A 52,015-nucleotide genomic window follows, 5' to 3' on the forward strand; every position below is an offset into this window, starting at 1 on the left:
CGAACCCGTGATCCGCGCACCCGCCAGCGGCTGCGCGGCGGCGAACTCCTCACGGATCGCCATCAGACCCGGCATCTCGTGCTCGGCCAGCGAGATCTCCTTCCGGCCGAACTCGGCCAGCGACAGATCCGCGACCTTGTAGTCCTGGGTGGGGGTAGTTGTCGTCGTCATCAGCGACTTGCTCCTCGAAGGGTGGAGAGGACGGGCGGACACGTTGCGGGCCGCGGACACAGGTGTGCCGCGGTCCGTGCTTCGCAGGTCCGTCGGAGGCCTTCTTACCCTCGGCCGGGTTGGGCCCACCGGGCCGCCCGACTGCCATCAGCAGCGACGTCTGACTCCGCCTTTGAATCTACACCGGATGCCGTCGCCGCCGCAGTCGTCCGCGGCGGATCCCGGCCCCGCGGCCCCCGACGGGCCGCGGGGTCAGTGCGGCCGGGGCGCCACCGTGGCGCGGAAGAGCGTGCCGCTGCCCGCGGCCTCGACGCTCTCGGCGGCCGGGACCCAGACCGAGCGGCCCGGGGTGAGGGTGAGCTCCGCGGCGTCCCGGCCGGTGGCGGTGACCGCGATCTCGCCCGCGGTGCACAGCAGGATCTGCGCGCGCCCCGCCGGCAGCCCGCGCGCCGGGGACCCCGGTGCGAGCAGATGACGGGAGAGCCGGAACTCCTCCGCCGGCGTGTCGTAGACCTCCTCGCCGTCGGGTGACGCCTCCGGGCGGAGGACGGCGGGGTCGCCCGCCTCGAAGCGGACGACCCTCAGCAGCCCGGGGACATCGACGTGCTTGGGGGTGAGGCCGCAGCGCAGCACATTGTCGGAGTTGGCCATGATCTCGACCCCGAGGCCGCCGAGGTAGGCGTGCGGCACCCCGGCGCCCAGGTGGAGTGCCTCGCCGGGCTGCAGCCGCACGTGGTGGAGCAGCATGGCGGCGATCACCCCTGGGTCGCCGGGGTAGTGATGTGCGATCCCGGCGTAGGCGGCGCAGGCGTCGGACCAGGGGCCCGGGGTGTCCGCCAGCCGGCCGGCGGCCTCGGCGGCCTGCGCCACGGTCCCGGCCATCGCCTCGCGGTCGGCCGACAGCACGGCCGTCAGGACCTCTCGCAGGGCGTGCTCGGAGGGGTGTGCGCGGAGGATGTCGGCATAGGGCTTGAGCTCGTCGACGCCGAGCGCCTCCAGCAGCCCGGCAGTCTCCTCCGGCGGGCGGAACCCGCACAGGCCCTCGAAAGGAGTGAGGGCGCAGAGGAGTTCCGGCTTGTGGCCGGCGTCCTTGTAGGTGCGGTGCGGGGCGTCGGCGGGAACGCCGAGCGCCTCCTCCTCGGCGTAGCCGGCGCGCGCCTGCTCGCGGTCCGGGTGGACCTGGAGGGAGAGCGGCGCGCCGGCTGCCAGGAGCTTGAGCAGGAAGGGCAGACGGGGCCCGAAGGCGGCCACCGTCTCCGGGCCGAGCTCGTGCCCGGGGTCGGCGGCGATCACCTCCGTGAGGGTGACGGGACCCGTGCCGCGGTCCACGAGCGAGGGGGCGCCGGGATGGGCACCCATCCACAGCTCCGCCTGCGGCTCGCCGGTGGGCTCGGTGCCCAGCAGTTCCGGGATGGCGGTGACGGAACCCCAGGCGTAGGGGCGGACGGTGTTGTGGAGGCGGTCCATGTGTGCTCGTCCAGACATCGGTGCGGGGGCGGAGGACACTGCCGCGGTCGGTGCCGGCCCGCGGCGGCCGGCACCGTCCTATGATCCCGTACCTTCGGTGAGCGCCAGGTAAACGGCCGTGAAATCCAGTTGGGCGAGTACCTCGGCCAGGGTCTGCAGCGGGCTGCCGTCGTGGGCCGCCTCCAGCTCGCTGATGGGGACGCCCTGGGCCGCGGCCAGCTCACGGGCCGCGTCGGCGGACGTTCCGGAGCCCGGCAGCGAGGGCTCGTCGGACAGCAGCACCACGCGGGGCAGCAGCGGAGCGGGCTCCTCCAGCCGGTCGCGGAAGAAGTCGTCGGTGCCGGCGCCCGCCGTCCGGCCGGCGTTCAGGAGCATGCCGTGGGCGGTCATCGCCTCGGGGAGCCGGGCCGTCAGGGCGGGCCGCCCGGAGAGCGCGATGCAGGTCGCCGCGGCGTGCCGGGCGGCCGCCCGGGACAGCGGCCCCTCGCTCCACAGCAGCGGGAGCGAGCCCTCACACTCGGTGGCCAGCGTCTTGGCGGGGTTGTCCTCGGTCACGGTGGCCGGCCCGCACCGTTCGGCGACGGCGTCCAGCCGGTCGGCCACGGCCCGCAGCACCGTGCTGTCGGCGGAGAACAGGCCCAGTCTGTCGCCGAGCATCAGCAGCGGGGTGATGAGGGACCAGTGCGGGCCGGGCGCCGCGGGATGGCCGGGGGGTTCCTGGTGAGGGGCGGAGGTCAGCGGCACGGCCAGGTTGCGCCGGTGGGAGGTGGTGACCGCCAGCGGCGAGCCCTCCGGACAGACGGCGACGACGGAACACCCGCGCCGGTACGCCTGCTCCAGCAGTTCGGTCAGGCCCGGCTCCGAGCCCTCGGGGGTGAGGAGCAGCACCAGGTCCATCGGGCCCGCCCAGCGGGGCAGCGCCCACCGCAGTGCGCCGGGGTCCGCGAGCACCCCCGTGGGCCGCACCCTGGTGACCCGGACGGCGTGGCCGGCCAGGGCTGCGAGCAGGTCGACCGCCAGCGGGACGGCGGGCCCCGGTCCGGCGACCAGGATGTGCTGCGGGGTGCCCTCGGGTCTCAGACGGGCCAGCGGTGTCTCCTCGGCACTGCGGGCCGCCGTGCGGACCTGGGCGCCGGAGGACGCCACGGTGCGCAGCAGGCCCCGCAGATCGGCCCGCACCACGGCGTCGGGGTCGTCGAGCTGGGATTCGTCGATCATCGGGGGCTCCGATCGCCCGGGGTACGGGCGCTCAGGCGGGCCGGCGGGCCTCGTCCACCAGGAGGACGGGGATACCGTCCCGTACGGGGTAGGCCAGACCGCAGGACTCCGCGGTGCAGGTCAGTTCCTGGTGGTCCTCGTCCGGGCGGAGGGCGGCGCGGCACGCCGGGCAGGCGAGGATCTCCAGCAGACCGGATTCCACGAGCGGCATGTGCGTTCCTCCAGGCGGCGTGACCTTCACTGACGGCCAGCCTACCGGCCCCGGCCCCGCCGGGCGCGACCGCGCCCGGCGAGGCGCGGCGGTCGCGCCCGGCCTGTCGCGGTCAGGCCCGGACGATGCCCAGCACCTCGTCCCGGACGCGCTCCATCACGGCCCGGTCCCGGGCCTCGACGTTGAGCCGCAGCAGCGGCTCGGTGTTGGAGGCCCGCAGGTTGAACCACCAGTCGGAGGCGGTGACGGTCAGTCCGTCCAGTTCGTCCAGGCGGACGTCGTCACGGCCGGCGTACGCCTCCCGGACGGCGGCGGCACGGCCCGGCTGGTCGTCGACCCGGCTGTTGATCTCCCCGGAGGCGGCGTACCGGTCGTAGGCGGCCACCAGCTCCGACAGCGGGCCGTCCTGGCCGCCCAGTGCCGCCAGCACGTGCAGGGCCGCGAGCATGCCGGTGTCGGCGTTCCAGAAGTCCCGGAAGTAGTAGTGCGCGGAGTGCTCACCGCCGAAGATCGCCCCGGTGCGGGCCATCTCGTCCTTGATGAAGGAGTGCCCCACCCGGGTGCGCACCGGGGTGCCCCCGCACTCCTTGACGACCTCGGGGACCGACCAGGAGGTGATGAGGTTGTGGATGACGGTGGAGCCGGGGCTCCTGGCCAGTTCGCGGGAAGCGACCAGCGCCGTGATCGCGGAGGGGGAGACCGGCTCGCCACGCTCGTCGACCACGAAGCAGCGGTCGGCGTCCCCGTCGAAGGCCAGGCCGATGTCCGCGCCGGTCTTGCGGACCCTGGCCTGCAGATCCACGATGTTGGCCGGATCCAGCGGGTTGGCCTCGTGGTTCGGGAAGGTTCCGTCCAGTTCGAAGTACATGGCGTCCAGTTCCACGGGCAGTCCGGCCAGCGCGGTGGGCACGGTGTGACCGCCCATGCCGTTGCCGGCGTCCACCACGACCCGCAGCGGGCGGATGCCGGTGAGGTCGACCAGCGAGCGCAGGTGCGCGGCGTAGTCGTTCAGGACGTCCCGCTGGGTGACGGTGCCGGTGACCGGGGCCGTGGGGGGCGCGCCCTCCTCGGCCCAGCGTTCCACCAGCGCGCGGATCTCGGCGAGCCCGCTGTCCTGGCCGACCGGGGTGGCGCCCGCCCTGCACAGCTTGATGCCGTTGTACTGCGCCGGGTTGTGGCTGGCGGTGAACATGGCGCCGGGCAGGGAGAGCGCGCCGCTGGCGTAGTAGAGCTGGTCGGTGGAGCACAGCCCGATCTCGGTGACGTCCGCGCCGCGGGCCGCCGCTCCCTGGGCGAAGGCGCCGGCCAGGCCGGGCGACGAGGGGCGCATGTCGTGCCCGATGACGACCCCGGGGGCTCCCGTGACGTCCACGAAGGCACCGCCGAAGAGGGCGGCGAGCTGTTCGTCCCACTCGTCCGGGACGACGCCCCGGATGTCGTACGCCTTCACGATCTGTGACAGGTCCGGCACAGCCCACCCCTTGTCTGGAGATCTGAAAGTCCGAATGGAGCCAGCTTACGAGTCGGGAGAACGGAGGATGCGCAGGTGGCCGCGGCGCGCCACCTCCATGGGATCCGGCTCGTTCCCCCCGCGCGAGGGTCCGCCCGCCGGGCCCTCCGGCGGCGTTCCGCGCTGCGGCGTCCGGGCCGCCTCGCGCACGGCGTCGGCGAGCGCCTCCAGGTCGTCACCGCTGGGGCGGGCCGTGGAGGTGTCGACGGCCAGCCGGACGACCTCCCAGCCGCGCGGGGCCGTCAGCCGCTCGGAGTGCTCGGCGCACAGGTCATAGCAATGGGGTTCGGCGTAGGTGGCGAGCGGACCGAGGACCGCCGTCGAGTCCGCGTAGACATACGTCAGCGTCGCCACGGCGGGACGGCCGCACGCGGTGCGCGAACAGCGACGTACGGGGCTCACGATGTTGGACCGTACCGCACTCCTGAGCGGGCCGCGACGACTCACCCCCGGCCCTGGCCACCGTGTCGCCTCCCGCCCCGGGCGGCTCGTACCGATTCGCCCGGAGGTTCGCCCTTGTCCCCCGTTCGGTTCCGGCCCACGGCGGTCCTGCCCCGCTCCCGGTCCGTCCTCTATCGTCAAAGGCGATGAACGAGCCCAGCAGCGTCCCGCCGGCCCCGTCCGGTCCCACCGGACGCCACCGTCGCCGGGACCGGCACGGCCGAGGCATGCGCGGACCCGTGGCACCGCCCCAGGTCCCGCTGGCGGTGAGTCGCGCGGACACCTTCGACGCGCTGGTGCACGACTCCGCGGACCGCCTGCGGCGCCGCCTGCCGCAGCTCGCGGACGTCCGCTTCCGGGTCATGGAAGTGCCGCAGCTGCCCGCTCCGGGCGGTCCCGAACCGGTGCCGGAGGGGGTGCCGCTCGGCGGGCTGGTCCGTGGGCGGGCCGGCAGTCCGGCCCAGATCATCGTCTACCGGCGGCCGGTCGAACTGCGCAGCCGGGACCGCGACGAGCGCGCCCACCTGGTGCACGAGGTCGTGGTGGAGCAGGCGGCCGAGCTGCTCGGTCTGGCACCGGAGTCCGTGGACCCCCGTTACGGGCAGGACTGATCCGGCCGCGCCACCGCCTGTTTCCGGCCGAAATCCGGCGGTGGTGCCTCCGGGTGCGGCGCCGGCGGGCGCGTCAGTGCGGCCGGTTCGTCAGGACGGAGAAGTCCTGGCCGGTTTCCGGCACCGCGACCGTGGAGCCGTCGTCCGGCAGCCCCTGGACGGTGAACATGGGGATGTCGTCGCGCTTGAGCGACAGCATCCGGGAGGCGTAGAGCGTCCCGCCGCTCACGCGCTCGACGGTCAGCGCGTAGCGTCCCTCGACGTCGTCACCCGGCTCGGGGGCGACGGCCAGCGTGGTGCCGCCCTCCACGGTGTAGGTCTCGCTGCTCTCCGCACCGCCGTCGCTGCCCGCCGAGATCGTGACCTTCACCTCGACCGTGTCGTCCGGCGCCGTCAGGGACAGCGAGGTGCCCTTCAGGGTGTTCCCGCCAGCCGTGGCCCGGCTCTCGACCGGGGCGGTGGCCGCGATGAACGCCAGGTCCTGCTCCTCGTCCTCGCCGCGCGTCACACGCAGTGCGGCCACCACGGGGCCGGTGCCCGAGCCCTCCGCGGGGGTCAGCAGCAGCGAGCCCGCCTCGCCCTGCGTGATGTCCCCGAGGTCCATCGCGCTGACGGCGCCGGGCCGCAGGGACAACGACTCGCTTCCGGCCGGGGTGAAGGTGCCGCCGGCGCCGACGAGCTGCACCCCCAGGGAGATGTCCTCCTCGCCCGGGGTGAAGGCGATCAGCCGCACCGTCTCCGCGTCCTCGGGGATGCCGGGCAGTACCACCGGACCGGCGGGCGCGGTGACCGGCGCCAGCCAGTCCGCGCCCAGTTGCTCGTCCACGACCTCCAGCTGGGCACCGATCCGGCCGGTGCGGGCCATGACGTGCACGGCGAGGTTGGGCTCGGGATCGGCGTCCAGCGTGCCCGCGGCGCCCACCGGCACCGGCACCGTGGTGCCTCCGGGGACGGTGACGCCCTCGCCGCCGCTGTCCGAGGCCAGCTGGCCGTCCGCGCCGTACAGCGCGATGTCGACGACCGTGGCGGCCTCGTCGGGGTTGGTCAGATGGACGTAGTCGTACCGGCTCTCCAGGGTGCTCGCGCCGGCGAACCAGAACTCGGTGCCGGGGGTCTGGCAGGCGGTGCCCAGCATCCCCCTGCCGGCGCCCGAGTCGGTGACGGTGGTCTGCTGCACGGTCCAGCCGGGAGCCAGCCGGCCTCGGGCGGTACCGATGAGAGCCGGGGCTCCGGCCTCCTTGGTGGTGGCGGCCACCGGCACACCCGGCTCCTCCAGCGGCACCACGGCATCCGCGTCCGCGGCGTCGGCCTCCTCGTCCTCGTCCGCGTCCGCGTCGGCGTCCTCGTCCGCGTCGTCGTCGGCGTCCTCGTCCTCGTCCGTGTCCCGGCCGCTGTCGCCCAGGACGTACTCCGGGGCCGGCAGCAGGGCGGCGGCAGCCTCCAGACCGTCCTGCCGGTCGCCGGTGCCGACCGGGGTGAAGGCCGTGTAGGCCGTGGTGGCGGTCTCGGCGGATGTCGGGCGCGGGCAGGTCAGCGTTGTCTGCTGGACCGGGACACGCTCGGATTCGCCGGCGCGGGTGCCCTCGGCGCCGGAGCCCAGCGAGGCCAGGCCGGTCACCGCGGCGAGGGCCGTGACCGTCGCCAGCAGGGACAGTGTGGGGCGGTTCATCACTGGCTGCTCCCGTCGCCGTAGTCGGCCGGATAGTTGTACGGAGCCCGGTAGTTCTGGTCGTCCCATCCGCCGTACGGCTGCTCCGGGATGCCCGGCTGCCCGCTGCCCTGCCCGTAGTAGGGCTGCTGCGGGTACTGCTGGTCCTGCGGGTACTGCCCGCCGTCCCGGTACTCGCCCTCCTGGTACGCGCCCTCGGCGTACTGCGGCTCCTGCCGGTGGTCGTCCCCGTGGGGCTGTTGTCCGTGCCCGGCCGCTGCCCAGTCCTGCCCGGCCGGCTCCTCGGGCCGCGAGGGCGGGCCGGGCTGCTCCTGCGGCGGGGAGGGCGGTCCGCCCGTCTCCCCCGCCGCCCCCGCGGCGGCAGCGGCGGCAGCGGCCTGCTCGCGGCGGGCCCGCCGGCCCTGGGGGGCCTCCGCCGCCACGGCCGAGGGCTCCGGAAGGTCGTCGTCGAGTTCCCGGCGACGGCCGGGCAGCGCGAGCACGGTCACCACCAGAAGCAGGAACCCCTGCGTCCACACCCACAGCGTGTGGGTCCCGGACGTACTGTGCGTCACGGCCAGCCGCCCGCCGTCCGCGGGAAGTTCGAAGCCCTGGGCCCAGCCGTCCACCGTGACCGGCGTCAGCGGCCGGTCGTCCAGCGTGGCCCTCCAGCCCTCGTCGGCGGAGTCGGCCAGACGCAGGACGCGTCCCGCCGGGCCCTCCTCGAGAACGGTGTCCACCTCGACCGGGCCCGCCGCCAGTGGCTGAGGGCCGTCGCCGGGGGCGTCGTCGGGCGGCAGCACCATGGCCCGCGCCAGGGTCCGCTCCACCCGCCACAGGGCGCTGCCGTCCTCCTGGCTGAGCCGCTTGAGGCCGGGGGTGGTGTCGAGGACCCGGTGCAGTCCGGTCGGGGAGCCGTCACGCACCAGCAGGTAGCGGATGGCGTAACCGCTCAGGACCTCGGTCTGGTCCGCGCCGGTTCCGGCCACCAGGTCACCTACCGCCTTGCGCAGGGAGCGGTCCTCGCCCATCCGCTCGGCGATCTCGGCGTCCCCGAGCCGGGCCCCGCTGCCGCGCACCACGGCGTAGGAGACCTGGCCGGCCGTTCCGTCGGGCAGTTCGTTCTCCCCGGCCAGCACCAGGGTGCGGGCCTGGTCGCTGGTGGAGCTCTCCTCGGCGACGAAGGCCGGGACCTGCACGGGGTTGGTCCGCTCCAGCGGGCCATGGGCGCCGCCCAGCATCCAGCCGGTGGCGGTCAGCAGCGGACCGATCGCGGCGGCGGCCGCCACCGCGACCGCGACCGGCTGGCGCCAGCCGAAGTTCTGCGTGGCGACCCTGCTGCGGGCGCCGTCGGCACCCAGGGCGGCGGCGGACAGCAGCGCCAGGCCGTAGACCAGCGCGGCCGGTCCGGCCCAGGTGCCCTCACCCGCGTTGGCCCAGGCCGCGAAGACCAGGGCGACGAGCGCGGCGGTCCAGGCCGCGCCGATCGCCTCCCGCCGCTCGGTGCGCAGCAGTGCGGCGAGGGAGGCCAGGACCAGACCGGCCAGCAGCCAGGTCCCTGCGGTGCCCGGCCCGCCGGGATTGAGGTTGACCAGTTGCAAGGCGGTCGCCTGCCCGAAGTCGTAGCCGATCCCGGCCTCACCCAGGAACCGGGACGGGCTGATGAGCACCGACCAGGACCAGGGGGAAAGCAGCACGAGCGGAGTGAGCAGCAGGGCCGCCAGCCGCATCGCCCGGCGCTTGCGCTGGTCGGCCGCCTTCCGGCGTGGCAGGAACAGGGTGCACACCGCGAGCACGGCGGCGATCGGCCAGATCACCGGGGTGAAGGCGGTGACGACGGTGAGCAGCAGGGCCGCGGCCCACGCCGCCCGCCACGGTCCGGCACCGCCGGAGATGAGTCCGGCGGCGGAGACGGCGGTGCGGGCGAGCAGTGGCAGCAGGACGGCCAGGACCGAGGTACCGACCCGGCCGGTGGCCAGCGCTCCGGTGACCGCGGGCAGGAAGGCGTAGGCGATGCTCGCCCAGGCGCGCAGCAGCCTGGAAGGCACCAGCGGGCCGGCGGAGAACAGCGGGCCCGAGGCCAGGTACGCGCTGACACCGGCGAGCGGCACCGAACACACCAGGAGCAGCGTCATGGCGAGGCCGGTGCTGCCCAGCAGGGCCGTGGAGAGGGTGGCGAGGAACGCCAGGTAGGGGGGTGCCGCCGCGGTGCCGCCGGTGCCCAGCGGCTGCCAGGTGCTCAGATAGCGCTCCCACAGGCCGGAGGCGTCGGGAGGCGCGGGCAGCAGCGCACCGCCGGTGAGGGCTCCGCTGCCGAACAGCTCGCGGCAGGCGATCAGCGAGACCAGCAGCAGGACGGCGAAGAGCACCGGTCCGGGCTTGCGGGCCAGACGTTTGACGCGGGCGAACTGCTCGACCTGGAAGTCCTCGGCGTCCTCGTCGGAGGGGCCGGACTCGACGGCGCCGTGCCGGCCTCCGGAGGCCGCTGCGGGTTCGGAGCGGCCGGAGAGGTTGCTGGCGACCTGCTCCACCGTGGCCCGCACGGTCGCTCCGGGTGGCGGGAACAGCGGGCGCAGCGCACCCGGGTCGGCGGCACCGCGGCGGCGGGAGCGGGCGGAGATGATCCGTCCCGGGCGCAGCAGGGTGGCCAGCAGTCCCGCGGCCTCGTCCAGGGCCCGGCCGGGCACCTTGCCGACGAGGTAGGCCAGCACCCGCAGCACGGTGCCCAGCAGCAGCCGCACCAGCACCCAGGGCAGGGACCGGGCGGGGGAGTTGACGAGCAGCGTGTAGGCGGCCGCCGCCTTGTCCACACGGTGCGGGCTGCCGCCCAGCCGGCCGGCGCAATCGATCGAGCGTCGTTCGCGGGAGGACGCCTCGGCGTGCCGGAGCACGGCGTCGGGGGCGATCACGACCCGGTGGCCGGCGGCGTGGGCGCGCCAGCACAGGTCCACGTCGTCGCGCATCAGCGGCAGCCGCCTGTCGAAGCCGCCTAGCTGCTCGTAGACGTCACGGCGGATGAGCATGCCGGCGGTGGAGACCGACAGCACCGGGCGCACCTGGTCGTGCTGGCCCTGGTCCTGTTCGCGGCGGTCCAGGCCGGTCCAGCGGCGTCCGCTGTTGGCGATGGTGACTCCGACCTCCAGCAGCTGCCGGCGGTCGTACCAGCCGCGGAGCTTGGCCCCGATGACCGCGGCGGCGGGGTCGGCGTCCGCCTGGCGCAGGAGTTCGGCCAGCGCGTCGGGTTCCGGGGCGCTGTCGTCGTGCAGCAGCCAGAGCCAGTGGACCGGTTCGCCATGGGGGAACTCGGGCATGTCGTAGACGTCCTGGCGCCACTGCCGGGCGACCGGGTCCCAGCCGTCGGGGCGGCGCAGGTACGGCAGGTCGTCGGGGGTGAGCACCGGGGCGGTCCGGACGGCCTCGGCCACGGCGGCCCCGAAGCCGGAGCGGCGGGCGAGGTGGAGCACCCGCTCGGCTCCGAACGCCTCGGTGACCAGGAGCGCGGAGGAGTCGGCGCTGCCGGTGTCGGCGGCTATGACGTCCTGTACGGGGCGTTCCTGGTTGATCACCCCGGCCAGGACGTCGGGGAGCCAGCGTTCGCCGTCGTGCGAGACGAGCACGGCCGTGACGACGTGCCGCGGGTATTCGGGGTGGGCGGGCTCTTGCTGCTGCGCCGCCGGTCGGCTGTGCACGGACATCGAGGTGCGGGCCCTTCAACCGGGGTATCGGGGGCTTTCCCCGGATGACTGCGGTGGTGGACTGTGGTGCGTGCGTTCGCTGGGTCAGCGCTCGCACGCCCCGGACAGCCCACCACACTAGCGGCTGAAGGAGCCGGGCCCGTCCGTGCGGCCGCGGATCAGACGGCGGCCTTCTTCAGGCGGCGGCGTTCGCGCTCGGAGAGCCCGCCCCAGATCCCGAAGCGCTCGTCGTTGGCGAGGGCGTACTCCAGGCACTCCGAACGCACTTCGCATGCGAGGCAGACCTTCTTGGCTTCCCGCGTGGAGCCGCCCTTCTCCGGGAAGAACGATTCGGGATCGGTCTGTGCGCACAGCGCACGTTCCTGCCAGCCGAGCTCTTCGTCCGCTTCCTCGACCAGCAGTTGTTGGAACAGCTCGGTCATGCTCGCGCCCCTCGCTTCTTTGCGTCCCCGTGATGCCGTCGTTATCGATCGCACTCGAACGACACGAGTGAAATTACAAGTGCGATACTTCGGGCCAGTCAAGCCACGATCTGTTATTGACCCGATGATTCACCCTGTGGCACCACAGCCATACGGAAAGTGTTCAAATCCACACAAACAATGCTCGCCACGCCCGCTCTTCGCCCGGGCGCCGGTCACCGGCAGGAGACCGGCGCACCGAGCGCCGGGTGCTTCGCATCCCGCGCGCCGCACACACCCGATCACGACCGGATCACGGAAGCGCAACGGGGTCGCGTGCGTGGTGATGCGCCATGTGTCCGTTCCGCAGCGGCTTAAACCCCCACGACCCCCGCGCAACCGGATGTGGTGAAACACTCCGGCCAAACGCTCCGTCCGATTGACAACCGAACCGGGGAACCGCTCCCCTTGGCATCCGGCCCGCACAGCGGGCACCTCCCTTCCGCACGCTCCTCACGGCGTTCCCCCCGGACATCCCACATGGACAACGACAACGAAATCGCCGGTGATCCCACCGCGCTTCCCCATCTGCTCCTGCCCGCTTCCCGTCATCCCACTACTGTTTCCGGCTTCGCGGGTCTGGCGGCCTCGCTGGCACAGGACCGTGCCGCCTGGGAGCCACTGGTCCGCTACGACGCCACCTGCCGCTGGTACCACCGGCTGCGCACCGGCCCCGGCTACGACGCCTGGCTGCTGAGCTGGGTCCCCGGGCAGGGCAGCGGCCGTCATGACCACGGCGCCTCCCACGGCGTGTACACGGTGGTCCGGGGCGCGCTCACGGAGTACACCGAGCACGGACCGCGGCTGCTCTCACCGGGGCCGCTGCGGTACTTCGCGCCCGGTTTCGTGCACGCGGTGGTCAACGCCGCACTCGGTCCGGCCGTCAGCGTGCACGTGTACTTCCCGGGGCTGACGCACATGCCCCGGCACGCGCCGGATTTCGAGCCCTCTGTCCGGGGTGTCGCCTCCTGCTGACAGACTGACGGCATGCGACGCATCGTGGTACTGGCCGGCGGGGTCGGTGGCGCCCGCTTCCTGCGGGGTCTGCGGCAGGCCGTGCCGGAGGCGGAGATCACCGTCATCGGCAACACCGGTGACGACATCCATCTGTTCGGCCTGAAGGTCTGCCCCGACCTGGACACGGTGATGTACACCCTGGGCGGTGGCATCCACGAGGAGCAGGGCTGGGGCCGCGCCGGGGAGTCCTTCAGCGTCAAGGAGGAACTCGCCGCCTACGGGGTGGGCCCGGACTGGTTCGGTCTGGGCGACCGGGACATCGCCACGCACATCGTGCGCACCCAGATGATCGGTGCCGGGTATCCGCTGTCGGCCGTCACCGAGGCGCTGTGCCGGCGCTGGCAGCCGGGTGTCCGGCTGCTGCCGATGACCGACGACCGGGTCGAGACCCACGTGGTGATCGACGACGGCGAGGGCGGGCGCAAGGCGGTGCACTTCCAGGAGTACTGGGTGCGGTTGCGGGCCTCTGTCCCGGCGCACGCGGTCGTTCCGGTCGGCGCCGACCGGGCCACCCCGGCACCGGGCGTGCTGGAGGCCATCGGCGAGGCCGATGTCGTGCTCTTCCCGCCCTCCAACCCGGTGGTCAGCATCGGTACGGTGCTGGCCGTGCCCGGCATCCGCGAGGCCATCGCCGACGCGGGGGTCCCGGTGGTCGGGCTCTCCCCCATCGTGGGGGGCGCCCCGGTGCACGGCATGGCCGACCGGATGCTGGCCGCCATCGGTGTCGGGACGACGGCCGCGGCCGTCGCCGGGCACTACGGATCGGGGCTGCTGGACGGCTGGCTGGTCGACACGGTCGACGAGAGCGCGGTGAAGACCGTGGAGACCGACGGCATCCGCTGCCGGGCCGTCCCGCTGATGATGACCGACCTCGAGGCGACCGCGACGATGGCGCGCGAGGCGCTCGCGCTCGCCGGGGAGGTCCGGTCGCTGTGACCTCCGCGGCCAAGCCCTCGGGCTACCAGGTCCACGCTCTGCCGGGCATTCCCGAGATCCGGCCCGGCGACGACCTCGTCAAGATCATCATCGATGCCGCCACCGCGCTCCCCGGGCCGGGGCTGCGCGACGGGGATGTCCTGGTGGTGACCTCGAAGATCGTGAGCAAGGCGGAGGGCCGGATCCTGCGGGCCGACGACCGCGAGGCCGCGATCGACGCCGAGACCGTGCGGGTGGTCGCCCGGCGCGGCCCGGCCCGGATCGTCGAGTCACGGCACGGCTTCGTGATGGCCGCCGCGGGCGTGGACTCCTCCAACACCCCGCTGGGCACCGTACTGCTGCTGCCCGAGGACCCGGACGCCTCGGCCGCGCGGATCCGCGACGGGATCCGGCACGCCCTGTCCGTCGAGGTGGGGGTGGTCGTCACCGACACCTTCGGGCGCCCCTGGCGGGAGGGGCAGACGGATGTGGCGATCGGCGCCGCCGGCGTGCGGGTGCTGGACGACCTGCGCGGCGGCACCGACCCCTACGGGAATCCGCTGGGCGTCACCGTCACCGCCCTCGCCGACGAGCTGGCCGCCGCCGGCGAACTGGTGAAGGGCAAGGCCTACGGGCTGCCGGTCGCCCTGCTGCGCGGGCTGCCGGAGCGGGTGCGCGGCTCGGGGACCGCCCGCGAGCTGATCCGTGACGCCTCCCGGGACATGTTCCGGCTGGGCACCTCCGAGGCCGTGCGGGAAGCGGTCACCCAGCGCCGCACCATCCGCTCGTTCACCGGTGACCCGGTGGACCCGGCAGCGGTCCGACGGGCGGTCGCCGCCGCGGTCACCGCTCCGGCCCCGCACCACACCACCCCCTGGCGGTTCGTGCTCCTGGAGTCCGCCGCCGCCCGCACCCGCCTGCTGGACGCCATGCGCGAGGCCTGGGTCGCCGACCTGCGACGGGACGGCAGGTCCGAGGAGGCCATCGCCCGGCGGGTGCGGCGCGGTGACGTGCTGCGCGACGCCCCGTACCTGGCCGTCCCCTGCCTGGTGGCCGACGGCGCCCACCACTACCCGGACGCGCGGCGCGCCACGGCCGAGCGGGAGATGTTCGTGGTGGCGGCCGGGGCGGGCGTGCAGAACTTCCTGGTCGCCCTCGCCGGGGAGGGCCTGGGGTCCGCCTGGGTCTCGTCCACCATGTTCTGCCGCGACGTGGTCCGCGGCGAGCTGGGCATCCCCGGCGACTGGGACCCGATGGGCGCCGTCGCCATAGGCCACCCGGCGGCCCCGCCCCGCCCCCGCGCCCCGCGCGACGCCTCCGCCTTCACCGAGGTCCGCTGACCCCTCGGGCGCCTTGGGGCGGCCGGTGGCCGCCGCCGGGCGGGGGCGCGCCGGACGGTAACCTGACGCGGGTGAGCAGCCATCCGACGCCCCCCGTGTCCGTGATCATGCCGGTCCTCAACGAGGAGCGGCATCTGCGCAGTTCCGTGCGGCACATCCTGGACCAGGACTATCCCGGCGAGCTGGAAGTCGTCATCGCGCTGGGCCCCTCGGAGGACCGCACGGACGAGATCGCCGCCGAACTGACCGCGGAGGACGCGCGGGTGCGGACGGTGCCGAACCCGACCGGGCGCACGCCCGCCGGGCTCAACGCCGCGATCCGCGCCTCCCGGCACCCGGTCGTGGTGCGGGTGGACGGCCACGGCATGCTCTCTCCGGGCTACATCGCCACCGCGGTGCGGCTGCTGGAGGAGACCGGCGCGGCCAACGTCGGCGGGATCATGCACGCCGAGGGCGAGAACGACTGGGAGCGGGCCGTCGCCGCCGCGATGACCTCCCGGATCGGGGTGGGGAACGCCGCCTTCCACACCGGTGGCGAGGCCGGCGAGGCCGAGACGGTCTACCTGGGCGTGTTCCGGCGCGAGGTGCTGGAGCAGCAGGGCGGCTACAACGAGGAGTTCGTCCGCGCCCAGGACTGGGAGCTGAACTTCCGCATCCGGCAGGCCGGGGGGCTCGTGTGGTTCTCCCCCGAACTGCTGGTGTCCTACCGGCCCCGTCCCAGTGTCCGGGCCCTGGCCAAGCAGTACCGCAACTACGGCCGCTGGCGGCACGTGGTGGCCCGCTACCACGCCGGGTCCATCAATCCGCGCTATCTGGCACCCCCGGCCGCCGTCGCCGCGATCGCCCTGGGCACGGTGGCGGGCGTCGTGCTGACGCCCTGGGGCTTCGCCGTCCCGGCGGCCTACCTCGCGGGGATCACCGTCGGCTCGCTTCCTGCCGGGCGCGGGCTGCCGGCCGGGGCCCGGCTGCGCATTCCGGTCGCCCTGGCGACGATGCACATGTCCTGGGGATGGGGCTTTCTGACCAGCCCCCGGAAGCTGGCGAAGAAGGTCATCGCCTCCCGCCGGGAGGCGGCCGTCCCCGCCGGGTGACGGCGACGGCCGGGCGGGCGGCACCTCACCGGTCCCGCCCGCCCGGTCCGCTCACCAGGTGTAGGCGGGATTCACCTCCATGCAGGCCGAGGTGTCGTCCCCGGTCACCGACTCGGTGCGGTCCAGGATGCCGCCGTCCTCACCGGCCCCCTCACCGTCGCCCTCGCCGCCCGTGGTGCCCTCGGTGTCCCGGCCCCGGTCCGCCGGGGGCAGCGGCTCGCGCTGCACCGGGTAGGACACTCCCTCGCGCCAGTCCGCGCCGATCACCAGCACCAGGCCCGTGGTGCCCTGGGCGGTGCGCAGGGCGCTGCGCGGCAGCCCCAGCTCCCGGGCGAGTGCCAGGGCCTCGGGCCGGTGGTCGTCGCTGGGGTAGCTGAGGGTGGTGTCCGCCTGTGCCGCGGGGGTGTTGTCCGTGACAGCGCGGGTGAAGCCCAGGCCGTGCAGCGCGTCGGTGACGGCGCCGGCCCGGCCGGTGACCGGTGGCAGGGCCGAGGTCCCGGTGCCGTTGCGCACGGTCACCGCGATCTGCTCCCTCGGCCCGGCGAGGGCGGCCTCCTTCTCGTCGGCCTCCTCCAGGGCGTCGGCCAGCGCCTCCTCGTCGTCCAGCGGGATGTCGTTGCGGATCAGGGTGAAGATCCGCTCCGCCTCGGCCTCCAGCGGCACCACGTGCGCGGTCGGGTTGCGCGGGTCGGGCTCCCAGGGCAGCGTCACCATGGTGATGCCGTCGGTGGGCACCCGCCGCAGGTCCTCCCCCAGGTCGTAGAGCCGGGTGACCGAGCCGAGGCCGGAGTCCACGGTGAGCGCGTTGGTGGCGGCCTCGGCGAGCCGGTGCAGCTGAGTGGGCTCGGAGAGCTTGGTGCCCTCCTGCAGCTCGCGGATCATCGAGGTGAAGTACATCTGGTGGGCCTTGTTGCGGCCGATGTCGCTGCCGTTCTCGAACCCGTAGCGGGTGCGCAGCCACTGCAGGGCCTGCTCGCCGCGGATCGTGGAGGTGCCCGCGGGCAGGCGGAGGCCGGAGCGGTGGTCGTGGACGTTGTCCCGCACGCAGACCGGCACGCCGCCGACGGCGTCGGCCATGCTGACCACCCCGGCGAAGTCGACCATCATGAAGTGGTCGATCGGGATTCCGGTCAGGTGTTCCCAGGTGGCCACCGTGCAGCCCGGGCCGCCGTTCTGCAGGGAGCGGTTGATGGTCCGGCTGTCCGTCTCCGGGTAGACCGTGCCGTCCGCCGGGTCGGTGCACTGCGGGGTGGTGACCCGGGTGTCGCGCGGGATGCTGAGCGCCGTCATGTGACTGCGGTCGGCCGAGATGTGCACCAGCATCTGGGAGTCGGCCAGCGGCTTGCGGTCGGCGTCGGCACGGGAGCCGCCCAGCGCGATGTTCTCCTCGGAAGCCCGGGAGTCGGACCCCAGCAACAGGATGTTCAGCGGTGTCTGGCCGTCGGCGTTCGGCGGGGCCTTGTCGAGCTGCCGATCGCCCAGGTTGAGATCCTCCTTGGTGAGGTTCCCGTCCAGGTGGCGCAGGTACAGGTAGCCGGCGCCGGCGCCGGTCAGCAGCAGCAGCGCCACCGCGAGCGCGGTCCAGCGCAGCGCACGCGCCCAGGTCCGGCGGGGGCGGGCGGGCGGCACGCCCCCGTGTCCGGCTTCCCGGTCCGCCACCGGTCCGTCGTTCCCGCCGCCGCCCGCGACGGCCCGCTTGTCGCTCTCGCTCTCGTCCTCGCTCTCGCCGTCGGTCTCGCTGTCGCCGCCCGCGACCCGACCGCCCGCTTCCGTTGCGGTACCGGCGGCGCCGGGCCGCCGGGGGGCGTCGTCGTACAGGCTGTCGTCCCAGCCCAGCTGTTCGGCCCTGGTGACCGGGCTGCTTTCGCCCTCGTCACGTATGCCGGCTTGCCGCACGGGAACTCCCCCGATCGTTGCAGTTGTGTGTGGCCGCCTCCGGCGGTGATCCCGTCAGGAGGCGCAGACGTCCTCGTCGTCCGCCATCACGCTGTCGAGGTCCTTCGGCTTCTTGGCCGGAACCTCGACGGGCGTGCCCGCGCCGCGGAAATCATCGCCCAGAACCAGGGTCATCGGCACATCGCCCGTCTCCTGGGGCAGTTCCCGCAGGCCGTCCTTGGGCAGACCCATGAGGTCGGCGAGCCGCGCGGCCTGGCCGGCCTGGTCGGGGCCGTGTTCCAGGGTAGTGGTCTGCTGCGGCGTGCCGGCGTTGCCCGCGTTGGTCGACAGGTGCACCCCGTGGGTGTTCTGCAGCCAGTCCAGGGTCTCCTGGGCGGCGCCGATCCGGCTGCCGCCGTTGTAGATGTCGACGCGGACCTCCGAGGCGGGCGCCATCTCCGGTGCGTCGTCGCCGTTCTTGCCGTCCTCGTCCTCCGCCTCGGGCGAGGTCAGCGAGATGTCCTCCTGGAGCATCCGGAACAGCGGGGCGGCCTTGGCCTCGTCGAGCACGACGGTGGCCCGCACTTCCTCGTCCGGATTGTCGATCACCGGAAGGGTGACGAAGGTGATGTCCGACACCTCGACCCGGGAGAGGTCCCGGGCCAGGTCGCTGAGCTTGTTGATGCTGCCTATGCCGGTGTCGACCGTCATGGCGTTGGTGACGGCCTCGGCCAGGTCCCAGAGCTTCACCGGGTTGGTGAGGGTGTCCCCGGACTTCATCTCCCGCGCCATGGAGGCCAGGAACTGCTGCTGGAGGCCGATGCGGCTCAGGTCGCTGCCGTGTCCGACGGCGTAGCGGGTCCGGACGAAGGCGAGCGCCTCCTCGCCCTCCACCCTGTGCGTCCCGGCGGACAGCTTCAGGTGGGACTTCGGGTCGTCGATGTCCTTGGCCACGCAGACCGGCACGCCGCCGACGGCCGTGGAGAGGTCCTTGACCGCGTTGAAGTCGGCCATCATGAAGTGGTTGATCTCCAGCCCGGTGAGCTGCTCCACCGTGCGCCAGGTGCAGCCGGGGTCGCGGCCCTTCTGACCGTAGCTCTGGTTGAAGCGCACCCGCTGGTCGCCGGGGATGACGGTGGTGGAGCCGTCGGAGCCGATGGTCTCGCAGTCGGGGATGTCGGTGATCAGGTCCCGGGGGATGCTCAGGGCGGTGGCGTGGCTGCGGTCGGCGGAGACGTGCAGCAGGATCGTGGTGTCGGCGTGGCCTTCGCTGCCGGCGTCGCCGTAGCCGGAGTTGCCCTCACCGAGGCGCTGGTCGGTGCCGATGAAGAGGATGTTGACGGGGCCGTCGCTGGTGGCCGGGTTCCGGATGCCGACATCCACCTTGTCGATGTTGTCGTTCAGCCGCTGGTAGGCCCAGAAGACACCCGCGGCGCCGACGATCAGCAGCATGGCAAGGGCCCCGCCCACCCACATCAGGGCCCGTTTCCTGCCGCTGCGCCGTTTGACCTCCTTCTGCTTGCGGCGGTTTCGCGGAGCCCGGCGGTCACGCTGGGCGGGGACCTGCCGGTCCCCGGCGCCGGGCGGAGGGCGGTCACCGGCGGGAGCCGCGCGCCGCCCGGGCGAGGCGGTTCCGCGCCGGGGCGCACCGGTGCGGGCGGCACCACGGGCGGTGCGGGCTCCCGCGGCAGAACCTGTCGGAACACGGTCCGTTCCGGTCAGTCGCAGTTCGTAACTGCCCGTGTCCGGATTGAATACCCACTGATCCGCGGGGTCGATCTCTCCCGCGTCCCCACGTCCATGCGCGTCCACGTGACCGTGCGCCCTCCGTGCTGCCGACTGTCCATCGGAGGGCTCACATTAGCCCCACGGTTCCCCGCGTGGCGATGGCGGTGACGGATAGGGCCCAGGCGAACGCGGGGTGTATGCACTTCTATTGGGCTCAGCCGCTTATCGGCATATTTGTCGGCCTCTGGGGAAATCCGGCAGTGCGCGGTTTTCCTTCCGGCCGGGCCCGCCGGGCCGCCGTCGCATCCGGCATCTCCGCCCGGGCCACCATCGGGAGTTGGGTGCCGCGTTGGGGAACCGTACCCGGGGCGGCGGCATTTCACGCCCCCGCGGACGCCGGGCAAGGCACCTCCCCGGCGCCCGGACGCGCTGCCCCGTCCGGCCCCCGCGCCGGGGGCGGACGTCAGCCGGCGGGCGTCACTCGGCGGTGTGCGTGACCCGCTCGCTCTCCGCGCGAGCGGCCAGCGCGGCGGCATCCAGCAGGTCCGCCCGAGGACAGAGCACGACGGAAGCCCCGGCGGCGAGCGGGGCGAACAGTCCCGCCGAGAGGCCCGGCCAGTCGTCGTACCCCCGGAAGGACATCAGGCGGCCGCCGGCCGCGAGCCCGCGGGCGGCGGCGTCCCCGGCCGCCCGGGCGACCAGTTCCCCGGCCGTGAACCGCTCCCCGCCCACGGTCAGCGCCGGGTCACCGGGACCCGGCTCCTCATGGGCGCCGAAGACATCGCCCTGACCGGGAGCCGCGACGGCGTAGTCGGTGAAGCCCCCGGGCGGCTGCGGGAACCGGGCGCCCATCGGCCGCAGGCTCAGCGCGATCCGCTCCCCTCCGCACGCACGCGCCTCCTCCAGCCGGTCCGGGCCCGCCACCACGATGCCGGCGCCGGCCGGGTCTCCGCCGACCTCCGCCACCACCCCGGTGGCGGCACAGGAGAGCAGCCACACGGCCGTCTGCCAGTGGGCGGGCAGCAGCAGCGCGAGCCGGTCGCCCGGCTCGGCGCCCAGTTCGTCCTGGAGGAGGTTGGCCGTCTTGGCCACCCAGTTGGCGAAGGTCGCCACGGAGAGCTCCACCCGTTCTCCGGTGGCGTCGTCGTAGTACGTCACCAGGGGGCGGGCGGCGTCCGCGGCCAGTGCGGAGTTCAGCAGATCGGCGGGGGTCCGGTCGGTGGTGTTCATCGCCGTCAGCGTACGCCGCCCGGGGGACCGCCGAGCGAGGCACAGACCGCAGCGAACGGGCGATTTTCCTACAAAGTGTCAATTCACGGATGGCACCTATGTCCCGGTCTGTCCACGATGAGGTCATGAGATCCCTCATCGCTACCGCACTCGGCGCCGCGTGCGCGGCCGCCCTGATAATCCCGATGTCCCTGACCGACACCGGACAGTCCGCGGCGCACTCGGCACACGCGGCACCGCGGGCCGTCGACGTCCCTGCCCGGGACACCGGCGGCACCCAGTCCCTGCCGCTCCAGCCGCTGTCCGCCAACCGGTCCGGTGCCGACCAGGGAGCACACGGGCTTCCCGTCACCGAGGTCGAACCGTTCTCGCTGGTCGGTGTCGTCTGGCAGGACCCCGAAGCCGAACTGCACGGACGGGTGGAGGTCCGCACCCGGGAGACCGGCAGCGGCACCTGGTCGGACTGGCAGGAACTCGACGCGCACGACGACCACGCCCCCGATCCGGGAACGGAGGAGGCCGCGGGCAGCAGCATGCGCGGCGGCACCGCCCCCCTCTGGGTCGGCGACGCGGATGCCGTGCAGGTCCGGGTGCTCCCCGAGAGCGGCGAGCGCGCCGCCTCCCCGTCCTCGGGGCTTCCCGAGGGCCTCCGGGTCGAGCTCGTCTCGCCCGGTGACTCCCCGGCCGGAGATCCGGCCGGGGAGGGGGAGGGGGACCCTGCCGGGTCCCCCTCCCGCTATCCCGTAGGGGACACCTACTGGGACGCCTACTGGAGCGAGCGGGAGGACCGGCCCTCCCCGGACGGGGACGCGGGCGGGACCGCGGCCCAGGACCGGTCCGCGGCGGACGACAGCGACAGCGACAGCGACGACAGCGGTGAGGACGGCGCCGGCCCGGCCGTCGTCGAGGGCCTGGGCGAGCGCGCCCGGGAGAGCTCGGCCGCCAACGCCGGGCTCGCCCCGCTGGGCGCCACCCGGATCCCGGCCGCCGGCAAGGCCGACTCGGAGGCCGAGGCCGCGGCCCTGGCCCGCAGCGAGGCCGACGCGACCGCCGCGGCACCCGGCGGTCCCCATGTGGGGCCCCGCCCCGGCATCGTCACCCGGGCCGGCTGGGGCGCCGACGAACGGTGGCGCACCGGCGGCTTCGTCTACACCGACACGGTGAAGACCGCGTTCGTCCACCACACGGCCATGAGCAACGACTACGCTTGCAAGGACGTCCCCTCGGTGCTGCGCAGCATCTACCGCTACCACACCGGCAGCCAGGGGTGGCGCGACGTGGGCTACAACTTCTTCGTGGACCGCTGCGGACAGATCTACGAGGGCCGGGCCGGCGGCGTGGTCAACGCCGTGCTGGGCGCGCACACCTTCGGCTTCAACCACAACAGCATGGGCATCGCCGTGCTGGGCACCTACGCGTCCACCGAACCCAGCAAGGAAGCGCTGGACGGTGTGGCCAAACTCACCGCCTGGAAACTGGGCCTGTACGGCGTGAACCCGCAGGGCAGCGGCAAACGGACGTCCGCCGGCGGCAAGTACCCCAAGGGGACGACGGTGACGCTGAACACCGTCTCCGGGCACCGGGACGGCTTCGCCACCGAGTGCCCCGGCGCCCGGCTCTACCAGAAGCTGCCCGCCGTGCGGTCCACCGCCCACCGGCTCCAGGGCAGATGACCGCCGCCGGTAGCCTGGCCGGGCGATGCCCGAACGCCAGTGGATGCCTCCCGCGCCCCTCGATCTGCGCCGCAGCCTGACCGTGCTGCGGCGCGGGCCGTACGACCCGGCGTTCCGCCGCACACCCGACGGCGCCCTGTGGCGCGCCACCCGCACTCCGCCGGGCCCGGCCACCTTGCGCCTCGCCCGCCCCGCACCCGACGGGCCCGTGCACGCCACCGCATGGGGCCCGGGAGCCGACTGGGCACTGGACGCGCTGCCCGCGCTGCTCGGCGCGGACGACGACCCCGACGCGTTCGTCCCGCATCACCGGCTGCTCGCCGAGGCCCGCCGCCGCCACCGAGGGCTTCGGCTCATCCGCACCGGACTGGTCCTGGAATCCCTGATCCCTTCGGTGCTGGAACAGAAGGTCACCACCGACGAGGCCTACCGGGCCTGGCGTCTGCTGCTGCACCGGCACGGGGAACCGGCCCCGGGCCCGGCCGACGGCATGCGGGTCATGCCCGACGCGCGCGGCTGGGCGATGATCCCGTCCTGGGAATGGCACCGCGCCGGCGTGGACGGCAAACGGTCCGCGACCATCGTCCGGGCCGCCCGGCACGCGGCCCGCCTGGAGGAGGCCGCAGCCATGCCGCCGGAACAGGCCGAGGCCCGGCTCCGGCTGATCCCGGGCATCGGCCCGTGGACCGCCGCCGAGACCCTGCAGCGCAGCAACGGCGCCGCGGACGCCGTCACCGTCGGCGACCTGCATCTGCCGGGCATCGTCGGCTACGCGCTCACCGGCGTCCGCGGCGCGGACGACGCGCGCATGCTGGAACTGCTGGCCCCCTACGCCGGGCAGCGCCACCGCGCCACCCGGCTCATCCTGCTGACCGGCCGCACCCCGCCGCGCCGCGCGCCGCGCTTTCCCCGCGGTGACATCGCCCGCCTGTGAGTGCCCGCCGGGGCGGGCCAAGGCGCCTGCGCCGTGTCAGACCGTCTCGGACTGCTGGTCCATGCCGTCCGCGGCGCGCCGCTCCCGCAGTTCCTTGATCGCCCGGCGCCTGGCCAGCCGGTGCGTGCGCCGGATCTGCGCCTCCTGATGGCGGCGCCGGTCCCGTTCGTTCTCCGGGATCACCGGCGGCACCGGGCGCGGCTTGCCGTTCTCATCGACCGCCGCGAACACCAGATAGGCGGTGCCCACATGGCCGGCGGGTGTCGACTCGTTCCACCGCTCGGCCAACACGCGGACCCCGATCTCCATCGAGGACCGCCCGGTCCAGTTGCACTGCGCCCGCACGTGCACCAGGTCGCCCACCCGCACCGGCTCCAGGAACAGCATCTCGTCCATCGAGGCGGTCACCGCCGGGCCGCCGGAGTGCCGGCCGGCCACCGCGCCCGCCGCGTCGTCCACCAGCTTCATGATCACGCCGCCGTGCACGGTCCCCAGCAGGTTGGTGTCGTTGTGCGTCATGATGTGGGAGAGAGTGGTGCGCGACGCGGAGGCCGGCTTGCCCGGGAGGTCGTTCATGTCTCCACCCTACGCGCGCCCCTGATTGCATCAGCTCTGCCACGAAGCCGTCCCCCGCCCTGTCCACCGCGCTCATGTCCGGGCAGAATTCCGCGCTATGAACAACTGGCCCCAGGGATGGACCGACGAGGGCGGATACGGCCGCGGAAGCGCCAGTCCGCGCCCGGAGAACGCCCGTGTCATGCCGCACGTGCCGCCGCAGCAGTCCGGCGGTCACGACTACGGGTACGACGGCGGATACAACCAGGGCCGGACCTACCGCGGCGGCGGGCAGCATCCCGGGCCGCCCCCGGACCGGTACGACGACTACCCCGAGCCCCGGGGCCGCGGGCTCCGCCTGAAGACGGTCGTCTGGACGCTGGTCCTGGTGCTGCTCGTGACCGGCGTGGGCACGTACTTCTGGGCCGACTCCAAGCTGCGCCGGGAGGTCGACCTCGCCTCGCTGGAGGACCGGCCGGCCGCCGGCAAGGGCACCAACTACCTGATCGTGGGCACCGACAGCCGGGAAGGGCTGAGCGAGGAGGAGCGCCGGGAGATGCGCACCGGCCACGCCTCGGGTGCCCGCGCCGACACCATGATGCTGCTGCACGTCGGCAGTGAGGGGAACACCCTGGTCAGCCTGCCGCGCGACTCCTGGGTGACGATCCCCGAGTTCACCGGCTCGGAGTCCGGCAACCGCATCCCCGCCCAGCAGAACAAGCTCAACGCCGCCTACGCCATCCAGGGCCCCGAACTGCTGGCCCGGACCGTGGAGTACAACACAGGCCTGCGCATCGACCACTACGCCGAGATCGGCTTCGGCGGCTTCGCCTCGGTGGTGGACGCGCTCGGCGGCGTGGAGATGTGCTTCGACAAGCCCATCAAGGACAAGAACAGCGGTGCGGACTTCGCCGAGGGCTGCCAGGACCTCAACGGCGCCGAGTCGCTGGCGTTCGTCCGGCAGCGCTACCAGGAGGCCATGGGCGACCTGGGCCGCACCAAGAACCAGCAGAAGTTTCTCGGGGCTCTCGGCGACCAGGTCGCCAAGCCCAGCACCCTGCTGAACCCGTTCAAGCTCTACCCCACGATGAGCGCCAGTCTGGACTCGCTGGTCGTGGATCACGACATGAGCGTCTGGCAGCTCGGCCGGATGTTCCTGGCCCTGCGCGGGGTCAGCGGCGAGGGCGGCACCCAGATGAACATCCCGGTCGCCAACCCCGGTCTGCAGACGGACAAGGGCTCGGCGGTGCAGTGGGACATGGAGCGCACCGAGCAACTGATGAACCAGCTCAGGAACGACGAGAAGGTCACCGTCTCCGACGACTGACGAAGACGGCCGGCAGACCTCCGGCCGCGCCCCCGCGACGGGCCCCTTCCCCGCTTGGGAAGGGGCCCGTCGCGCTGCTCCCCCGGGGCCGCCCGCCGGACATACCGGATGGTCCCCCACAGACCACCTTTACGCTCCAAGCGTTACTGCCCATCTCGTTGACACGAGACGCGCCCACGTCTAGCGTCCCGACCCATCATTCACTCGTGTCAACCTGGCGCATGGCGCTTCGAGGAGGCCGGTCATGGCGACTGCATCCGGAAGGGACGTCCCGTCCGCGGAGCCGTCGGGAGATGTCACCTGGCGGGACGGCAAGCGGTACGCGTGGCTGCTCGGCCTGGTCGTCCCCGTCGCCCCCTTCATCGCGTGGGGGCTGGTCTCGGCCACCGGTCTGGGGCTGTTCTGGTGGACCGGGCCGCTCCTGGTCTTCGGGCTCATCCCGCTGATCGACGTCCTCGTCGGCACGGACCGGGAGAATCCCCCCGACGACCTGATCGAGTACCTGGAGCGGGACCGCTACTACCGCTGGATCACCTATCTCTATCTGCCCCTGCAGTACGGGTCGCTGGTGACCGCCTGCTGGCTGTGGACCACGTCCCCGATGTCGCTGACGGACCGGATCGGACTGGCCGTCACGGTCGGGGTGGTGGCCGGCATCGGCATCAACACCGCGCACGAACTGGGGCACAAGAAGGAGAAGCTGGAGCGGCTGCTGGCGAAGGTGGCCCTCGCCCAGTCGGCCTACGGGCACTTCTACATCGAGCACAACCGGGGCCACCACGTCCGTGTGGCCACCCGGGAGGACCCGGCCAGTTCCCGCCTGGGCGAGACGTTCTGGCGGTTCCTGCCGCGCTCGGTGGCAGGGAGCGCGCGTTCCGCCTGGCACCTGGAGAAGGCGCGCCTGGCCCGCTCCGGGAAGGGCCCGTGGAACGTGCGCAACGACGTGCTCAACGCGTGGCTGATGACCGTGGTGCTGTTCACCGCCCTGACCGTCGCCTTCGGCCCGGCGGTGCTCCCGTACCTGGCGATCCAGGCGGTAGTCGGCTTCGGCCTGCTGGAGGCGGTCAACTACCTGGAGCACTACGGGCTGCTGCGGCAGAAGACGCCCGGCGGCCGGTACGAGCGTCCGCAGCCGCGGCACAGCTGGAACAGCAACAACGTCTGCACGAACGTGTTCCTCTACCACCTGCAGCGCCACAGCGACCACCACGCCAACCCGACCCGCCGCTACCAGGCCCTGCGGCACTTCGACGAGGCACCGCAACTGCCCGCCGGGTACGCGTCGATGATCCTTCTCGCCTGTCTCCCCCCGTTGTGGCGCCGGGTGATGGACAAGCGCGTCCTGGCCCACTACGGGGGCGACGTGGAGCTCGCCAACATCCATCCTCCCGCGCGGGCCGGACTGCTCGCCCGCCGGCGGAGCGCGGCATGAGCCGCTTCCGGTGCCCGGTCTGCGAGTACGTCTACGACGAGACCCGGGGCGAGCCGCGTGAGGGTTTCCCGGCCGGGACCGACTTCGGTCTCGTGCCCGACGACTGGTGCTGCCCGGACTGCGGGGTCCGGGAGAAGATCGATTTCGAGGAGGTCCCCTGATGCGGCTCTACCGCTGCGAGGTGTGCGGTTTCGAGTACGACGAGGAGCTCGGCTGGCCGGACGAGGGCATCGCGCCCGGCACCCGCTGGGAGGACATCCCGGAGGACTGGACCTGCCCGGACTGCGGGGCCGCGAAGGCGGACTTCGTCATGGCGGAGGTCGGACGCCCGTGAGCACCATGGTCATCGTCGGAGCCGGGGTGGCCGGGGCCACGGCGGCCCGGACGCTGCGGAGCGCCGGCTTCGACGGCCGGGTCGTACTCATCGGCGACGAGCCCGAGCACCCGTACCGCAGGCCGCCGCTGTCGAAGGACGTGCTGCTCGGCAGGACGGCCCCGGAGCGCACCCGGCTGTGGCCCCCGGAGCACTGGGCCGGCCACCGTATCGAGCTGCGGACCGGCACCCGTGCCGTGCGGCTGGACACCGGCCGGCGGCTGGTGGGTCTGGCGGACGGTTCCGAGCTGGCCTACGACAGGCTCCTGCTGGCCACCGGCGGCCGGGCCCGGCGGCTGCCGGCCGCGGAAGGACTGGAGGGCGTGCACACGCTGCGCACCCTCGCCGACGCCGCCCGGCTGCGGGCCGCACTCGTGCCGGGCACGCGGGTTCTGGTGGTGGGCGGGGGTCTGATCGGCGCCGAGGTGGCGGCCACCGCGCGGACACTCGGCTGCCCGGTGACCGTTCTGGAGCCGGAACCGTACCCGCTGGCCCGGGTGCTTCCGCCCCCGGTGGCCCGGCTCTTCGCCTCGCTGCACCGCCGACAGGGCGTGGACCTGCGGACGGGGATCGCGCTGGAGCGCCTGAAGCGGACGGACCACGGGGCCTTCGTCGCCACCGGTACCGACGGCCGGCGGTGGACGGCCGACGTGGTGGTCGTGGCGATCGGCATGCGCCCGTGCACGGCTCTGGCCGACGCCGCCGGACTGACCACCGGCGACGGCATCGTCGTGAACGAGCACGCGGGGACCTCGGCGCCCGGCGTCTTCGCCGCCGGGGACGTGGCCAGCCGTCCGAACCCGCTGCTCGGCGGCCGCTACCGCGCCGAGCACTGGCAGGCGGCGCAGGAACAGGGCGCGGCGGCGGCCCACGCCATGCTCGGCCGGCCGGCCCGTCCGCCCCGGGTGCCGTGGTGCTGGTCCGACCAGTACGGCGTGAACCTGCAGATCTGCGGCTGGCCGGAGGCCGGGGACGACATCCGCTTCGACGGGGACCCCGACGGGATGGACTTCACGGCGGCCTTCCACCGGGGCGGCCTGATGACGGGCGCCGTCTCGGTCAACCGGCCCAAGGAGATGCGCGCGCTGCGGGAGCGCGTGGAGCGTCCACTTCTTTGACACCCCCGTCGGGGGCTGACCATCATGGGGACATGACCGCCACCCCGGCAAGGGTCCCCTATGCCGAAGCCGCCCGCGCCCTGCTCCGGACCTCTCTGCTGGACGCCGCGACCGACCTGCTGAGGGTGAAGCCGTGGCCGGAGGTCACGATGGCCGACATCGCCAAGGCGGCCGGGGTCAGCAGGCAGACGCTCTACAAGGAGTTCGGCTCCCGCCAGTCGTTCGCCCAGGCCTACATCCTGCGGGAGTCCGACAGGTTCCTGACCGCCGTGGAGGAGGCCCTCACCCGTCACCTCGACGAGCCGCGCCATGCCATCTCGGCGGCGGTCGAGGTGTTCCTGGCCGCGGCCGCCGAGGAACCGCTCATCAAGGCGATCGTGGCCGGTGACGGTGACGACGGGCTGCTGCCCTACGTCACCAATCAGGCGGGGCCGGTGCTCAGCGGGGCGACGAAGCGCCTGGCGGACAGCCTGACGGACTCCTGGCCGTCGGCCGACGCCGAGGCGCTGCGCCTGCTGGCGAACTACCTGGTCCGGCTGGCGATCAGCCACGCCGCCTCCCCGGAGGGAACCCCCCGGGAGACCGCGCGGGACATGGCGGAGGTCCTCGGCCCGTATCTGGAGAACGCCCTCAACGGGAAGTGACGCCCCCGGGCGGCCTCGGCCGCGCCGGGGNCAGAACGGGTGGCCGACGGGGTCCGCGTAGACGTGGAACGTCTCGTGGGTGTCGTCCAGCAGACGCGCCCCGGCGGCCAGCGTGGGTTCCCGGGCCGCCGCCAGGTCCGGCACCGTGAAGTCCAGGTGGAGCTGCTGGGGCGCCTGCGGATCCGGCCAGCGCGGCGGGATGTGGTCCGCCGCCTCCTGGAAGGCGAGGCGCGCACCGTTGGGTGCGGCCAGCTCGTACCAGTCGCCCTCCCCGGTGACATCGCCGTCCAGCAGGGCGGCGTAGAACTCCGCGAGCGCCTTCGGATCCGGGCAGTCCAGGACGGTGATGCCCATCGTGGCTACGGCCATGATGCTCTTCCTCTCCTCGTGCCTCCTGCCGGCCGGTCGCGCGCCGGTGTCCGTGGAGGCGACCGCGCGTTACCGCCAACAGCCATCAACCGGTAACGAAACCTCATGATGCCGCATTACCGGTAACGTCTCAAGGGTGGGAGAAGGGAACACGCCGGAGCACCTCGTCCTGGTGCAGGACCTGGTGAACAGCCTGGACATGGGCGCCGGCACGGACACGCTGGACGCCCCCGGCGGCCTCGCGGCGTTCGCCGCCCGGCACCGGCTGACGCTCGGCCCGGAGGACCTGCCGGGCGTGCGGGAGCTGCGCGAGGCGCTGCGCGCCGCGTGCCTGGCGCACGCGGGAGCCGAGCTGCCCGCGGACCGGGCCGCCGAGCTGGAGCGGTGGTTCACCGGGGCACCGCTCGTGGTGCGCTTCGACGGCGCCGGCCGGGCCGCGCTCGCCCCCGCCGCACCGGCCCCGGGGGCACGGGAGCTCGCGGCACGGATCGCCGCGTCGGTGGCACGGGCCGAGGTGGACGGCAGCTGGCAGCGGCTCAAGGCCTGTCCGGCCGAGGACTGCCAGTGGGCGTACTACGACCGCAGCCCGGCGGGGCGGCGGCGCTGGTGTTCGATGCAGGTGTGCGGCAGCCGCGCCAAGATGCGCGCCTACCGCGCCAAGCGGCGGTAGTCCGGGCGGACCGGACGGCGGACCGCGTCAGGCGGTGGGACGGCCCAGGGCCCGGTAGCTCCACCCGGCCTCGCGCCACAGCGCCGGGTCCAGGGTGTTGCGCCCGTCCAGCATCCGGCGGTGGGCGACGGCCTCCCCCAGCACCTCCGGGTCCAGCTCCCGGAACTCCCGCCACTCGGTCAGGTGCAGCACGGCGTCGGCACCCCGCACCGCCTCCAGGGCCGAGGGGGCGTACCCCAGGGTGGGGAAGACGGCGCGCGCGTTCTCCATGCCCTTGGGGTCGTAGACGGTGACCTGCGCCCCCTGCAGGTGGAGCTGGCCCGCCACGTTCAGTGCGGGCGAGTCGCGCACGTCGTCGGAGTCGGGCTTGAAGGAGGCGCCGAGCACGGCGATGCGGGTGCCGAGGACGGCACCGCCGACGGCCTCCCGGGTGAGCTCCACCATGTGGGCGCGGCGGCGCATGTTGATGGAGTCGACCTCGCGCAGGAAGGTGAGGGCCTGGTCGGCGCCCAGCTCACCGGCACGTGCCATGAAGGCGCGGATGTCCTTCGGCAGACAGCCCCCGCCGAAGCCGATCCCGGCCCGCAGGAACTTCCTCCCGATCCGGTCGTCGTGGCCTATGGCCTCGGCGAGCTTGGCGACGTCCCCGCCCGCAGCCTCGCAGATCTCCGCCATGGCGTTGATGAAGGAGATCTTGGTGGACAGGAAGGCGTTGGCGGCGGTCTTGACCAGCTCGGCGGTGGGCAGATCGGTGACGAGGAACGGGCTGCCCTCGGCCACCGGGCCCGCGTAGACCTCGCGCAGCAGCTTCTCCGCGCGCTCACTGGTCACCCCGACGACGATGCGGTCCGGGTGCAGGGTGTCCTCGACGGCGAACCCCTCGCGCAGGAACTCCGGGTTCCAGGCAAGCTCCACCTCCTGGCCCGCGGGGGCCAGTTCGGCGATGCGGGCCGCCAGCCGGGCAGCGCTGCCCACCGGCACGGTGGACTTGCCCACGACCAGCGCGGGCCGCGCGAGGTGGGGGGCCAGGGACTCGACGGCGGCGTCCACGTACGACATGTCGGCCGCGTACTCGCCGTGCTTCTGCGGAGTGTTGACGCAGATGAAATGAACATCCCCGAACTCGGCCGCCTCGGCGTAGGAGGTGGTGAAGCTCAGCCGCCCGGAGGAGCCGGGCAGGCCGGCGACGTGCCGGCGCAGGATCTCCTCAAGACCCGGCTCGTACATCGGCACCCGCCCGGCGCCGAGCATCTCGATCTTCTCCGGCACCACGTCCAGCCCCAGGACCTGGAAACCCAGCTCGGCCATGGCGGCGGCGTGGGTGGCGCCGAGGTAGCCGGTGCCGATGACGGTGATCTTGGGGGCGGCCATGCCGGACTCCTGGTCTGCGATGCGGATGCGCTGACCGAGCATAATCCCCGGGTTGTCGGCAAGCTCACGTATCCCCGGCGGGGGCGCGGCTCTAGGATCTAGTTACTTAACAGTCGTTAGCATCGTCGCTCAGGGAGTGAGACAGGTGGCAGGAGCCGCAGACTTCGACCTCTACCGGCCGGCCGAGGAGCACGACATGCTCCGCGAGTCCGTACGCGCACTCGCTGAGGCCAAGATCGCCCCGCACGCGGCGGAGGTCGACGAGGAGGGGCGCTTCCCGCAGGAGGCCCTGGAGGCGCTGGTCTCCAACGACCTGCACGCCGTGCACGTGCCGGAGGAGTTCGGCGGGGCCGGGGCGGACGCGCTGGCGGCCGTCATCGTGATCGAGGAGATCGCCCGGGTGTGCGGGTCCTCCTCGCTGATCCCCGCGGTGAACAAGCTGGGCTCCCTGCCGCTGATGCTGTCGGGCTCCCGCGAGCTCCAGGCCACGTACCTCACCCCGCTGGCCAAGGGCGAGGCGATGTTCTCCTACTGCCTGTCCGAGCCGGACGCCGGCTCGGACGCGGGCGGCATGAAGACCCGCGCGGTCCGCGACGGCGACAGCTGGGTGCTCAACGGCGTCAAGCGGTGGATCACCAACGCCGGGGTGTCCGACTTCTACACCGTGATGGCGGTCACCGACCCCGACAAGCGGACCAAGGGCATCTCCGCGTTCGTGGTGGAGAAGAGCGACGAGGGCGTGTCCTTCGGCGCGCCGGAGAAGAAGCTCGGCATCAAGGGCTCGCCGACCCGCGAGGTCTACTTCGACAACGTCCGCATCCCGGCCGACCGCATGATCGGCGAGGAGAACACCGGGTTCGCCACGGCGATGAAGACCCTGGACCACACCCGCATCACCATCGCCGCGCAGGCACTGGGCATCGCCCAGGGCGCGCTGGACTACGCCAAGGGCTACGTCGCCGAGCGCAAGCAGTTCGGCAAGCCCATCGGCGACTTCCAGGGCGTGCAGTTCATGCTCGCCGACATGGCGATGAAACTGGAGGCCGCCCGCCAGCTCACCTACGCGGCCGCCGCCAAGTCCCAGCGCGTGGACAGCGACCTCACCTTCTTCGGCGCCGCCGCCAAGTGCTACGCCTCCGACGCGGCCATGGAGATCACCACCGACGCGGTCCAGCTCCTGGGCGGCTACGGCTACACCCGCGACTACCCGGTGGAGCGCATGATGCGCGACGCCAAGATCACTCAGATCTACGAAGGCACGAACCAGGTCCAGCGGATCGTCATGGCCCGCAACCTGCCGTAACGGGCTGCCCGGGGCCGGCACCGGCCACGGCCCGCTCTCCCCGTACCGACGCGACGACCCCCGGCACCGCCCGGGGGTCGTCGTCCGTCTGCCCGACCGGCACCACGCTGCCGGGACACCCGCCGGGGGCCCTTCAGGCCGGGATGTTCCGTGACAGCGCCGCTCTCCGGCCGGTGGGGGCAGCGGCATCGCACCTCCTCCGCCGCACAGCCTTGGCCACGACATCGACACCGACGTGCCGCCCCGCCCTCAACGCGGCCAACCGCGTTTCCTGGTACCGGAGTCCGAAGAGCCGCTCCCGAAGCGCACGGCCAGGGTCCGGGCACCGGGGATCGGCGAGCCGCGGACTACCGGCCGGGAACGGACAGCTCCCGGCCAGCGGCTCCGGCGCGTCCGCCCGGTGCCTGGCCCGCCCGCGCGGCCAGCACAACGCCGCGCCGCGACTGCCGGCCCGGTGGCCGGCCGGCATCCATTCCCCCTCGGAGCCCGGACTCCGAGCCGTCACCTCGCGCCCATGGCGTCATGGATCCGTCACCGCCATTCCCCCGGCACCAGTCGACAGGGATGCGTCTCCACCAGCCGATAGGTGAAGTGCTCCCGATGGCCGCTGCGATGCTCCCGCACCCACCCTGCCGCCGCCCGCCGCGCCGCCGCCCAATCCTCCGGGGAGGCATCATCCGGCAACTCCACCACCGGGCCGGACTCCTCGCACACCGCACACCGCATCGACACCGTCTCCGGCTCGGCATCCGGTTCGGTGTCCACCCGCACGGCGAACCAGCGCAACCCGTGAACCTCAGCCATCAGCCATCCACTCCCCCAAGAGACCTGAAATGCTCCGCGATGCGAGCGCTCAGCGCTGCCCGCCGCTCGTTCAGCTCATCAAGCGTCGGCGGTTCCGTCCTGTCCCCCTCAGAGCTCTTCTCCACGGGCTCAGGCGGCTCATGGTGTTCTTCCACATCGCTGATCTCTCCTCTGGCCGCGCGCTGGCTGTGTACCGTCGACATATCTGCCGCTCCGTAGATTCCGCCCCGCGCTCCAGCAGGGCATCAATTACCGTGCACCACTCAGCGTCGTCATCTCAGAGGGCGATCAACAGAGGTTCATGTCCCATGGCTTCTTTGGGGAGATCGGAGGAACTCCATGCCCGCACGTTCACGCGAATTGACACCCGATCGAGGTGCACGGCATCTGTTCGGCGCGAAAATGCGTTCCTACCGAGAACGGGCGTCCATGAGCCTGGAGCGGCTGTCGGAAGTCGTGAACATCAGCCGGAGTCATTTGTCCCGCATCGAGACCGCGGAGGCGATGCCACCACCGGACCTGCCTCCTCGCCTGGACGTGGCCTTCAGGACTGACGGGATCTTCATGGAGCTGTATCAACTCGCGGCCCGGGAGATTCACCCGGACCAGTTCCGTCGCCGCATGGAACTTGAGGCGCGCGCATGCCTGATCGAGGAGTACGCCGGACAGATCGTGCCCGGACTCGTCCAGGCCGAGGGCTACGCACGGCAGCAGTTCGTGGTGTCCAATCCGAAGGCTACCTCCGAAGAGATCGAGCAGTTGATGGCAGCCCGGATGAGTCGGCAGGCACTGCTGCACGCCACTCCGCCGCCTGACCTTTCACTGATCCTTGACGAAGCGGCACTGCGCCGCTTCTTCGGCGGTCCGGCCGTCATGCGTGCGCAAGTGACGAAGCTTGAAGCGCTGACTCTCACCTCGAACAGCGTCGTTCAAGTACTCCCCGTCGAACACGGGGGGCATGCCTTGATGGGTGGCACGCTCACGCTCATGACGTTGAAGGATGGGGCTCAAGTGGCCTACGAGGAGGCGATTACCACCGGGATGCTCTTCGAAGACGTGGAGGCAGTCCGGGAGCGCCAGCGGGCATACGATCTACTGAGAGCTTGCGCTCTGTCGCCGCGCGATTCGGCGGCATTCATCCGGACCGTACTGGAGGGACTTCCGACGTGACCGCCATAGCCAGCCTCTCTCATGCGAAGTGGATCAAGTCCAGCTACAGCGGAAACGGGGGCGGCAGCTGCATCGAGTGGGCACCGGCTTGCGTCGGCTCGGGAATAATTCCTGTTCGCGACAGCAAGAACCCGGACGGTCCCACTCTGCTCGTCAGAGCGGACCACTGGACCGGCTTCGTCTCAGCCATCAAGAAGGGGCAGTTGCACGTGTGACAGAAGTGATGCCGCGCCGACCCCTTCGTTCGAGCTGACCTTGGAGCAAGTCTGCCCACGCTCCCGAGGGCAAGATGGACACATGGCCATCGGTTGCTTGATCAAGGACCTGCGAGAAGCGCGGGGGTGGAGTCAGGGACGGCTGGCTTCGCAGGTGAATCAAGTGTTCGGGACCAGCCTCACCCGCGAATACATCAGTCGCTGGGAGCGCTGCCAGGTAGCCCCTGGGCCGTTCTACCTGCGGTGTCTCTCGGCAGTTCTTGATGTACCCCTGGCCGTCCTGGAGGGTGAAGTGAAGCGACGGACTTTCCTCAGCGAGGCAGCCGCCACGGCCATAGCTCCCGTGGTCGCCTCCGATCTCCTGGCCACGGGGTTTGCGTCACGCCTTCGCGGCGGCCCTTCCACCGACGGCTGGGAGGAAAAGCTGGCAACGTACGGCACGGAGTACATGAGCCTGGGGGCCGCCGAAATCCAGCGCCGGATCGCGGGAGAACTTGTCGTGGTGCAACAGCAGCTCGACGACCCCCGCCTCTGGTCCGTCGCCTCACGGCTCATGATGCTGTACGCCAAGACCTTCCCGGGGTCGGACGGCTCAAAGGCCGTGAGCTGGTACCGCATGGCCGCGCAGGCGGCGGACGAGTCCGGGGACGGGCAGGTCCGGGTGTGGGTGAGGGGCCGCGCGGCCATTGCTCTCGGTTATGAAGGGGCATCCCTCGGCGTGGCCGACATGCTCGCCGACCAGGCCATGGCCATCAGCGACAAGCCCTCACTCGGGCTGCTGAACGCGATCATGGGCAAGGCCCATGCCGCGGCCGTCCGGGGCAACCGCGGCTCGGCGCTGAGTCTGCTGGAAGAGGCGCAACGGGTCTTCGATGCCTCGGGTTCCTACGAACAGACCAGCGACTACGCGGTGCCGTGGTGGCGCATGAACGTCTTCACGTCCCTGCTGCTGGCCCGGCTCGGCGAGGAGAAACGAGCCGTGGAGGCCCAGGACGCGGCCCGCAAGGAACTTCCGGAAGCCCTGCCGAGGTTTGCCACGCACCTGGAGATGCACCGCGGTGTGATGCTGGCGCGGGCCGGGGACCGGGACGGCGGCGTGGCCTATGCGCGGACCGCTCTCGACCGGCTGCCACCGGAGAAGCACTCCCTGACCCTGCGGATGCTCATGCAGGAGGTCAGCGGGTGAGGCCGGTGATCGCGAGAACCAACCGCCCGTCCGGGCAGGCGCACGCAGCGCTCGGGCGTCATGACCACCATGACGAGAACCCCGGTGACGCCCGACCACTGCGCAGGCAGAGCAGCCTGGGGCCGGCTGAACGGGACAACTCCGGTCAGTCGGCCCGGGGCCGCCAGCTCCGCGCCTGGACGGCGGAGAGCACCGAAGCAGCAGCCCAGCCGGAGATCGCCAGCACCGCACCGACGGTGCCCATGATCTGCAGAGCGGTGAGCGACACGCTGCCGCCGGACAGCGGCGTCGTCATGGGGGTGGCCAGCCAGTAGTGCGTCACCAGGCCGAGAGCCGTGCCGATCAGCAACGGCACCAGCACGGCCCGGCCGGCTGCCGCGAAGTGGAGGCGACTGCGGCCGGTGAGGACGCTCAGCGGAGCGGCCGCGCGGCTGAACCGAAGGAACTCTCCGGCGTTGTTGAACGCCATGGCCAGCCCGAGAAAGATCACGGAGAACACGCCGAGGAGGATCGCCCAGTCGGCCTCCTGGGCGCGTTCGGCCGCGCCGACCAGCCAGCCACCCCCCAGCGGCTCCACTCCGGGACTGAGCGACAGATGGCGGTACGCAAGGCCAGTGAGCTCCGGCAGCGGGAGATCCCCGCCGGATGCCGACAGCAGCACCAGCCGCGCAGCGGGGACCTCGTCCACCGGCCCCGGAACGGCTGTCATCCCCCCTCCGGGGGTGGCCCAGACGGCCAGGTCGGTCAGCCGGGAGTCCGGTTCCGCCGCGGTGACTTCCTGTCGCGCGACGCAGCCGAGCTGCAGCCTGGTCAGCACGTCGCAGGGGGCGTGCAGGGTTGTGTGGCCTTCGGCGTCCGGCTCGGACAGGGCCGCCACATCCACGCCCGGTGGGAGCGCGGCGGCGAAGTTCTCGAAGCGTTCACCATCCTGCGGGGCCTTGAGGGTCACCACGCTGGTGCCGATCCGTTCGGCGGTCGCCTGCGCCTCGACCATGGGCTCGCTCAGTCTGCTGGCGTTGACCTGTACCTGGCCGACGAGCCCGATGCCGATGGCCAGCCCCGCCACGAGGCGGGCAGTCACCCCCGGATGCGCGGACATCCAGCGCCCCGCGACAAGACCGCCGGGGCCGCCGAGCCGGGCACCCAGGCGGGCGAGGATCCGGCCGAGCGAGGCAACGGCCAGGGAAATGGCCGCGGGGAGCGTCACCAGTGCGGCTGCCACGCCGACGAAGTAGACCAGCATGTACCGGAACGGGTCCGCCGGAAAGAGCAGCTCGGGACCTCGTGCGGCCAGCAGGACGGCGAAGGGGCACAGCAACGCGCGGGCGATCAGCTTCTGGCATGAAGGATCTTCCACCGATGACGCCAAGAGGCTCGATATCCGCGACGAAAGCAGCGGTACGATTGCCTGGCTCTCCTTGGCGTTGCCCGCAATGAGGGAGATCAAGGAGGGGGGAGTTCTCATCGTTGACGAACTGGACTCCAGCCTGCACCCCAAGCTTGCGTCCGCTCTCGTCGCGCTGTTCAAGTCGCCCGAGCTGAATCCTCGAGGTGCTCAACTCGTCTTCACCTCGCACGACACCTCCTTGATGGGCCACCTGTCCGGCGATGGACTCGACACCGAAGACCTTTGGCTGGCACAGAAGTCCACCGATGGGACCACGGAGCTTTACCCTTTGACGGATTTCTCCGTCAAGAAGGACCACAACGTGGAACGCCGCTATCTGGGCGGAAGATATGGCGCAGTCCCGTCCCTTGCGTGGGAAGAATTGATTGCCTCGCTGAGGGAGAGGGCCCAGGCGTCATGAGCCGTCGGCAACTCCGCGGCCCGCAAAGGATCCCAAATCGAAGAGGCGGCGCTTCGAGTACACCAAGGTGCCGATCGCCACGGAAGGCTTGCGAACGCCGCCGGGCCCGCTGTGTCCCGGCGGCAGGTGCGGATCTCGTCGATCCTCGCACCTCCCGAAGGGGGCCACCGCTTCGCGTGGGCGGCGGCGTCCGCGACCCGTCCGGAGCACTCGTGGGGCCTGTGCGTGTCCACGGAAGTGACTGGCCAGTAATATGCGGGGGTCGCGGGGCAGCCCGGCCGGAGGTCCGTGCCGCAGGGGCGTGGGGCCGGCCGAGGTGTCCGGGGCCTGTCCCGGCACGCGCGGCACCGGTCCCGGGACCCGCCATACCGAGGGAGCGTTTCATGCCTGTTCTCGACCGTGAGGACTCCGTCTTCATCCTCGATCTCGGGGACGGTGAGAACCGTTTCCACCCCGACTGGATCGCCGCCGTCAACAGCGCGCTGGACGAGGTGGAGCGGGCCGAGGGGCCGCGCGCCCTGGTGACGGCGGCGCGGGGGAAGTTCTGGTCCAACGGTCTCGATCTGGACTGGCTGTTCGGCAACACCGACCGGCACGAGGAGTACGTCGCCTCGGTGCACGCGCTGCTGGCCCGGGTGCTGTCGCTGCCGCTCATCACGGTGGCCGCGCTGCAGGGCCACACCTTCGCGGCCGGGGCGATGCTGTCCCTGTCCCACGACTTCCGGGTGATGCGTGCCGACCGCGGATTCTGGTGCCTGCCCGAGGCGGACATCAACATCCCCTTCACGCCGGGCATGTCCGCGCTCATCCAGGCCCGTCTCGACCCGAGGGCCGCACACGAGGCGATGACCTGCGCCCGCCGTTACGGCGGCGACGACGCCCTCGCCGCCGGCATCGTCGACCGTGCCGTGGCGGAGGACGCGGTGCGCGCGACCGCCGTGGAGATGGCCGCGGCCCTGGCGGGCAAGGCCGGTGACACCCTGGGCACCATCAAGTCCCGCATGTACGTCCCCGCGCTGGCCGCGCTGCGGGAGCGGACCGGTCCGCTGGGCTGACGGCGCCCGGTCAGCCGGCGGCGGGCGGGACGCGGGCGGCGATGCCGTCGAGGGTGACGCAGAGGCCGTACTCGAAGTCCGCGTCCCCGTCCTCGTCCCCGTCGGTGAACGCCCCGCTCTCCACCGCCCGCATCAGGTGGGGGTACCGGCCGTCGTCGGCGGCGTTCCTCAGCATGCCGGTGTAGACCCGGCCCCACTCCTCGGGCCTGACCCCGGTGCGGTGGGCGGCACGGGCCAGCGAGAGTTCCAGGAGCGCCTGGGAGCGGACGTAGCCGCTGAGGATCATCAGGACACCGACCGCGTCCCGCGCGTCGAGGCCGGCCTCCGCCAGTGAGCCGAGCGCCGCCTCCATCCAGGCCAGATTGTCGGGGCCCAGCGGGGGCCCGGAGATGTGCACGTCCAGCATCCAGGGGTGCTCGTGCAGCCGGTGGCGCATCTGGCGCGCCCAGCACTCCAGGTCGCCGCGCCATGTGCCCGGCCAGGCGGAGGTGTCCGGCCGGCCCGTGACCATCTCCAGCATCAGGTCCAGCAGGTCGTCCTTGCCGGGGACGTAGCGGTAGAGGGACATCGTGGTCACCCCGAGCCCTTCGGCGACCCTGCGCATGGACACCGCCCCGATCCCCTCCTCGTCGGCGAGGCGCACGGCCTCGGCGACGACCTTGTCCAGGCTGAGGCTGCCGCGCGGCCCGCGCCGGGGCGGTTCCTGGGCGCGCCACAGCAGCCGGAGCGTGTGCTGCAGGTCGCGCTGTGCGGGCCGCTCGCCGGCCATGCGTCTCCTCGGTTCGTGGCAGCGGCTTCCTGAGAACGCTCGCGGCCGGTTCGTCGGGTCCCGGGCGCCATCCTAAAACTGTGTATGCCGTAGACTTAACTGTACGCCGTACACAGTTATCCGGTGCGGCGCTCACAGCCGTGGGGAGAGGGAGATGACGACGGAACAGAACGCGGTGATCGCCGCCGGGCTGCGCAAGCGCTACGGCCCGACGCGGGCGCTCGACGGGCTCGACCTGACCGTGCCGGCCGGCACGGTGCACGGCCTGCTGGGGCCCAACGGGGCCGGCAAGACCACGGCCGTCAGAGTGCTGGCCACCCTGCTGCGCTTCGACTCCGGCCGCGCCCGGGTCTGCGGGCTGGACGTGCGGCGGGACGCGGAGCGGGTGCGCGAGCGGATCGCGCTGACCGGGCAGTACGCGGCGGTCGACGAGACGCTCAGCGGGCGGCAGAACCTGATCCTGTTCGGGCGCCTGTTCAAGCTGGGCACCCGCGCCGCAAGGCTGCGGGCGGAGGAGCTGCTGGAGCGGTTCGGGCTGGCCGAGGCCGCCGACCGGTCCGCCGGACAGTACTCGGGGGGCATGCGCCGCCGCCTGGACCTGGCGGCGAGTCTGATCCGCACCCCTCGGGTGCTGTTCCTGGACGAGCCCACCACCGGCCTCGATCCGCGCAGCCGCAACCAGGTCTGGGACACCGTCCGCGAGCTGGCGGCCGGCGGCACCACCGTGCTGCTGACCACCCAGTACCTGGAGGAGGCCGACCGGCTCGCGCGGCGCATCTCGGTGATCGACGCCGGCCGGGTGGTCGCCGAGGGGACGGCGGACGAACTCAAGGCGAGGACCGGCGGGGACCGCCTCGAAGTCGTGGCGCGGGAGGCTGCCGACCTGCCCGAGGTGTCCCGGCTCGTCGCCCGGGTGGCGGCGGGTCCGCCCGTCAGCGACCGGGAACTGCGCCGCATCGGGGCACCGGTGGCCGACCGCATGACGGCGCTGACCGAGACCGTGCGGGCGCTGCACGACGCCGGGATCACCGTGGAGGACATCGGGTCCCGGCGCCCGACCCTGGACGAGGCGTTTCTCCACCTGACCGGGCGCCGCGCGGGCGCACCGGAAACCGGAAGGGTTCCGTCATGACCGCTCTCACCACCCCGGGCCCGGCCCCGGCCGGGCCGTCCTCGCGGCTGCGCCGGGCGGCGGCCGACGGCTGGACGATGACCCGCCGCAACATGGCGCACCTGGCCAGGTCCCCGGAGGAGATCGGCATCTACTTCTCGCTGCCCATCCTCTTCGTGCTGGTCTTCGGCTATGTCTTCGGCAGCGGCATGACGGTGCCCGACGGGGGCGGGTACCGCGAGTTCCTGCTGCCGGGGGTGTTCGTCATGACGATGCTCTACGGGATGGGGGCCACGGCCACCGCGGTGGCCTCGGACGTGCGGCGGGGCGTCGCGGACCGGTTCCGGTCCATGCCGGTGGCGCGTTCGGCACTGCTGACCGGGCGCGGCACCGCCGACCTGTTCCGGGCGCTGCTGGAGATGGTCCTGCTGCTGGGCTGCGGGCTGCTGGTGGGGTGGCAGTGGCATCGCGGCGCGGGGCCCGCGCTGCTGGCGGTGGCGCTGGTGCTGCTGCTGCGGGTGGCGGTCACCTGGGTCGGCATCTGGCTGGGGCTGATGGTGGCGGACCCCGACCTGGTGGGCGTGATCGTCTTTCCTCTGGCCTTCCCGCTGACGGCGGTGTCCAACGTGTTCGTGGCTCCGGAGCTGATGCCGGGGTGGCTGGGCACGGTGGCGGAGTGGAACCCGCTGTCGTCCACCGCGGCGGCCGCCAGGGAGCTGTTCGGCAACCCGGGCACGGGCGGCGAGTCGTGGATCGCCCAGCACCCGCTGGTGCCGGCCGTGGTATGGCCGGTGCTGCTGATCGCCGTGTTCGCTCCGCCGGCGGTCCGCCGGTACCAGCGGCTCAGTCGCTGACCTCCCGCAGCAGGGTGAGGCCGTGCTCGGCCGCGCCGCGGCTCTCGACGATGTCGGTGGTGCGCTCCAGAGCTGTGGCCAGTTCTCCGGGCCCGGCGGTTCCGGGGTCGCCGCCGTCGAGCACCGCGGCGGCGACATCGACCACCCCGACCGGGAAGGCGTCGGTCTGCAGCAGCGGCAGGTACTCGGCGCCGGTGGTGGTGAACCCCCCGCCGTCCCGGTTCTCGGTCACGGTGAAGCGCACCAGCAGCCCCTCCTGCTGCGGCTGCCCCGGCTTGCGGTGGGCGGACATCAGGTTGCCCAGGCCGTAGACGACCCACTTGCCGCCGATGTGCTCGACGGGCTGGACGACGTGGGCGTGGTGGCCGAGCAGCAGGTCGATGTCGGGGGAGGCCAGCAGGCGCGGGGCGGTCTCCAGCTGGTCCTGGTTCGGCTCGTGCCGGTACTCGTCGCCCCAGTGCATCGCGGCGACCACGAACTCCGCTCCCTCCTTCCGGGCACGGGCGGCGTCGGTCAGGATGCGGTCCTCGTCGATGAGGTTGCCGCGCCAGGCGTCCCCGCCGGGGTGCGGGATGCCGTTGAAGCCGTAGGTGTAGGAGAGGAGTGCGACGGTGACCGGCCCCGCCGGGGTGTCCGCCTCGATCAGGGTGGTCCGTTCCGCCTCCTCAGGGCTGCGGGCGGAGCCGGCGTGGGCGAGGCCGGCGGAGTCCAGGAGGTCCAGGGTGCGGTCCACGCCTTCGGCCCCGGCGTCGAAGGTGTGGTTGGAGGCGGTGGTGCAGGCGTCGTAGCCGGTGCTCACGAGGGCGGGGACGATGGTGGGCGGGCCGGAGAACATGGGGTAGCCGCGGTAGGGGCCGCCCTCGGGGGCGAGGGGGGTCTCCAGGTGACAGACGGCCAGGCCGGCGCCCGAGACGACAGGGGCGATCCTGGCGAGCTGCGGGGCGAAGTCCTCGGGGCCCGCGCCGGATTGGGCGGCGTCGTCGCGGGCCTGGTTCCACAGCCGCTCGTGCAGGAGGATGTCGCCGGTCGCGACCAGGGTGAACTCCCTGGGTTCCACGACGGGGGGCGGGTCGTCGCCGGGTGGAGCACCGCCGGCTCCGGTGCCGGCACCGGAGTGGCCGGTGCAGGCCGTGACAGGGAGCAGGGCCACGAGGAGCACGAGGAGGATTGTCCGTGTGATGCGGGCGGGTGCGGCAAACGCATTATTCATATGAAGATCTGACAGTATGCGTTACTGTCTCGCATGTTCTGACACTCCGGACGGCCTACGGGCCCTTCCCCGTCGTGCGGCGGGGAAGGGCCCGTAGGACGCGTGGCGCCGTCAGGTCAGATGCTGACCCCGTTGGCCCGCAGGTAGGCCAGCGGGTCGATGTCCGAACCGTAGCCGGAGCCGGTGCGCACCTCGAAGTGCAGGTGCGGGCCCGTGCTGTTGCCGGTCGAGCCGACCAGACCGATCTGCTGGCCGGCCGAGACCGACTGGCCGGCGGAGACCGAGATCGCCGACAGGTGGGCGTACTGGCTGTAGCGGCCGTCGTTGTGCCGGATGACGACCTCGTTGCCGTACGCACCGCCCCAGCCGGCCGAGACGACCGTGCCGTTGGTGACGGCCTTCACCTGGGCACCGGAGGGAGCGGAGAAGTCCACGCCGGTGTGGTAGCCGCTGGACCACAGCGAGCCGGTGGCCCCGTAGGCGGTGCTCGGCGAGGCGGCGACCGGGGCGGTGAAGCCGGTGGCGGCCGGGGCGGCGGGGGCCGCCGGGGCGGCCGCGCTGCCGGCGGAGGACTGCGCCGAGGACTGCGCGGAGGCCGCGGGCTTCTCCTGCTGCTCCGCCTTCGGCTCGGCCTTGGGCGCGGGCTTCGACTCGGCCTTCGGCTTGGCGTGCTTCGGCTTCGCCTTGTGCTCGGTCTTCGGCGCGGCCTTCTGCCGCGGCAGCACCGCCTGGCCGTCCAGGGACAGCTCCTGGCCGGGGTGGATCAGGTCGGGGTTGCCCCCGATGACCTCGCGGTTGCTCTCGTACAGGCCCTGCCAGCCGCCCTCGACCTCCTGAGCGGTGGCGATGCCGAAGAGGGTGTCCCCGCTGACGACGGTGTAGGAACCGCTCTCCTCGGCGACGGTGGAGGGGGCGGCGGTCTGCACGAAGGTCTGGGGCGCGGCGGCCTGCGGAGCCGCGGCGGAGACCACCGGACCGGAGCCGAACGCCGCGGCGGGGGCCACGGCGGGGGCGGCGTTCGCCTGGCCGGCGGCCACCAGCGGAAGCGCCACGCCGGCGCCGCCGGCGGTGAGCATCAGGGAAATGCGGGATATGCGACGCGCCCGGGGGCGACGGTGACGTCCGCGTGCGGACATAGGTGTGCTCCTCTCCGACGCCTGCGAGGTGAGCTGTCGGGTTCGGGCCGGAAAGGTGCCCGGCCGCAGACGGACCCGGCGCAAGGCGTCGGATCCGGCAGGCGGCTTCACCCCGAGCCGGTACGCGCGTGACCGCGCCGTCCGGCAGAAAGTGGGTCCCCCGCTCCTGTCATACGGAAGTGCTCATGCGTCCCCCACCCGGTGACAGGATTCGGCGTCCGGTGGCGGGCCGCCGCGGAGGCGCGGCGACGGCATGCACGTTAAGCACAACAATCGGGACAACACAAGAAAGCGGGCACAGTCTGATCATGATCGGAAATACTCCCCCGCCATTTCGGTCACCGAGCGCATTCGGGACACCACCTGCAGCCGCGCGACATCATCGCGACACACCGTCAACTTGCGGCCCGGCCTGCGAAGTCGCCTTACGGGACATGTCATGTCCCACCCACCAGGGCATGACACCCGGTTTACACCGTGACGTCGGTCACTGGCCGCCGAAAAGCTGAAGCCTTATCACACGAGATGGGCGCTGATGCCCGTTTTGATCCTCGACTCGGCCCCGGCGGCCCGAAAGGGGCCGCCGGTCAGTGGGCGGGGCCGGAGACGGGGAAGGCCATCAGGGGACGGGCGCGCTGCGCGGGATCCGCCGCCACCGCCTCGGCGTCCCGCAGCACCCGGACAGCGTTGTGCCAGGTGAGCTTCGCCAGGTCGGACTCGGACCAGCCGCGCCGCAGCAGCTCGGCGATCAGGTTCGGGTAGCCGGCCACCGACTCCAGCCCGGAGGGCAGGAAGGCGGTGCCGTCGAAGTCCCCGCCGATGCCGATGTGGTCGATGCCGGCCACCTCACGCATGTGGTCCAGATGGTCGGCGACGGTGGCCTCGGTGGCCACCGGCCGGGGATGTTCCCGCTCGAACGCGCGCTGCACCGCGCGGGCCTCCCCGGAGCCGTCCAGCGGGTGGAAGCCACGCTCGGCCAGGGCCGCGTCCGCCGCCCTGGTCCAGGCGACGGCCTCGGGCAGCACGAATTTCGGGACGAACGTCGCCATCGCGACCCCGCCGTTGGCGGGCAGCCGCTCCAGGACGTCGTCGGGGATGTTGCGCGGATGGTCGCAGACCGCCCGGGCCGAGGAGTGCGAGAAGATCACCGGGGCTTCGCTCACCCGCAGCGCGTCCCGCATCGTGGTGTCCGCCACGTGGGAGAGATCGACCAGCATGCCGAGCCGGTTCATCTCCCGCACGATGTCCTCGCCGAATTCCGACAGGCCGCCGTGCCGGGGCTCGTCGGTGGCCGAGTCCGCCCAGTCGATCGTGTCGTTGTGGGTCAGCGTCATGTACCGGACGCCCAGGCGGTACAGCGCCCGCAGCGTGGCCGGCGAGTTGTTGATGGAATGCCCGCCCTCGGCGCCCATCAGCGAGGCGATGCGGCCCTCGGCGCGTGCCGCCTCCATGTCGTCGGCGGTCAGCGCCCGCCGCAGGTGGTCCGGGTAGCGGTCCAGCAGCTGCCCGACGACGTCGATCTGCTCCAGGCAGGAGCTGACGGCGGCGTCACCGGTGAGGTCGGTGCGCACGTACACCGACCAGAACTGCGCCCCCACCCCGCCGGCCCGCAGGCGCGGGATGTCGGTGTGCAGGTGGGCGCTCTGGTCGGCGGCGATGTCCCGCCGGTCCAGGTCGTAGCCGGTCTGTTCGCGCAGCGCCCACGGCAGGTCGTTGTGCCCGTCCACCACGGGATGGGCGGCCAGCAGCTCACGGGCCCGGGCGAGGTCCCGCTCCCGGCGGGCGGGGGCGCTCACGCGTCCCCCCGCGCGGCGTCGTCGCCGGCGTGCAGGGCGCGCAGCCGCCGGCCCTTCTCGGTGGCCTGGGCGTTGAGGTCGTCCTGGAACCTGCGCATCCGCTCCAGCAGCCGGGGGTCGTGGGCGGCCAGCATCCGGGCCGCCAGCAGCCCGGCGTTGCGGGCCCCGGCCACCGACACGGTGGCCACCGGCACCCCGGCGGGCATCTGGACGATGGACAGCAGCGAGTCCATGCCGTCCAGGTACTTCAGGGGGACGGGGACCCCGATGACCGGGAGGGGGGTCACGGACGCCAGCATGCCGGGCAGGTGGGCGGCGCCCCCGGCCCCGGCGATGATGACCTTCAGTCCGCGGCCGGCCGCCCGCTCGCCGTAGTCGACCATCTCGCGCGGCATCCGGTGGGCGGAGACGACGTCCACCTCGTGGCCGATACCGAACTCGGCCAGTGCCTCGGCGGCGGCCGACATGACCGGCCAGTCCGAGTCCGATCCCATGACGATGCCGACGGTGACGCCGCCGGCCGCCTCGCCGGCGGCCGGTGTACTGGGCGTGCTCATTCGGTGATGGTCCCTCGCAGGTAGTCGGCGGCGTGGCGGGCGCGCTCGCGCACGTCGGCCAGGTCCGTGCCGTAGGTGGTGACGTGTCCGACCTTGCGGCCGGGCCTCACGTCCTTGCCGTACATGTGGATCTTGAGCTGGGGGTCGCGCGCCATGCAGTGCAGGTAGGCGGCGTACATGTCGGGGTAGTCACCGCCCAGCACATTGGCCATCACCGTCCACGGGGCGCGCGGACGCGGGTCGCCCAGCGGCAGGTCCAGGACCGCGCGGACGTGGTTGGCGAACTGCGAGGTGACGGCGCCGTCCTGGGTCCAGTGGCCGGAATTGTGCGGGCGCATGGCGAGCTCGTTGACCAGGATCCGGCCGTCCGCGGTCTCGAAGAGTTCCACCGCGAGGTGGCCGGTGACGTCGAGCTCCCGGGCGATGGTCAGGGCGATCTCCTGGGCCCGCAGCGCGCGCTCGGGCGGCAGCCCGGGGGCCGGGGCGATGACCGTGTCGCAGACCCCGCCGACCTGGACGGACTCCACCACCGGATAGACGACGGCCTGCCCGTGTGGGGAACGCACCACGTTGGCGGCCAGTTCGCGGGAGAAGTCGACCGCCTCCTCGGCCAGCACCGGCACCCCGGCCTTGAACGGTTCGGCCGCCTCCTCCTCGGAGCGCACCAGCCACACGCCCTTGCCGTCGTAACCGCCGCGCACCGTCTTCAGGACGACGGGGAAGCCGTCGCCCTCACCGGCGAAGCGCGTGACGTCGGCCGGGCCGGTCACGATGCGGTGCCGGGGGCAGGGCACCCCCAGCTCGTCGAGACGGGCCCGCATCACGCCCTTGTCCTGGGCGTGTATCAGCGCGTCCGGGCCGGGTCGCACGGCGATGCCGTCCGCCTGGAGGGCCCGCAGATGCTCGGTGGGGACGTGCTCGTGGTCGAAGGTGACCACGTCGCAGCCCTTCGCGAAGGCCCGGAGGGTGTCCAGGTCCCGGTGGTCACCGATGACGACATCGTTGACGACCTGCGCGGCCGAGTCCTGCGGGGTGGCGCTGAGGAGCTTGAAGCGGATGCCCAGGGGGATGGCCGCCTCGTGGGTCATGCGGGCGAGCTGGCCGCCGCCGATCATGCCGACTACGGGGAATGTCACGGCGTCCAGCGTATCCGGCCGACCTGCGCACCCGGGCCCCGGCCGATCGTTAGCATGGCGGCAGGGCGCGGCCGTGGCCTTCGGGACAGGACGGGAGGGGGAACCACGGGCGGGAACGTGATCGGAAGTGGCCGCCATGGGTGAGGAGCGCACGCTGCGCCTCCGGCTGCGGCGGCTGGTCCGGGAGGCCGCCAAGTTCGGGACGGTCGGCGCCTTCGGAGTCCTGGTCAACGTGGTGGTGTTCAATCTGTGCACCCAGGGGGCCGGGCTGGCCCCGGTCCGCTCCGGGGTGCTGGCCACCTCGGCCGCGGTGGTCACCAACTATCTGGGCAACCGCTACTGGACCTACCGGCACGCCGACAAGCGCCGCCGGCGCCGGGAGGCGAGCCTGTTCCTGCTGTTCTCCGGCGCCGGGATGGTGATCGAGAACGGGGTGCTCGCCCTGTCGCACTACGGGCTGGGGTTCACCTCGCCGCTGGCCGACAACATCGCCAAGAACGTGGTGGGCCTCTCCATCGCCTCGCTGTTCCGCTTCTGGTCCTACCGGACCTGGGTGTTCCGCGGCGCCCGGGCGCGCCACGGGTCAGCCGCTTCCGGCCCCGGTGTCCCGGCTGAGGAAGAGCGCGAAGACCGGCGGGCGCTGCTGAAGGAGTTCCAGCCGTCCGCCGTCCGCCTCCGCGAGGTCCCGCGCGACGGCCAGTCCCAGACCGGTGGAGTTGCGGCCGCTGACGGACCGCTCGAAGACCCGTGAGCCGAGCTCGGGCGGCACGCCCGGGCCGCCGTCGGCGACCTCCACCACCACCTGGGTGCCGGTGGTCCTGGTCCGCAGCGCCACCGTGCCGTCTCCGTGCATGAGGGCGTTCTCCACCAGGGTGGCCAGCACCTGGGTGACCGCCCCGGGAGTTCCGACGGCCCGCAGGCCGGGCTTGCCGGAGTGGACGATGGCCCGGCCCGCGCTGCGGTAGGCGGGCCGCCACTCCTCCATCTGCTGTATGAGGATCTCGTCGAGGTCGAAGCTGACCGCGGAGTCCAGCCGGGGGTCACGGGAGTTGGTCAGCAGGCGCTGGACGACATCGGTCAGCCGCTCCACCTGGGCCAGCGCGATGGTGGCCTCTTCCTGGACCGCCTCCCGGTCGGAGGCCGTCCCGATGATCTCCTCCAGCCGCATGGACAGCGCGGTCAGCGGGGTTCTCAGCTGGTGCGAGGCGTCGGCGGCCAGCCGGCGTTCGGCGGTGATCATCCGGGCGATGCGTTCGGCACTGGTGTCGAGCACGTCGGCCACCCGGTCGAGTTCGGGCACTCCGTAGCGGCGGCGGCCGGAGCGCGGATCGCCGGAGCCCAGCCGCTCGGCCGTCTCGGCGAGGTCGGTCAGCGGTGCCGCCAGCCGGTTCGCCTGGCGCACCGCGAGCAGGACGGCGGCGGCCACGGCCAGCAGCGAGACGGCCAGGATGATCAGGAACATCCGCAGCACGCCGTCGCTGACCGCGCCGGCGGACTGCTGGACGGTGACCGCCTCGCCGTGCGCACCCGTCTCGGTGGCGGAGATGACCCCGCCCTCGGGGCGGTCGCCCATGGTGAAGGGGGCCTCGCCCGCGAGGTCGATCACCACGTGCCGGTCGGAGGGGACGGCGTTGTGCATGCTCCGGGCGGTGACCTGTTCGCCTGCGACGAGCCGGCTCTCCACCACCGCCACCAGCCGGGCCGCCTCCGACTGCACCCGCTCCCGGGCGCCGGCCTCGATGGAGCGGGCCTCGATGACGAGCAGGGAGACGCCGAAGACGGCGATCACCACGAGCACGACGGCCAGGGTGGAGTGGATCAGACGGCGGCGCACGGTGCCCTCCGGGGCGGCGGGGTCAGGCCTTCTCGAAGCGGAAGCCCACACCCCGCACGGTGGTGATGTACCGGGGGTTGGCCGCGTCGTCGCCGAGCTTCTTGCGCAGCCAGGAGATGTGCATGTCCAGCGTCTTGGTGGAGGACCACCAGGTGGTGTCCCACACCTCGCGCATCAGCTGCTCGCGGGTGACGACCCGGCCGGCGTCCCTGACCAGCACCCGCAGCAGGTCGAACTCCTTGGCGGTCAGATGGAGCTCGTGGTCACCCAGCCAGGCGCGGTGCGACTCGATGTCGATCCGGATGCCGTGGACGGCCGGGTGGACGATGGGCTCGGCGGTGCCGCGGCGCAGCAGTGCGCGGACCCGGGCGAGGAGTTCGGCCAGCCGGAACGGCTTGGTGACGTAGTCGTCGGCACCGGCGTCCAGCCCGACGACGGTGTCCACCTCGTCGGCTCGGGCGGTGAGCACCAGTACCGGCAGTCCCAGGCCTTCGGTGCGCAGTCTCCGGCAGACCTCCAGCCCGTCCATGCCGGGCAGCCCGAGGTCGAGGACGACCAGGTCGACGTCTCCCCGCAGTCCGGCGCGCAGCGCGTCCGGGCCGTTCTCCCGGACCTCGACCTCGTAGCCCTCCCGGCGCAACGCTCGGGCCAGGGGCTCCGAGATGGACGCGTCGTCCTCGGCGAGCAGTACTCGGGTCATGCACAGATGGTAGACGCCCGGCGGTCAGAAGGGGGCGGGCAGCTCGGCCCAGACCGTCTTGGTCCCCCCGGCCTCCTGGGCGACTCCCCAGTCGCGGCTGAGGCGCTCCACTATGAACATGCCGTGGCCCCCAGGACGTCCGGGGCTGCGGTTGAGACGGGGCTCCGGGGCACCGCTGCCGGAGTCGACGACTTCGACACGGAGGTTTCCGGCTCCCTGGGCGATGCGCAGTTCTTCGGGGCCCTGTGCGTGCAGGCATGCGTTGGTGACCAGCTCGGACACCACGAGCAGGATGTCCTCGCAGGCTTCCTGCCGCTCCTCGGTGTCCGCGGGCAGCCAGCCCCAGTCGTGCAGCGCCTGCCGGGCGAAGTCCCGTGCCCGGGGCACGACGCCCGAGCTCCCGGCGAACCGCAGGCGTCTCACCTGCCGGATCGGACGGCTGGAGGCGGGTGCCCGGTCACCCGGCTCCGGCCCGCGGCCGCCGGCCGGATGGAAAGGATGGGTCGTCGTCACTGCATGCCTCCCCTCGCCGTTTCGCCACGATGATCAACCTTCCGACGGCGCCGGGACCGTCCCTGTGGGCCCGGCGTGAGGGGTCTCCTGCCCTGCAGGACGGCAGGAACACCCATCTGTTCCGGGCAATAGTGTGATTCTGGCCGGACTCTTCGCCCTTCGCGAGCGGAAAGGGTGGCCGGCCCTCACTCCGCGGGCAGCTCGGCCAGCGCGGCGTCGACGGTCTCGTGGAGCGGGAACACCGCGTCCGCTCCGGTGATCTGGAAGACCCGGGCGACGGCGGCATTCAGACCCGCGAGGTGGATGGTGCCGCCGGCCGCCTCGGCGTCCATCCGCGCGGAGAGGAGGAGGTTGAGGCCGGTGGAGTCGCAGAACTCCAGTGCGGCGCAGTCCAGGACGATCCGTCGGCACCCCTCGGCGACGCAGCCCTCCAGAGGACCCCGGAGCTCGTCCGCGGAGTGGTGATCGAGCTCACCCTTGAGCCTGATCACATCGCACGTCTCCAGCCGCCGTGTCTCGACCGACAACTGGCGCCGGCCCGCGCTGTCCGGTGTTCCCGGGTGCATGCAGACCCCTTCAGTTCTCCTCTTGTACCTGGATACCGTCGAACTTTAGCCCGTCCGGGGAGTTCCCGGTACCCGAACAGGGCCCGCAAAGCGCTCATTTCGGGGCATGATGAAACTTGCCATATTCCGCTGAGGACGGGTAGGGCTAGTAGGGAAACCGATCAGCACACGCCGGCTTGGAGGCGCCCGCACCAGAGCAGTGCACGTCACGGTTTCGGCAGCCTGATGCCGAGAGAACGGAGGACACACCATGTCACCCGCCCCCCGCACCGATGAGCTCCGGACGACGGAGGAGCCCGCCCCACCCGCGGCGGAGATGCCCGAGGGACTGGAGGGCCTGCCGGACATCCCCCCTGCCGACCAGCTGGCCCCGCTGGACGCCCGTGCCCTGTCCAAGACTCTCTTCGAGAGGCTGCGGACGCTGGAGGAAGGTACCCACGAGTACTCCTACGTGCGCAACACCCTGGTCGAGCTCAACCTCGCCCTGGTGAAGTTCGCGGCCTCCCGCTTCCGCTCCCGCAGCGAGCCGATGGAGGACATCGTCCAGGTCGGCACGATAGGCCTCATCAAGGCGATCGACCGCTTCGACAGCGAGCGCGGGGTGGAGTTCCCCACCTTCGCCATGCCCACCATCGTCGGCGAGATCAAGCGGTTCTTCCGCGACACGTCGTGGTCGGTGCGGGTGCCGCGGCGGCTGCAGGAGCTGCGCCTGGACCTGGCCAAGGCGGGCGACGAACTCGCCCAGAAGCTGGACCGCTCCCCCACCGTGGCGGAACTCGCCGAGCGGCTGAACCTCTCCGAGGACGAGGTCGTCGAGGGCATGGCCGCCTCCAACGCCTACACGGCCAGCTCGCTCGACGCCCAGCCCGAGGAGGACGACTCCGAAGGCGCGCTCGCCGACCGGATCGGCTACGAGGACCACGGACTGGAGGGCATCGAGTACATCGAGTCCCTCAAGCCGCTGATCGCCGGCCTCGCCCCCCGCGACCGCAAGATCCTCTCCCTGCGGTTCGTGGCCAACATGACCCAGTCGGAGATCGGCGAGGAGCTCGGCATCTCCCAGATGCATGTCTCCCGGCTGCTGGCGCGGACTCTGGGCAGGCTCCGCAGAGGGCTGATGGTCGAGGACTGACTCGACGGGCCCCGGGGGCCCCGGTCGCGGCCGCCCGCAGGCAGGTGTGAGGACAGCGCACCTGC

The 52,015-nt window shown here is 72.5% G+C and carries 50 protein-coding genes, 2 pseudogenes and 1 riboswitch; of the genes and pseudogenes, 24 read left to right on the forward strand and 28 right to left on the reverse strand.

The window, feature by feature from the left end; genetic code table 11:
- The 6 genes from ABD299_RS17490 to ABD299_RS17515 all read right to left on the reverse strand — a co-directional run.
- Nucleotides 1-171: adenosylhomocysteinase (locus ABD299_RS17490; RefSeq protein WP_344263549.1), on the reverse strand; the 171-nt coding region annotated here is incomplete at its 3' end.
- Nucleotides 172-423: 252 nt separating this feature from the next.
- Nucleotides 424-1,638, reverse strand: coding sequence for a mannose-6-phosphate isomerase, class I (gene manA, locus ABD299_RS17495; protein WP_344263466.1), 1,215 nt, complete (start codon nt 1,636-1,638; stop codon nt 424-426).
- A gap of 78 nt (nt 1,639-1,716) precedes the next feature.
- Entirely contained in the window at nt 1,717-2,856 is a 1,140-nt protein-coding gene (locus ABD299_RS17500; RefSeq protein WP_344263467.1) for an SIS domain-containing protein, read from the reverse strand.
- A gap of 31 nt (nt 2,857-2,887) precedes the next feature.
- On the reverse strand, nt 2,888-3,067 hold the full coding sequence (locus ABD299_RS17505) for a Trm112 family protein (RefSeq protein ID WP_344263468.1): 180 nt from the start codon (nt 3,065-3,067) through the stop codon (nt 2,888-2,890).
- A 112-nt stretch (nt 3,068-3,179) separates the two neighbouring features.
- The gene (locus ABD299_RS17510) at nt 3,180-4,538 is read right to left on the reverse strand and encodes a phosphomannomutase/phosphoglucomutase (RefSeq protein ID WP_344263469.1); all 1,359 of its coding nucleotides are present in this window, start codon (nt 4,536-4,538) and stop codon (nt 3,180-3,182) included.
- A gap of 45 nt (nt 4,539-4,583) precedes the next feature.
- The gene (locus ABD299_RS17515) at nt 4,584-5,024 is read right to left on the reverse strand and encodes a DUF3499 domain-containing protein (RefSeq protein ID WP_344263471.1); all 441 of its coding nucleotides are present in this window, start codon (nt 5,022-5,024) and stop codon (nt 4,584-4,586) included.
- 140 nt (nt 5,025-5,164) lie between these two features.
- Between ABD299_RS17515 and ABD299_RS17520 the strand changes: the two genes are divergently transcribed.
- Nucleotides 5,165-5,629, forward strand: coding sequence for a metallopeptidase family protein (locus tag ABD299_RS17520; RefSeq protein ID WP_344263473.1), 465 nt, complete (start codon nt 5,165-5,167; stop codon nt 5,627-5,629).
- Between the two features lie 73 nt (nt 5,630-5,702).
- On the opposite strand, the gene ABD299_RS17525 is transcribed toward ABD299_RS17520, so the two are convergent.
- The 3 genes from ABD299_RS17525 to ABD299_RS17535 form a co-directional block, all read right to left on the reverse strand.
- Nucleotides 5,703-7,298 (reverse strand): DUF5719 family protein, encoded by a 1,596-nt coding sequence (locus tag ABD299_RS17525; protein ID WP_344263475.1) that lies wholly within the window; start codon nt 7,296-7,298, stop codon nt 5,703-5,705.
- A complete protein-coding gene (locus ABD299_RS17530) occupies nt 7,298-10,972 on the reverse strand; it encodes a glycosyltransferase (protein ID WP_344263477.1) in 3,675 nt (1,224 codons plus the stop codon). Before ABD299_RS17530 ends, ABD299_RS17525 begins: the two co-directional genes overlap by 1 nt.
- A gap of 158 nt (nt 10,973-11,130) precedes the next feature.
- Nucleotides 11,131-11,394, reverse strand: a complete 264-nt coding sequence (locus ABD299_RS17535; RefSeq protein WP_004952403.1) for a WhiB family transcriptional regulator — start codon at nt 11,392-11,394, stop codon at nt 11,131-11,133.
- A 519-nt stretch (nt 11,395-11,913) separates the two neighbouring features.
- On the opposite strand from ABD299_RS17535, the gene ABD299_RS17540 reads away from it, so the two are divergent.
- The 4 genes from ABD299_RS17540 (at nt 11,914) to ABD299_RS17555 (ending at nt 15,796) form a co-directional block, all read left to right on the forward strand.
- Nucleotides 11,914-12,408 (forward strand): cysteine dioxygenase, encoded by a 495-nt coding sequence (locus tag ABD299_RS17540; RefSeq protein ID WP_344263479.1) that lies wholly within the window; start codon nt 11,914-11,916, stop codon nt 12,406-12,408.
- Nucleotides 12,409-12,420: 12 nt separating this feature from the next.
- The gene (cofD, locus tag ABD299_RS17545; protein WP_344263481.1) at nt 12,421-13,386 is read left to right on the forward strand and encodes a 2-phospho-L-lactate transferase; all 966 of its coding nucleotides are present in this window, start codon (nt 12,421-12,423) and stop codon (nt 13,384-13,386) included.
- Entirely contained in the window at nt 13,383-14,705 is a 1,323-nt protein-coding gene (locus ABD299_RS17550) for a coenzyme F420-0:L-glutamate ligase (protein ID WP_344263483.1), read from the forward strand. Before cofD ends, ABD299_RS17550 begins: the two co-directional genes overlap by 4 nt.
- A 71-nt stretch (nt 14,706-14,776) precedes the next feature.
- On the forward strand, nt 14,777-15,796 hold the full coding sequence (locus ABD299_RS17555; RefSeq protein ID WP_344263485.1) for a glycosyltransferase family 2 protein: 1,020 nt from the start codon (nt 14,777-14,779) through the stop codon (nt 15,794-15,796).
- A gap of 51 nt (nt 15,797-15,847) precedes the next feature.
- On the opposite strand, the gene ABD299_RS17560 is transcribed toward ABD299_RS17555, so the two are convergent.
- From ABD299_RS17560 to ABD299_RS17570, 3 genes are all read right to left on the reverse strand, one after another.
- Nucleotides 15,848-17,692, reverse strand: a complete 1,845-nt coding sequence (locus tag ABD299_RS17560) for an LCP family protein (RefSeq protein WP_344263487.1) — start codon at nt 17,690-17,692, stop codon at nt 15,848-15,850.
- A 54-nt stretch (nt 17,693-17,746) separates the two neighbouring features.
- A complete protein-coding gene (locus ABD299_RS17565) occupies nt 17,747-19,483 on the reverse strand; it encodes an LCP family protein (RefSeq protein WP_344263489.1) in 1,737 nt (578 codons plus the stop codon).
- A gap of 393 nt (nt 19,484-19,876) precedes the next feature.
- Complete coding sequence (locus ABD299_RS17570; RefSeq protein WP_344263491.1) at nt 19,877-20,629, reverse strand: TIGR03089 family protein; 753 nt, start codon at nt 20,627-20,629, stop codon at nt 19,877-19,879.
- A gap of 125 nt (nt 20,630-20,754) precedes the next feature.
- Between ABD299_RS17570 and ABD299_RS17575 the strand changes: the two genes are divergently transcribed.
- Both ABD299_RS17575 and ABD299_RS17580 read left to right on the forward strand, forming a co-directional pair.
- Nucleotides 20,755-22,302, forward strand: a complete 1,548-nt coding sequence (locus ABD299_RS17575) for a peptidoglycan recognition protein family protein (protein ID WP_344263493.1) — start codon at nt 20,755-20,757, stop codon at nt 22,300-22,302.
- A gap of 25 nt (nt 22,303-22,327) precedes the next feature.
- Nucleotides 22,328-23,236 (forward strand): DNA-3-methyladenine glycosylase family protein, encoded by a 909-nt coding sequence (locus ABD299_RS17580; RefSeq protein WP_344263495.1) that lies wholly within the window; start codon nt 22,328-22,330, stop codon nt 23,234-23,236.
- Nucleotides 23,237-23,272: 36 nt separating this feature from the next.
- On the opposite strand, the gene ABD299_RS17585 is transcribed toward ABD299_RS17580, so the two are convergent.
- Nucleotides 23,273-23,812 (reverse strand): acyl-CoA thioesterase, encoded by a 540-nt coding sequence (locus ABD299_RS17585; protein ID WP_344263497.1) that lies wholly within the window; start codon nt 23,810-23,812, stop codon nt 23,273-23,275.
- A 97-nt stretch (nt 23,813-23,909) separates the two neighbouring features.
- Here ABD299_RS17585 and ABD299_RS17590 point away from each other — a divergent pair, with 97 nt between their 5' ends.
- The 6 genes from ABD299_RS17590 to ABD299_RS17615 all read left to right on the forward strand — a co-directional run bounded on the left by ABD299_RS17590 (nt 23,910) and on the right by ABD299_RS17615 (nt 28,685).
- The gene (locus tag ABD299_RS17590) at nt 23,910-25,118 is read left to right on the forward strand and encodes an LCP family protein (RefSeq protein WP_344263499.1); all 1,209 of its coding nucleotides are present in this window, start codon (nt 23,910-23,912) and stop codon (nt 25,116-25,118) included.
- A 244-nt stretch (nt 25,119-25,362) separates the two neighbouring features.
- Nucleotides 25,363-26,550 (forward strand): alkane 1-monooxygenase, encoded by a 1,188-nt coding sequence (locus ABD299_RS17595; RefSeq protein WP_344263501.1) that lies wholly within the window; start codon nt 25,363-25,365, stop codon nt 26,548-26,550.
- On the forward strand, nt 26,547-26,711 hold the full coding sequence (locus tag ABD299_RS17600; RefSeq protein ID WP_344263503.1) for a rubredoxin: 165 nt from the start codon (nt 26,547-26,549) through the stop codon (nt 26,709-26,711). The genes ABD299_RS17595 and ABD299_RS17600 overlap by 4 nt, the downstream gene beginning before the upstream one ends.
- Nucleotides 26,711-26,884 (forward strand): rubredoxin, encoded by a 174-nt coding sequence (locus ABD299_RS17605; protein WP_344263505.1) that lies wholly within the window; start codon nt 26,711-26,713, stop codon nt 26,882-26,884. The genes ABD299_RS17600 and ABD299_RS17605 overlap by 1 nt, the downstream gene beginning before the upstream one ends.
- Nucleotides 26,885-26,889: 5 nt before the next feature.
- Nucleotides 26,890-28,041, forward strand: a complete 1,152-nt coding sequence (locus ABD299_RS17610) for an NAD(P)/FAD-dependent oxidoreductase (RefSeq protein WP_344263551.1) — start codon at nt 26,890-26,892, stop codon at nt 28,039-28,041.
- 32 nt (nt 28,042-28,073) lie between these two features.
- A complete protein-coding gene (locus tag ABD299_RS17615) occupies nt 28,074-28,685 on the forward strand; it encodes a TetR/AcrR family transcriptional regulator (protein ID WP_344263507.1) in 612 nt (203 codons plus the stop codon).
- A 33-nt stretch (nt 28,686-28,718) separates the two neighbouring features.
- On the opposite strand, the pseudogene ABD299_RS17620 reads toward ABD299_RS17615, so the two are convergent.
- Nucleotides 28,719-29,054: pseudogene (locus tag ABD299_RS17620) on the reverse strand (VOC family protein); the annotation flags it as partial.
- 136 nt (nt 29,055-29,190) lie between these two features.
- Here ABD299_RS17620 and ABD299_RS17625 point away from each other — a divergent pair.
- Complete coding sequence (locus ABD299_RS17625; protein ID WP_344263509.1) at nt 29,191-29,724, forward strand: CGNR zinc finger domain-containing protein; 534 nt, start codon at nt 29,191-29,193, stop codon at nt 29,722-29,724.
- Nucleotides 29,725-29,751: 27 nt separating this feature from the next.
- Here the strand turns inward: ABD299_RS17625 and ABD299_RS17630 are convergent, their stop codons facing one another.
- Nucleotides 29,752-31,095 (reverse strand): UDP-glucose dehydrogenase family protein, encoded by a 1,344-nt coding sequence (locus tag ABD299_RS17630; protein WP_344263511.1) that lies wholly within the window; start codon nt 31,093-31,095, stop codon nt 29,752-29,754.
- Nucleotides 31,096-31,240: 145 nt separating this feature from the next.
- On the opposite strand from ABD299_RS17630, the gene ABD299_RS17635 reads away from it, so the two are divergent.
- Nucleotides 31,241-32,398 carry an acyl-CoA dehydrogenase family protein gene (locus tag ABD299_RS17635; RefSeq protein ID WP_344263512.1) on the forward strand — a complete coding sequence of 386 codons (1,158 nt, stop codon included), beginning with the start codon at nt 31,241-31,243 and terminating at the stop codon, nt 32,396-32,398.
- Between the two features lie 531 nt (nt 32,399-32,929).
- Here the strand turns inward: ABD299_RS17635 and ABD299_RS17640 are convergent.
- Both ABD299_RS17640 and ABD299_RS17645 read right to left on the reverse strand, forming a co-directional pair.
- Nucleotides 32,930-33,202: a DUF7848 domain-containing protein gene (locus ABD299_RS17640; protein ID WP_344263513.1), complete on the reverse strand. Its 273-nt coding sequence runs from the start codon at nt 33,200-33,202 to the stop codon at nt 32,930-32,932.
- A complete protein-coding gene (locus ABD299_RS17645; RefSeq protein ID WP_344263514.1) occupies nt 33,202-33,405 on the reverse strand; it encodes a hypothetical protein in 204 nt (67 codons plus the stop codon). Before ABD299_RS17645 ends, ABD299_RS17640 begins: the two co-directional genes overlap by 1 nt.
- A 136-nt stretch (nt 33,406-33,541) precedes the next feature.
- Between ABD299_RS17645 and ABD299_RS17650 the strand changes: the two genes are divergently transcribed.
- The 3 genes from ABD299_RS17650 (at nt 33,542) to ABD299_RS17660 (ending at nt 35,773) form a co-directional block, all read left to right on the forward strand.
- Nucleotides 33,542-34,372, forward strand: a complete 831-nt coding sequence (locus tag ABD299_RS17650) for a helix-turn-helix domain-containing protein (protein ID WP_344263516.1) — start codon at nt 33,542-33,544, stop codon at nt 34,370-34,372.
- Nucleotides 34,369-34,587, forward strand: a complete 219-nt coding sequence (locus ABD299_RS17655; protein WP_344263518.1) for a DUF397 domain-containing protein — start codon at nt 34,369-34,371, stop codon at nt 34,585-34,587. Before ABD299_RS17650 ends, ABD299_RS17655 begins: the two co-directional genes overlap by 4 nt.
- An 82-nt stretch (nt 34,588-34,669) precedes the next feature.
- Nucleotides 34,670-35,773 (forward strand): helix-turn-helix domain-containing protein, encoded by a 1,104-nt coding sequence (locus ABD299_RS17660; protein ID WP_344263520.1) that lies wholly within the window; start codon nt 34,670-34,672, stop codon nt 35,771-35,773.
- Nucleotides 35,774-35,918: 145 nt separating this feature from the next.
- On the opposite strand, the gene ABD299_RS17665 is transcribed toward ABD299_RS17660, so the two are convergent.
- Nucleotides 35,919-37,130, reverse strand: coding sequence for a hypothetical protein (locus ABD299_RS17665; RefSeq protein ID WP_344263555.1), 1,212 nt, complete (start codon nt 37,128-37,130; stop codon nt 35,919-35,921).
- Between ABD299_RS17665 and ABD299_RS17670 the strand changes: the two genes are divergently transcribed.
- Together ABD299_RS17670 and ABD299_RS17675 are read left to right on the forward strand one after the other, a co-directional pair.
- Entirely contained in the window at nt 37,015-37,581 is a 567-nt protein-coding gene (locus tag ABD299_RS17670; RefSeq protein ID WP_344263521.1) for an AAA family ATPase, read from the forward strand. The genes ABD299_RS17665 and ABD299_RS17670 overlap by 116 nt on opposite strands.
- Before the next feature lie 383 nt (nt 37,582-37,964).
- Nucleotides 37,965-38,636 carry an enoyl-CoA hydratase-related protein gene (locus ABD299_RS17675; protein WP_344263523.1) on the forward strand — a complete coding sequence of 224 codons (672 nt, stop codon included), beginning with the start codon at nt 37,965-37,967 and terminating at the stop codon, nt 38,634-38,636.
- Nucleotides 38,637-38,646: 10 nt separating this feature from the next.
- On the opposite strand, the gene ABD299_RS17680 is transcribed toward ABD299_RS17675, so the two are convergent.
- Nucleotides 38,647-39,405 carry a TetR/AcrR family transcriptional regulator gene (locus tag ABD299_RS17680; RefSeq protein ID WP_344263525.1) on the reverse strand — a complete coding sequence of 253 codons (759 nt, stop codon included), beginning with the start codon at nt 39,403-39,405 and terminating at the stop codon, nt 38,647-38,649.
- A gap of 154 nt (nt 39,406-39,559) precedes the next feature.
- On the opposite strand from ABD299_RS17680, the gene ABD299_RS17685 reads away from it, so the two are divergent.
- Together ABD299_RS17685 and ABD299_RS17690 are read left to right on the forward strand one after the other, a co-directional pair.
- Nucleotides 39,560-40,537, forward strand: coding sequence for an ATP-binding cassette domain-containing protein (locus ABD299_RS17685; protein ID WP_344263527.1), 978 nt, complete (start codon nt 39,560-39,562; stop codon nt 40,535-40,537).
- Nucleotides 40,534-41,370 (forward strand): ABC transporter permease, encoded by an 837-nt coding sequence (locus ABD299_RS17690; protein ID WP_344263529.1) that lies wholly within the window; start codon nt 40,534-40,536, stop codon nt 41,368-41,370. The genes ABD299_RS17685 and ABD299_RS17690 overlap by 4 nt, the downstream gene beginning before the upstream one ends.
- On the opposite strand, the gene ABD299_RS17695 is transcribed toward ABD299_RS17690, so the two are convergent.
- The 5 genes from ABD299_RS17695 to ABD299_RS17715 all read right to left on the reverse strand — a co-directional run bounded on the left by ABD299_RS17695 (nt 41,360) and on the right by ABD299_RS17715 (nt 47,205).
- Entirely contained in the window at nt 41,360-42,529 is a 1,170-nt protein-coding gene (locus ABD299_RS17695) for a CapA family protein (protein ID WP_344263531.1), read from the reverse strand. The genes ABD299_RS17690 and ABD299_RS17695 overlap by 11 nt on opposite strands.
- 167 nt (nt 42,530-42,696) lie before the next feature.
- A complete protein-coding gene (locus ABD299_RS17700; protein WP_425581360.1) occupies nt 42,697-43,656 on the reverse strand; it encodes a M23 family metallopeptidase in 960 nt (319 codons plus the stop codon).
- Between the two features lie 63 nt (nt 43,657-43,719).
- A riboswitch (cyclic di-AMP (ydaO/yuaA leader) is annotated at nt 43,720-43,943 on the reverse strand.
- Between the two features lie 360 nt (nt 43,944-44,303).
- Entirely contained in the window at nt 44,304-45,512 is a 1,209-nt protein-coding gene (locus ABD299_RS17705) for a dipeptidase (RefSeq protein WP_344263535.1), read from the reverse strand.
- Nucleotides 45,509-46,069, reverse strand: a complete 561-nt coding sequence (purE, locus tag ABD299_RS17710; RefSeq protein ID WP_344263537.1) for a 5-(carboxyamino)imidazole ribonucleotide mutase — start codon at nt 46,067-46,069, stop codon at nt 45,509-45,511. Before purE ends, ABD299_RS17705 begins: the two co-directional genes overlap by 4 nt.
- A complete protein-coding gene (locus tag ABD299_RS17715) occupies nt 46,066-47,205 on the reverse strand; it encodes a 5-(carboxyamino)imidazole ribonucleotide synthase (protein ID WP_344263539.1) in 1,140 nt (379 codons plus the stop codon). Before ABD299_RS17715 ends, purE begins: the two co-directional genes overlap by 4 nt.
- Nucleotides 47,206-47,341: 136 nt before the next feature.
- On the opposite strand from ABD299_RS17715, the pseudogene ABD299_RS17720 reads away from it, so the two are divergent.
- Nucleotides 47,342-47,704, forward strand: a pseudogene (locus tag ABD299_RS17720) (GtrA family protein); the annotation flags it as partial.
- Nucleotides 47,705-47,788: 84 nt separating this feature from the next.
- On the opposite strand, the gene ABD299_RS17725 reads toward ABD299_RS17720, so the two are convergent.
- From ABD299_RS17725 to ABD299_RS17740, 4 genes are all read right to left on the reverse strand, one after another.
- The gene (locus tag ABD299_RS17725) at nt 47,789-49,039 is read right to left on the reverse strand and encodes an ATP-binding protein (RefSeq protein ID WP_344263541.1); all 1,251 of its coding nucleotides are present in this window, start codon (nt 49,037-49,039) and stop codon (nt 47,789-47,791) included.
- 22 nt (nt 49,040-49,061) lie between these two features.
- On the reverse strand, nt 49,062-49,739 hold the full coding sequence (locus tag ABD299_RS17730) for a response regulator transcription factor (protein ID WP_344263543.1): 678 nt from the start codon (nt 49,737-49,739) through the stop codon (nt 49,062-49,064).
- A gap of 24 nt (nt 49,740-49,763) precedes the next feature.
- A complete protein-coding gene (locus ABD299_RS17735; RefSeq protein ID WP_344263545.1) occupies nt 49,764-50,252 on the reverse strand; it encodes an ATP-binding protein in 489 nt (162 codons plus the stop codon).
- 185 nt (nt 50,253-50,437) lie between these two features.
- Nucleotides 50,438-50,818 (reverse strand): STAS domain-containing protein, encoded by a 381-nt coding sequence (locus ABD299_RS17740; protein WP_344263547.1) that lies wholly within the window; start codon nt 50,816-50,818, stop codon nt 50,438-50,440.
- Nucleotides 50,819-51,068: 250 nt separating this feature from the next.
- Between ABD299_RS17740 and ABD299_RS17745 the strand changes: the two genes are divergently transcribed.
- A complete protein-coding gene (locus ABD299_RS17745; RefSeq protein WP_425581361.1) occupies nt 51,069-51,950 on the forward strand; it encodes an RNA polymerase sigma factor SigF in 882 nt (293 codons plus the stop codon).
- Nucleotides 51,951-52,015 lie beyond the last annotated feature (65 nt).

The sequence above is a fragment of the Streptomyces sodiiphilus genome (assembly GCF_039529215.1).
Lineage (GTDB): Bacteria > Actinomycetota > Actinomycetes > Streptomycetales > Streptomycetaceae > Streptomyces > Streptomyces sodiiphilus.

Coding starts and splice junctions, on each gene's coding strand:
- manA (WP_344263466.1), bottom strand. CDS start 1,638: ATGGACCGCCTCCACAACACCGTCCGCCCCTACGCCTGGGGTTCCGTC.
- ABD299_RS17500 (WP_344263467.1), bottom strand. CDS start 2,856: ATGATCGACGAATCCCAGCTCGACGACCCCGACGCCGTGGTGCGGGCC.
- ABD299_RS17505 (WP_344263468.1), bottom strand. CDS start 3,067: ATGCCGCTCGTGGAATCCGGTCTGCTGGAGATCCTCGCCTGCCCGGCG.
- ABD299_RS17520 (WP_344263473.1), top strand. CDS start 5,165: ATGAACGAGCCCAGCAGCGTCCCGCCGGCCCCGTCCGGTCCCACCGGA.
- ABD299_RS17525 (WP_344263475.1), bottom strand. CDS start 7,298: ATGAACCGCCCCACACTGTCCCTGCTGGCGACGGTCACGGCCCTCGCC.
- ABD299_RS17530 (WP_344263477.1), bottom strand. CDS start 10,972: ATGTCCGTGCACAGCCGACCGGCGGCGCAGCAGCAAGAGCCCGCCCAC.
- ABD299_RS17535 (WP_004952403.1), bottom strand. CDS start 11,394: ATGACCGAGCTGTTCCAACAACTGCTGGTCGAGGAAGCGGACGAAGAG.
- ABD299_RS17540 (WP_344263479.1), top strand. CDS start 11,914: ATGGACAACGACAACGAAATCGCCGGTGATCCCACCGCGCTTCCCCAT.
- cofD (WP_344263481.1), top strand. CDS start 12,421: ATGCGACGCATCGTGGTACTGGCCGGCGGGGTCGGTGGCGCCCGCTTC.
- ABD299_RS17570 (WP_344263491.1), bottom strand. CDS start 20,629: ATGAACACCACCGACCGGACCCCCGCCGATCTGCTGAACTCCGCACTG.
- ABD299_RS17575 (WP_344263493.1), top strand. CDS start 20,755: ATGAGATCCCTCATCGCTACCGCACTCGGCGCCGCGTGCGCGGCCGCC.
- ABD299_RS17580 (WP_344263495.1), top strand. CDS start 22,328: ATGCCCGAACGCCAGTGGATGCCTCCCGCGCCCCTCGATCTGCGCCGC.
- ABD299_RS17585 (WP_344263497.1), bottom strand. CDS start 23,812: ATGAACGACCTCCCGGGCAAGCCGGCCTCCGCGTCGCGCACCACTCTC.
- ABD299_RS17590 (WP_344263499.1), top strand. CDS start 23,910: ATGAACAACTGGCCCCAGGGATGGACCGACGAGGGCGGATACGGCCGC.
- ABD299_RS17595 (WP_344263501.1), top strand. CDS start 25,363: ATGGCGACTGCATCCGGAAGGGACGTCCCGTCCGCGGAGCCGTCGGGA.
- ABD299_RS17600 (WP_344263503.1), top strand. CDS start 26,547: ATGAGCCGCTTCCGGTGCCCGGTCTGCGAGTACGTCTACGACGAGACC.
- ABD299_RS17605 (WP_344263505.1), top strand. CDS start 26,711: ATGCGGCTCTACCGCTGCGAGGTGTGCGGTTTCGAGTACGACGAGGAG.
- ABD299_RS17610 (WP_344263551.1), top strand. CDS start 26,890: ATGGTCATCGTCGGAGCCGGGGTGGCCGGGGCCACGGCGGCCCGGACG.
- ABD299_RS17615 (WP_344263507.1), top strand. CDS start 28,074: ATGACCGCCACCCCGGCAAGGGTCCCCTATGCCGAAGCCGCCCGCGCC.
- ABD299_RS17630 (WP_344263511.1), bottom strand. CDS start 31,095: ATGGCCGCCCCCAAGATCACCGTCATCGGCACCGGCTACCTCGGCGCC.
- ABD299_RS17640 (WP_344263513.1), bottom strand. CDS start 33,202: ATGGCTGAGGTTCACGGGTTGCGCTGGTTCGCCGTGCGGGTGGACACC.
- ABD299_RS17645 (WP_344263514.1), bottom strand. CDS start 33,405: ATGTCGACGGTACACAGCCAGCGCGCGGCCAGAGGAGAGATCAGCGAT.
- ABD299_RS17650 (WP_344263516.1), top strand. CDS start 33,542: ATGCCCGCACGTTCACGCGAATTGACACCCGATCGAGGTGCACGGCAT.
- ABD299_RS17660 (WP_344263520.1), top strand. CDS start 34,670: ATGGCCATCGGTTGCTTGATCAAGGACCTGCGAGAAGCGCGGGGGTGG.
- ABD299_RS17670 (WP_344263521.1), top strand. CDS start 37,015: ATGTACCGGAACGGGTCCGCCGGAAAGAGCAGCTCGGGACCTCGTGCG.
- ABD299_RS17675 (WP_344263523.1), top strand. CDS start 37,965: ATGCCTGTTCTCGACCGTGAGGACTCCGTCTTCATCCTCGATCTCGGG.
- ABD299_RS17680 (WP_344263525.1), bottom strand. CDS start 39,405: ATGGCCGGCGAGCGGCCCGCACAGCGCGACCTGCAGCACACGCTCCGG.
- ABD299_RS17685 (WP_344263527.1), top strand. CDS start 39,560: ATGACGACGGAACAGAACGCGGTGATCGCCGCCGGGCTGCGCAAGCGC.
- ABD299_RS17690 (WP_344263529.1), top strand. CDS start 40,534: ATGACCGCTCTCACCACCCCGGGCCCGGCCCCGGCCGGGCCGTCCTCG.
- ABD299_RS17700 (WP_425581360.1), bottom strand. CDS start 43,656: ATGCTCACCGCCGGCGGCGCCGGCGTGGCGCTTCCGCTGGTGGCCGCC.
- purE (WP_344263537.1), bottom strand. CDS start 46,069: ATGAGCACGCCCAGTACACCGGCCGCCGGCGAGGCGGCCGGCGGCGTC.
- ABD299_RS17730 (WP_344263543.1), bottom strand. CDS start 49,739: ATGACCCGAGTACTGCTCGCCGAGGACGACGCGTCCATCTCGGAGCCC.
- ABD299_RS17740 (WP_344263547.1), bottom strand. CDS start 50,818: ATGCACCCGGGAACACCGGACAGCGCGGGCCGGCGCCAGTTGTCGGTC.
- ABD299_RS17745 (WP_425581361.1), top strand. CDS start 51,069: ATGTCACCCGCCCCCCGCACCGATGAGCTCCGGACGACGGAGGAGCCC.